The sequence below is a fragment of the Mycobacterium sp. pUA109 genome, assembly GCF_041287095.1.
Classification (GTDB): domain Bacteria; phylum Actinomycetota; class Actinomycetes; order Mycobacteriales; family Mycobacteriaceae; genus Mycobacterium.
Genome location: NZ_JBGGKS010000013.1, coordinates 113,315 through 170,138 on the forward strand (window position 1 = coordinate 113,315; position 56,824 = coordinate 170,138).

Here is a 56,824-nt window from a genome sequence, read left to right on the forward strand (position 1 = left end):
GGCACGCGAACGCGATCCCCGGCTCAACAACAACCCGCTGTACAAAATGACCAGCGCCTACTCGTATCTGACCATGCAACGCCACCCGGTGTGGTCCCGAGTGGAAAACGCCATGCTCAGCCTTTCGCGGCGGATTCCGCAAGAAGAGTGGCCGGCGCCGCCGAGCTGGTCGGCCGAGCTGACCCACCGGGCGGCGGTGTGAGCATCACACACACCAGCCCTACAGACCAAACAGTGACGACCGCAATTATCGGCGCCGGTTTTTCCGGCCTGGGGGCCGCGATCAAGCTCGTCGAGGCCGGCATCGAGGACATCGTGGTGCTCGAGCGTGCCGGTGAGATCGGCGGAACGTGGCGGGACAACACCTACCCGGGCGTGGCCTGCGACGTCCCATCCCTGTTGTACTCCTACTCCTTCGAACAGAATCCGCTGTGGAGCCAGACCTTCGCCAGCGGGGCAGAGATTCAGCAATACCTCATCGACGTCGTCGCCAAGCACGACGTGCGCAAGTACATCAGGTTCAACGAAACCGTCCGCGGGATACGGTGGGAAGGCGATGAGAGCGGATGGATAATCCGGACGGACCACGCCACGTACCGCGCTCGCACGGTGATTGCCTCCTACGGGCCACTGGCGAATGCGTCGCTGCCCCGAATCGAGGGGATCGACACGTTTTCCGGCAAAATCCTGCATACCGCGCGATGGGACCACACCTATGATTTCAAGGGCAAAACGGTCGCTGTCATCGGGACCGGAGCCACGGCGGTACAAGTAATCCCGGAACTGGTTCAGCGAGCGAAACAGGTCCGTGTTTTTCAACGCACCGCCGGCTGGGTGTTCCCACGCGCCAATACCGAAACATCGCAACAGATGCAGTGGATGTTCACCCGCATGCCCGCGGTACAACGACTCCTCCGCTCGGCGATCCTGGGTGCCTCCGACGCTGCGGCCCTGGCGCTGGTCTGGAACACCGTACTCACGTCGCTGATGCAAGTGGCCGCAAAGCGGTATCTGGCCAAGGAAGTCAAAGATCCGTGGTTGCGGCGCCGGCTGACTCCGAACTTCCGGCCGGGCTGTAAACGCATGCTGGTCTCCAGCGACTACTACCCCGCCCTGCAGGCCGACAACTGTGAACTCGTCACCTGGCCCATCGCCCGAATCAACGAAACCGGGGTGATGACCTGCGAGGGTGTCGAACGCACCGCCGACGTTATCGTCTGCGCTACCGGGTATGAGGTCACCAAGGCCGGCCCGCCGATCGAGATTGTCGGTCGCGACGGCAGATCCCTGAACGACGAATGGCGGAAAGGCGCTTTCGCCTATAAGAGCGTCAATGTGGCGGGCTACCCGAATCTGTTCTTCACGTTTGGGCCTAATGCGGGGCCCGGGCACATCTCCGCGCTGGTGTACATGGAGGCCGAAATCGACTATGCCGTCCGGACGATCCAGCTCATGCGAACGCGCCACCTCACCTCGATCGAGGTGCGCGCTGATGCCCAACGCGACTACAACCGGTGGGTCCAACGTCGCCTCGCCAAAACGACGTGGAATTCCGGAGGATGCAGCAGTTGGTACCTGACTGAAGACGGGTTCAACGCGACCATGTTCCCGGGTTTCGCCTCGACCTTCCGCAAGATGCTCAAAGACATTGAGCTGCATGACTACACCGCGACCGGCGATGTGGCCGCGGCGCTGGCGTCGGTGGAACCGTGACGGGTTCCGAACCCGCTCTGGGCGACCATACCGCGGTTCCACCGATCCTCGACGACGGCGCGCTGCCGCCGGCATCGGATGCCGCCCTGCGCGGTCAGGCCATGTCACGCGCGCTGATGCGACCGTTCGTGCGCAGGCTGCGTCTCACGCCCTCCGGGTTGCGGCTGCTTCGGGTGCTGACCGGCGCGCCCAATCGGCTGATCCGGCCGGTTCGTGGCACGACGATAAGGCAGGTGCGAAGTGAGCGGGTGCGCGGCGAATGGGTGACGGCGCCCGGCGTTCATGGCACCGGCCGCGCGCTGCTCTACCTGCACGGGAGCGCATTCACCCTGCTGTCCGCCAGCAGTCATCGCGGGCTGGTATCACGGCTGTCGGATCGAACGGGATTGCCGGCCTTCAGCGTTGACTACCGGCTCGCACCCGAGCATCCCTTTCCCGCCGCCTCCGACGATGTGATGGCCGCGTACCGCTACCTGCTCGACAACGGGATCGATGCCAGCGACGTCGCGGTGGCCGGCGACTCGGCGGGTGCTTTTCTGGCCGTCGACCTGACGTTGCAACTGGCACGCCGGCGGGCGCCGCTGCCGGCGGCCGTGGTGCTGTTTTCTCCGCTGGTCGACCTGACGTTGCAACTGGCCGCCGCCCAAGAACAGCTGTCCCCGGATCCGTTAGTCAGTGCGCGGGACTGCCGGCGGCTGGTCGACCTGTATGTCGGTGGCGCCGACCGGACCGATCCGCGCCTCACGGTGACCTTCGACGGTATCGACCAGTTCCCGCCCACCCTGATCCAGACGGGCGGCCACGAGATGTTGCAGGCCGATGCGCGTCATCTGCACGCGCTCATTCGGGCGTCCGGGAGCCGCAGTTACCTGCAGGTGTGGCCGGGCCAAGGCCATGTGTTCCAGGCCATGACAAGCCTGCCAGAAGCTTCCGCGGCGCTGCGCGAGGCGGCGTTGTTCCTGGCGTGGACACTGCGGCGAACCACCGGCGCGGGGAAAGGACAACTGTGACACCACATCGCGGCACGACACCAATCTCGCGGTCCGCGCGGGCTATCGTCACCGGGGCTGGCAGCGGCATCGGCCGCGCCTTCGCCCTCGAGTTGGCCCGACGCGAGGCCACCGTGGTGTGCTCCGACATCTGCGGTGACCGGGCCGAAGAGACCGCTGCACTGGTCCGCAAGGCTGGGGGTACCGCGCATCCGCAGGCCTGCGACGTCTCCCAGTACGAAGACGTCGAACGGCTCGCCGTGGTCGCCGAACAGTTCTTCGAGGCACCGCCCACCCTCGTGGTCAATAACGCCGGTGTCGGCGCCGGCGGGCATGTCATCGGCGAGATCGGAATCGGCGAATGGTATTGGGTGCTCGGCGTCAACCTGCTCGGGGTCGTGCATGGGTGCGAAGTCTTCGCGCCCATCCTGCGCGGACAGCCACGGGCCGGCATCATCAACGTCGCGTCCGCGGCGGCCTACGCGGCCGCGCCGCTGATGGCGGCGTACAGCGCCAGCAAGGCCGCCGTCTTGTCGGTATCGGAAACGCTCGCCGCCGAAATGGGCGGCACCGGCGTGCACGTCACCGTGGTGTGCCCCACCTTCGTCAAGACCAATGTCGCCCGTGACGGCCGCATTGCCGGGGCGTCCGCGGAGTTTGCCGCCAAGATGATCGAACAACGCGGAACGCCCCCCGACGACATCGCGCGCAAATCACTCGACGCCAACGATAAGGCCCGGTTGTATGTGGTGCCCCAACTCGACGCCAAATTGGCCTGGCAGCTGAAGCGTCTTGCGCCGGGGCTGACCACCCGCGCGATGTCACTGGCTGCGCGCAGAATGGAGCCCGCCGCGACGTAGCCGTGGCGGGGATTGCAGTACAACAGCGTCCAAGTAGGGGGTCGCCACAACACCGCGTGAATCCGTGCAGGACCAGCCGGTATTCTGGAATGCCAGCACGCGGCGCAGGCTTGGCATGCGGGACCGTTCACTAGGGCAGAAAGTGCAGGGGTTGGCTGAATATCGACTCGATGAGTTGGCGCGGCGATCCGGTGTGTCGTCGCGCAATATCCGCGCATACCAGGAGCGCGGGTTATTAGTTCCGCCCAAGCGCGATGGCCGGATCGCAATTTATGACGAGAACCATCTGTGGCAATTACAGATCATTACGCAGTTGCTGCAGAAAGGATACACGGTCGCGCATATCCAGGACTTCTTCAAAGGATTCGCAAAGAACCTGGACCTGGCCGACACATTAGGCGTCCAGGAATTGGCCAAAAAGACCGGAATGCAGCAAGCATTCACGGCGCCCTGGAAGAAGAACACCGAGCCGCGCAAGATGGCGGCACTCGCGCCGGCGCAACCGCTGCCGCTGGACCCCTCCAGCGAACTCGCCCGCAACCTGGTCCGCCACGGGCTTGCCCGCCGCAAAAACAACGACCTGGTCATCGTGGATCCGCACATCAACGCGGTGGTGACCGGCGCCAAAGACCAAACGTTCTACCTGCGGGTGCTGCTCGGGGTGTGCGAAGCCACCACCAGCGCCGTGCAGCAACTCGCCGAGACCACCGTCAACGAGCTGCGCAACAAGCTCGTCGAGCACTATGGCGAGGGCTGGATCCCACCAGCCGAGCAGCAACAAGACCTCGCCGCCGTGATCACCGATGTGCGTGAGCTGGCCAGCCTCCTCGTCAACAACGCATTGAGCGACGCGCTGGAAGACAACGCGGTCCGCGCAGTCCGTGAGTACTTGGAGGGCATGATGCCCCCTCACGACGGCGGCGCCGACTAGCCGTGAAGTCGGCTAGCCCTTAAGGATTTTTCTTCACCCCGTCGGCGAACCAGCGCCAGCCGGGCCGCGCCGTGATGGGCAGCCGGACCCGATAGCCCCGCAGGTGGAACCCGGCAACGCAACCGCCGTCGTCGACCGGAAACCGTACCGTTGTCCACTGGCATATACCCATTGACAACTGGCACTGTGATGAGTGATGATGGCGCGGTCTGGGGCGGTGGGCGACAGGGAGACACATGACCACTCTCGATCTGGCCGACACACTGCAAACGATTACCGACACCACCATCCGGCCGGAAAAGTGGCCGCCACGCCCGACGTGGTCCAACGAATTGACGTACCCCACCGCGGTGTGACGCCGTCCATGCTTGCGAACTGCTCACAGCGCCGCGAGAAGACGCTTGGGCCGCGCAACGACCCCGAGGGCGAATGGACTGGGTGGGATCGGTCTGTGACACCCGATTTCAGCCTGGGGGGAAGGCAGCCATGACATCAGCTCGATCTGCCGCGTCAGTCGACCTGGCGGAGCGCAAAAACGCCGCCGCGGTGGCGGTCGTCCCGCAGCCACCGCCCACCAAACGCTCGGCCCTCGGCGAGATCCGTGATTGGGTTCGCCACTACCTGCTGAACCACCCGTTGATGTCGCTGAGCACCGTTGGCGGGCAAGTGATGCTCGGCCTGCGGGCCGTCCAGTACCTGATCGTCGACCTCCTCACCGGCCGCTTCCTGGTCGGCGAGTTCATCGAACAGGCCGCGTTTATGGCGGGAACGGCGTTCGTCCCGACGGTTTTGGTCACAATTCCGATCGGGGTCACCCTGTCCATCCAATTCAGCTTGCTAGCCGGACAAGTCGGCGCCACCTCGCTGTCCGGCGCGGCGACCGGGATGGTGGTGATCCGCCAGGGGGCTCCGCTCGTGGCGTCGATGTTGCTCGCATTGGCGGTCGGCTCGGCGGTGTGCGCAGACCTGGGTTCACGAACGATGCGAGAAGAAATCCAGGCGATGGAGGTGATGGGGGTGATGCCGGTCCGACGCCTGGTGGTTCCGCGGCTTGCCGCGCTGATCCTCATCGGCGTGTTGCTGACCGGGGTCACCAGCTTCGTCGGATACATCGCGGGCTACCTGTTCAACGTCTACTTTCAGAACGGCACACCCGGCTCGTTCATCGCGACATTCGCCTCCTTTGCCACCGTGGGCGATCTCGCGCTCGCCCTGGTCAAAGCCATCGTGTTCGCGACAATCGTCGCAACCATCAGCTGTCACAAAGGCTTAGACACCCGGGGCGGTCCGGCCGGGGTAGCGAACTCGGTGAATGCGGCGGTCGTCGAGTCCATGCTGCTGCTGATGATCGTCAACGTGGTGATGAGCCAGCTCTACGTCATCATCTTCCCGCGGCAGACCCTGTAAGCCATGGCCGCGCCCACCACATTTCACGTTCCGGGCACCCACTCGGTCATCCAAGCCGCGGGCGCGACCAGCCAGACGGTGGCGAAAGCCGGCCACGTCACACACTTCTTCGGCCGGGTCGTGGTGTCGGTACCCACCATGCTGCGGCACTACCGCCGAGAAATGCTGCGGCTGTTGGCCGACATCTCCTGGGGTAACGGGTCCATCGTGGTCGGCGGCGGCACCGTCAACGTCGCAGTGGTGCTGGGAATCACCGCTGGCGCCTTGGTTGCCGTCGAAGGCTATAGCGCGTTGAAGCTCCTGGGTATGGGCCCGGCAACCGGGCTGATCTCCTCATTCGCCACCACCCGCGAACTCGCACCGATCATGATCGCGATGGCGTTCATCGCGCAGGCGGGATGCCGGTTTACCGCCCAATTGGGCGCCATGCGGATCAACGAGGAAATCGACGCCATGGACGCCTTGGCCATCAACCCCATCCCCTATCTGGTGACCACCCGGGTGATGGCCTCACTGATCGCCGTCATCCCGTTGTTCCTCACCGCCCTGGCAACGTCGTATCTGTCCTGCCAGCTGGTCAGCGTGTTCGCCGGCCAGTCCACCGGGTCATACCTGCACTATTTTTCCTTGTTCATCAACGGCCGAGACGTTGTCTTCGCGACGATCAAGGCCACCGCCTTCGTCTTCATCTCCTCGACGATCCAGTGCTATTACGGTTTCTTCGCCCACGGCGGGCCGGCGGGGGTCGGTGTGGCGGCCGGACGGGCGATGCGGGCCAGCCTGACGGTCGTGATCATCGTGAACATGCTGTTGACCATGGCGCTGTGGGGCGTCGAATCCGGCGCCAGGTTCGGTGGTTAGCCATGCCGAACTCCTTCGACGTCGATCCCCGCGGTCCCTCCCACCGCCTTCTACTCGTCGAGGGTGTGTGCTTCATCGCGATCGCGGCCATCATCGCCGGACTGATGGGCGCCAAATCGAAAGGCGCGCTGGACCAGCTGGTGCGCGTCGATGTCGAGCTGGTCGATATCGGCGATGGGCTGCCGCAGCGCTCGGACGTGAAGTTCCGCGGCGTCCTGGTGGGTGCGGTCTCCGAGATCATCCCCTCCCAGTTCGGCGGCCCCAATCACGTCCACGTCGCCCTCAAACCCGGGTATGCCTCCGGTATCCCCAACACGGTTACCGCACGCGTGGTTCCGTCCAATATCTTCGCGGTGTCGTCGGTGCAGTTCGTCGACAACGGGAAGGGTTCGGGACCACTGCGGTCCGGGTCGGTCGTGCGGGAGGACAAGTCGCTGCCGACCGTGTTATTTCAAAACGTTCTCGCCCGCCTCCGCCAGCTGCTTGCCGCCGTGGCACGCAAACCCGACGAGAACAGCATCGGCCTGATGGCGACCTTGGGCGAGGCGACCCATGGTCGCGGCCAGCAGCTGACCGACACCGGTCATGACCTGAACGATATTCTGACGCAGCTGAATACGGTTGTCGGCGTCGACGACACCGGACCATCCACCCTCTCGGCGCTGACCGCGGCTGCCGACGGACTGCGCAGCGCCTCCCCCGAACTGTTCGACGCGCTCGACAGCTCGATCGCACCCATGCAGACCTTCGCCGAGAAGCGCGTGCAGTTGGACGATTTTCTCTCCGGCGGACTTGGTACGTCCGGCATGCTCGGCGACGCCTTTGACCATCAGACCGACCGGTTGATCACCATCAGCACCGAACTGACACCGGCACTCGGCGTCATCGCCGACCACGCCAATGAGTTCCACGACGTATCGACTCGCCTGCAGCGCCTCGCCGACAAGGCCTACGAGGAGGCCTGGGATCCCGACACCAACCTTCCCCGCGTCAAGGCGGCGGTCGCGTTTACCCCGACGCGCACCTACGTTCGCGCCGACTGCCCGCGCTACGGCGACCTCGCTGGCCCGAGTTGCCTGACGGCGCCGGAAGTTCCGACCGCGCCGGATCTGCTGCCCTCCTTGGGGTCAATGGGGTTTCCCCCCACACCGGGAGTAGCGGAAAACCGCCCCAACGTGACCCCGCCGCGGCACTCGATGCCCGACGATCCGCAGGGCCCGCCGGGGCCGCCACCCGGCGGCCCGCAGCTGCCCGATGAATCCCCGGCCCCGGAGGATCCGGCGCCGGCCGGGATCCAGCCGCAATCCAATATCCGCGGCAACGTAGGGCCGGTCGGCAGTCGCCAGGAAATGGACCAGCTCGGCCGCATCGTGGGCGGGCGGCCCTCGGTTGCCCTGGACTTGCTGTTGGGGCCGCTGTCCCGCGGTACGACCGTGCACATCACACCCGACCCCGGAGGCGACCGGTGAGCAAGTACCGCAAACCGTTGATCGGCCTGGCCATCTTCACCGTCTTTTCGGTGGCCGTGACCGTGATGGTCTTCGCCACCTTGCAGCGCGGAGTCGAGGGGCCGACCAATACCTATTCGGCGATTTTCACCGATGTTTCCGGGCTCACCCCGGGCAATGACGTGCGGGTGGCCGGCGTCCGGGTCGGCCGGGTGGACAAGGTTGAGCTCGCGGGATCGTTGGCGCGGGTTAGTTTCCGGGTGCAACGCGGCCAGGTGCTCTACCGCGACACCCTCGCGTCGGTGACCTACCAGAACGTCATGGGACAGCGATACCTGGGGTTATCGCAAGGGCCGGACGGCGATCACACTCCCTTGACGAATCACGGTCAGATACCCGTGGAGCGCACCAACCCGTCGTTCGACATCTCCTACATGCTCAACGGGTTCGAGCCACTATTTACCCAGCTGGATCCACAGCAGGTCGACAATCTGACCAACGCCCTCATCCTGGCCTTCCAAGGTGATTCCGATTCGATCCTCGCGTTGACCACCCAGGCCTCGGCTTTAACGGAAATGCTGGCCGGACCCGACCAGGTTCTGGGCGACCTCATCGGCAACCTGGACCAGCTGATGGCCAGCCTGGCATCACAAAACAGCAATCTGCAGACGATGATTCGCCAAACCCGCGGCATCATGGCGGAACTGGCCGACCGTCGAGGGGAACTGGTCGCCTCGGTGGGGTCGATCAACTCGACGGTCGGCCGGCTGGCGACGATCGTCGACACCATCACGCCCCAGTTGCAAGAGTTCATCGGCCGGCAACCCGGTTTCCTCGACTACGGCCTGCACGACGGGCGAGCGCGGTTTAGCTATCTGGCCGCCAACCTGCCGTTGCTGGCCAAAGGCGTTGCGCGCATCTCGCAGGAGGGAACCTATGCCAACGCCTACGTCTGTGATCTAGACATCGGACTGTGGCGCGGTCTGTTCCACTGGACCCGAGCCTTCATCATGGCGGCGACCCCGGGCAACGGTCACGAGGTCTGGCACTCACCGATATGCAGGTAGCCGCGGTGTTCGAGCGCCTCAAACGCCCCGTCGAGTCATACAACAAGACATGGCTCGGGTTGATCGCGCTGGTCGTGATCGGCGTCGTGCTGGCCGGCCTGGTGTTGTTCGGCACCCTCAACGCCGGCAAGACCCGCTACCGAGCCGAATTCGCTCAGGCCGCCCAGATCGGTAACGGCAACCAGGTCACGGTCGCGGGCATCGAAGTGGGCACCGTCGACAGCGCGAAACTCGCCGGCGATCACGTCATCGTCACCTTCACGGTCCGCAATGACGTGCACCTGGGCAGCGCCACCCAGGCGGCCATCAAGGTGACCACGATCCTGGGATCCCGCTACCTCGAGTTGTCACCGGCCGGCGCCGGCGATCTCGACCATCACACGATTACGTTGGCCAACACCCAAGTCCCCTACGATCTGCAGAAGACCATCGCGGGTGCGACGAGCACCTTCGAATCGGTCGATGCCGAGCACGTCGTCGACTCGGTGGAAATGCTGAACCAAAACCTGGCCGGTTTGCCCGACGCCCTGCCGCAGGCGCTGGACAACCTGCAATCGCTGGCCACCATCATGTCGGATCGGCGCGGGCAACTCGGCAGCCTGCTGGCCAACGCCGACGCGCTGACCACGATGCTGCGCGACCAGAAGGCCGATCTGGGGTCACTGGTGCTGCAGGGCCGCGACCTGCTGAGCGAGATCGCAACCCGGCGCGCGGCGGTGCAGCACCTCTTCGCCAACGCCGCCACGCTGGTCGACCGCGCCAAGACAATCCTCGGCGACGAGCCGGCGATCGACCAGTTGCTGGCCAACGCTCAAGAATTCACCCAGCTGATGGCCGACCACGACGCGTTGATACGCAACATCTTGCAGACGCTGCCCATCACCGTGCGCAACCTCGCCAACGCCACCGGCAGCGGCAACGCCGTGGACGGCAACCTTCCCGCCGGGGTTTTCATCGACTCGTGGATGTGCGCCCTCAGCGGGCGGGCCAAGCAGTTCAACCTCGTCGAATACTTCAAGGACTGCGAATGAGCCGACAGATCAAGGTGATCGTCATAGCGCTGGCCGCAACCATGGTCCTGCTCGCGGTCGGGGCGGCCGCGGTGATCCCCCGGCTCGCCGGCCGCCAGCTCACGGTAACCGCCGAGTTCGAGGACGCGATCGGGCTGTACGCGGGCAACGCGGTCGCGGTGCTGGGAATACCGGTGGGGACGGTGACCGGCGTCGTTTCCAAGGACAGCTACGTGGCGGTGACCCTCGCCATCGATGAGGGCGTCGACATTCCCGCCGATGTTCAGGCCGTGACGGTCTCGCACTCCATCCTGACCGACCGGGTCGTCGAGCTCACACCCCCCTACCGCGGCGGACCGAAGCTACACAACGGCGACGTACTGGGTTTGGCGCGCACCCGCACACCGGTCGAATTCGACCGCACACTGGCGATGGTCGACAAACTCGGTAAAGCGTTGCACGGCGACGCCAATGGGAACGGACCGCTTGGTGACCTGGTCTCCCTGGGCGCGGAGATCACCTCACAAAACGGGCCCCAGGTCAGGGCGACGCTGGACAAACTGTCCCAGGCGCTGCGGGTAGGCCCCGATAAGGGCGCGCACAGCAAAAAGAACATGCAAGCGATCATCACCAGTGTCGCCGAGTTGAGCCAGTCGGCGGCCGACAACGACGCCGCGATACGCGAATTCGGCTCGAACCTCCGGCAGCTCAGCGACATCCTCGCCGACGAAGACCTGGGTTCGGGCAGCACCGGCGCGAAGGTCAACGAGATCCTTGCCGAAGCCACCCGGTTGCTGGAAGGTAACCGAGCAACGTTGAACGGCACGTTCGCCGGTACCCGCACCATTACGACGTCGCTGGTTGATTACCGCCGGGAGCTGGCGGAGATCCTCGATGTGGGGCCGCTCGCAGCCGACAACCTCTACAACGTGATCGACGAAAATGCCGGCAGCGTTCGCGCCCATCTATTGGTCGACAAGATGCTGCTCAACGGTCAGTTCGCCAAGGAGGTGTGCAATCTGATGGGACTAAAGCAGTTGGGATGCGCCACCGGCACACTGAACGACTACGGACCGGATTTTGGCCTCACCGGGATGCTCAACCTGATGGCCGACGGAATCAGTGGTACGCCATGAGATACCTGTCCGCCGTCCGCCGCGGTTTGCGCTGCACGCTCACCGTCGGCGCGGTCGCGTTGCTGGCCGGCTGCGCCGCCGGCCTGGACAACCTGCCGCTGCCGGCACCGGAGGCCGGCGGCCAAAGTTACACCCTGACAGCGGTCTTCACCAACGCATTGAATCTTCCGGCCAAGGCGAAGGTGAAACTCTACGGCGCCGACATCGGTGAGGTCGATTCGATCTCGGCGCAGAACTTCACCGCCCACGTGAACATGCGGATCAGGGCCGACGTCCCGCTGCGCGCCGGGAGCACCGCCGAACTGCGGTCCCCCACGTTGCTCGGCGATGTGTTCGTCCAGATCAGGTCCGATCCGCACCAGGCCGCGGATGCGGCGCTGCTGCGCGACGGTGACACCATCCCGCTGAAATCCACCGCCGCGGCACCGACCGTGGAAGAACTCCTCAACTCGATGGCGATGCTGGTCAACGGGGGGACGGTGCGCCACCTGGTGTCGTTGCTGAACGGCACCGGCCGGGCGGTCGGAGGACGGGGCGAGAAGCTCGGCTCGATGTTGCACCAGACGACAACCTTGCTGTCCCGGATGACCACGAGGTCCGACCAACTGAACAGCGCGTTGCGGCGCACGTCTGAGCTGGCAGCGGCGATGTCCGCACGACGCGACACCCTCGACGCGTCCTTCACCGCCGCCGCGCCGGCGATCGCGGTGATCGCCGACAACGCCGCCCGATTAGCCGACCTGGCGGATGCGGTCGCGCGCACCACCCGCCAACTGTCCCGGTTTCCCTCTTTTCAAGGCACCGATACCCGCAGCCTGACCGCCGACATCAACGAATTGGCGGCGGTGTTCAACGAAATCTCCCTCGACCCCAACCTGTCGCTGACATCGTTCAACCGGATGATCGGGCTCATCATCAAGATCACCAACGCGACGTCTCTGCATGCCTCGGCGGAGATCTCGAAACTCACGCTGGTGCCCTGGCCGGACAAGAACTATCCCGGCGATCCCGGGTTCCACTGGACGGACGGCACCGACTGGCATCTGATGATCGGCAGCTTGCGATACGAGTGGAACCTGTTGCTGGACAGGATCTACGGGGCCCAACGATGACGCCGCTGCTCCTCCCGCTGGAATGGTCGGCCCGGGTCGTCGTCGACCTGGTTCGGGCGGTGGCCAAACGCCGGATCCTGGCCTCGTGCATCGGGGTGGCCCTCACCCTGGTGACCGCGCTGGCTTACGTGACCGTCGGCGGTTTGGGGGTCAACCCGGCGCACACGACGATCTCGGTGCGGGTGTTACTGCGCGAGTCGGGCGGGCTGTTGGTCAATCAGGATGTCACCGTGCGCGGGATACCGGTTGGTCGTGTCACGGCGATCAACTTCACCGAGCACGGGGTGGAGGCGGTGGCCGCCATCAACGGCGACGCGCGGATCCCGCGGGACAGCCCGGTGCGGGTGTCGGGCTTGTCCGCGGCCGGTGAACAACACCTGGACTTCTCACCGCGGCACAGTGGCGGACCGGTCTTGACCGATGGCACGGTCATCGGCGAACAGCAGTCCAGTGTCCCGGTGTCGCTGGCGCAGATCATCGACGACAGCCACGGCGCCTTGGCTCAACTGGACCCCGACCAACTGACCACCCTCACCAGGGAACTTCGCGTCGGACGCGAGGGGCCAAAGAAGCTGGCCGCCGTGTTCGACGGGGCGATCTTTCTGTCCTCCACGCTCGAGGGGGTACTGCCGCAGACCGTCAGCCTGCTGCGCAACACCCGGACCGTGTTCGCCACACTTGCCGACGTCACCCCGGGCCTGCGCCGAACCACCGTCGACCTGCAAAACGTCTTGTCGGGGGTGAACAGGATGGACAACGGATTCCGAACGCTCATCGACCGGGGCAGTGGCCAGTTGGCCCAGTTCGACGACTTTCTCACCGGCAACCGGGACAACATCGTGCAGCTGCTGGGCAACCTGACGACGGTGTCGCAGCTGCTCTACCTGCGGATACCGGCGCTACAGGACCTGTGGCGACCGGACCACGGACCGCTTATCGACCGGATCTCCAGCATCATTCACGACGGCGCTGTCTGGGGTGTGGGCTCGTTCATGTATCAGACGTACCGCTGCGACTACAACCTCCCGCGACGCCCGCCCTCGCAGCCCGATTTTCCCGAACCCTACCGGTACACCTATTGCAATAATCCCGACCCGGCAGTTTTGGTCCGCGGCGCGCGCAACGCGCCGCGACCACCCGGTGACGACACCGCCGGTCCGCCACCGGGATTCGACCCCACCGCGCAGACCGATCCGGCGCCGGTGTATCCGCCGTACACGCTGCCCACCCCCTACGCCGGACCCGAGTTGCCGGCGTGGATACCGAACTGAAACGACCCGGGAGCCGACACCACGGAGGCCCACCGGCGCGCCCGCGAACGGGGCCTCGGCTAACACCCATGGTCCGAGCCCCGCTGGCTCGCGTCGACCTGCTTTCTGGGACAATCAGCAACCATGACTGCTCCTGGCCAGCCTCCCCGCCGTGAAGCCCCAGACCGCAACCTGGCCATGGAACTGGTACGGGTCACCGAGGCCGGCGCGATGGCCGCGGGCCGCTGGGTGGGCCGCGGCGACAAGGAGGGCGGCGACGGCGCCGCCGTCGACGCGATGCGCGAACTGGTGAACTCGGTGTCGATGCGCGGCGTGGTGGTGATCGGCGAGGGCGAGAAGGACCACGCCCCGATGCTCTACAACGGCGAAGAGGTCGGCAACGGCGACGGCCCGGACTGCGACTTCGCGGTGGATCCCATCGACGGCACCACGCTGATGAGCAAGGGCATGCCCAACGCCATCTCGGTGCTGGCGGTCGCCGAGCGCGGCGCGATGTTCGACCCGTCGGCGGTGTTCTACATGAACAAGATCGCCGTCGGGCCGGAATCCGGCCACGTGCTCGATATCACCGCACCCATCGCCGACAACATCCGCGCGGTCGCCAAGGCCAAGAACCTGTCGGTGCGCGACATCACGGTGTGCATCCTGGACCGCCCCCGGCACGCCCAGCTGATCCACGATGTGCGGGCCACCGGGGCGCGGATTCGGCTGATCACCGACGGTGACGTGGCCGGGGCGATCTCGGCGTGCCGACCCAACTCGGGCACCGACATGCTGGCCGGGATCGGCGGCACCCCGGAGGGCATCATCGCCGCCGCGGCGATCCGATGTATGGGCGGCGAGATCCAGGCCCAGTTGGCCCCCACCGATGACGCCGAGCGACAAAAAGCGATCGACGCCGGCTACGACCTGGACCAGGTGTTGACCACCGCGGACCTGGTGTCCGGGGAGAATGTGTTCTTCTGCGCGACCGGGGTCACCGACGGCGATCTGCTCAAGGGGGTGCGCTACTACCCCGGCGGCTGCACCACGCAGTCGATCGTGATGCGCTCCAAGTCCGGCACCGTCCGCATGATCGAGGCCTACCACCGGCTGTCGAAGCTCAACGAGTACTCGGCCGTCGACTTCACCGGCGACTCCAACGCCGCCTATCCGCTGCCCTGACCCTCGACAACAAGGACATCGCATGGCTGAACCCGAATTCCGCATCGAACACGACACCATGGGCGAAGTCCGGGTGCCGGCGAAAGCGTTGTGGCGCGCCCAAACCCAGCGGGCGGTGGAGAACTTCCCGATCTCGCACCGCGGCCTGGAGCGCACCCAGATCCGGGCGCTGGGCCTGCTCAAGGGCGCCTGCGCGCAGGTGAACAAGGACCTGGGCCTGCTGGCCGCGGAGAAGGCCGACGCGATCATCGCCGCCGCCGGTGAGATCGCCGACGGCCGCCACGATGACCAGTTCCCCATCGACGTGTTCCAGACCGGTTCGGGCACCAGCTCGAATATGAACACCAACGAGGTGATCGCGTCGATCGCGGCCGCCAACGGCGTGACGGTCCATCCCAACGACGACGTCAACATGTCCCAGTCGTCCAATGACACCTTCCCCACCGCCACCCACATCGCAGCGACCGAAGCCGCGGTGCGCCACCTGATTCCGGCGCTGCAGGTGCTGCACGACGCGCTGGCCGGCAAGGCCCGCGAATGGCGCACGGTGGTCAAGTCCGGCCGCACCCACCTGATGGATGCGGTGCCGGTGACCCTGGGCCAGGAGTTCTCCGGCTACGCCCGCCAGATCGAGGCCGGCATCGAACGTGTGCAGGCCACGCTGCCGCGGCTCGGTGAGCTGGCCATCGGCGGCACCGCCGTGGGCACCGGGCTCAATGCGCCCGACGGCTTCGGCGCCAAGGTGGTCGAGGCGCTCGTCGCGCAGACCGGGCTGAGCGAACTGCGCACGGCGGTCAACTCCTTCGAGGCCCAGGCCGCCCGCGACGGGCTGGTCGAGGCCTCCGGTGCGCTGCGCACCATCGCGGTGTCGCTGACCAAGATCGCCAACGACATCCGGTGGATGGGCTCGGGCCCGTTGACCGGGCTGGCCGAGATCGCGCTGCCGGACCTGCAGCCGGGCAGCTCGATCATGCCCGGCAAGGTCAACCCGGTGCTGCCCGAGGCGGTTACCCAGGTGGCGGCCCAGGTGGTCGGCAACGACGCCGCGATCGCCTGGGGTGGCTCGGCCGGGGCCTTCGAGCTCAACGTCTACATCCCGATGATGGCGCGCAACCTGTTGGAGTCGTTCACGTTGCTGGCCAACGTGTCCCGGCTGTTCGCCGACCGCTGTGTGGTGGGGTTGACCGCCCACGTCGAGCACCTGCGCGAGCTGGCCGAGTCCAGCCCGTCGATCGTGACGCCGCTGAACTCCGCGATCGGCTACGAGGAGGCCGCCGCGGTGGCCAAGGAAGCGCTCAAGGAGCGCAAGACCATCCGGCAGACCGTGATCGACCGCGGCCTGATCGGCGACAAGCTCTCCGAAGCCGAACTGGACAAGCGTCTCGACGTGTTGGCGATGGCCAAGGTCAAAGACGAGGGTCGTTAGGCACATGCCACCCCAAGATCCGTCCGGCATGCCTCCTCAGGGGCAGCCTCCGTACTGGGGTGGCCCGCCCCCGCCCGGCCCCTACCCGCACCCGCCACCGGGAACGCCGGTGGGCCCGTCCGCCTACCCGCCGCACGGGTGGCCGACCGGCCCCTACCCGCCGGGACCGCCACCGCGTCAGCCCGGCTCAATGAAGGCGTGGGTGATCGCCACCGTCGTCGCGGTGCTGCTGACCGCGGCGCTGGTGGTCACCCTGGTGTTCGTCGGCGGCAGGGGCCACAAGTCCGCGCAGAGCACCCCGTCCTCGGCGGCGGGACCGTCGACGAGCGCGCCGGACACCTCCGCGCAGACCGCGACCGACTGCACCCCCAACGTGTCGGCCGGGCTGCCGGCCGGCGGAGACAGCGTCAGCGCCGGCGGATTGTCCTTTCCCGCCAGCGCGGCGCCCGGCTGGACCCCGTTCGGTGACGACTCGCTGCCGAATGCGATCGACGCGGTGGGGGTCGCCCAAGCGGTGTTCGGCGCCAGCCACTGGATCATGCAGGCCGAGGTCGCCGAGTCCAACTTCGTGACCAGCATGGACATCCAAAAGCAGGCATCGAAGCTGATGACGTGCGTGGCCAACGGCCCCGGCTACGCCCAGGTGTCGCCCAGTCTGGGACCGATCAAGACGTCGTCGATCAAGGTCGACGGCACCGACGCCGCGCGGGTGGACGCCGACATCACCATCGGCGACGCCTCCCGCAATGTGCCCGGCGACTCGGTCATCGTCATCGCGGTAAAGACCACACCGGTCACCTTCTTCCTGGGCGCGACGCCGATTGGGGACGCCAGCGCCCGCGCCACGGTCGAAGGAGTCATCTCCGCACTGAAAGTGACGAAGTAACCCTTTTCGGCGGCGCCGCGGACCAAAGCCGTTCGTGACTGTGCGGTCTCATACGGTTTGGGCGCTCAAAGCGTATGAGGCCGCACAGTCGGCGCCATCGACCGTGGGGCGAACGCCCCTGCGAGTTACCACACCAGCGGGGCCAGGTGTTTGCGCGCGTAGCTGCGCACCGCCGCGTCATCGCCGACGTCGAGCACCGCGGTCGGCACCTGCGCGATCGAACACGCCACCCGGATGTGCAATTCGGCGACGGCCAGCAGGTCCGCGTCGGGCATGGTGGCCCCGGCGGCGCGCAACGCCTTGGCCATCGCCGTCGACGCGTTGGCCAAAAACTCCCCGGCCTCTTGATACATCCCGGTCAACGACGTCAGATCGGCGTCGAGTTGCAGAAACTTCCGCATCACCGGTTCGGTGGTCAGCAGCCGCAGGCCTTCGCAAAACGCTGCCACTGCAGCATCTTTGGGACCGGATTCGATACCCACCAGGCGCAGTCGGGCCATCGCGAACTCGAACGTGCGACGCCCCAGTTCGGTGAGCAGCGCGTCGCGGCTCGGGAACCGCCGATACAGCGTGCTGCGGCTGACCCCGGCCTGTCGCGCGACGACGTCCAGGCTGGCGCGCCCCACCCCGACGAGCGCCACCTCCTCGGCAGCGGCTTTGAGGATCGCGTCCTCCTGCTCGGTGGGGCTGGCGGTGCTGCGACGACGGGGCATGGCAACCAGTGTGTCAGCCGGCCGGGCAGCCCGGGGGTGCGAAGGAATCCAGCGCCACCGAGCGGTGCAGCCGGACCAGTTTCTCGTATTGCAGACGGTTGTAGGCCAGCGGGACCAGCATCACCCGGTCCGGCAGCACACGCCACGCCAGCTGCAACAGCCGGGAGTAGACGCCGAACTCGACGTCGTGGCGGGGCTGCCAGCGGAAGCCGGTCAGTTCCCGCACCCCGGGGTGCATGATCCCGAACGAGCACACTTTCACCACCCGGCCGGCGACCGGCCGGGCCGCCAGCCACATCGGCGTCATCGCCCGACGCAGCGGCTCCGGCAGCAGCAGCGTCGGCAGCGGCAGGTGGGTCAGCTGGGCCGTCACCCGGTCCAGGAACGGGTTGGCGGCAAGCTCGGTCTCGACCACCCGGTCGTAGTAGCGGGTCGCCTCGGCGTAGCTGGCCGGCAGCTTGGCGCCCTTGCCGGGCAACTCCAGCGCGCGGAACGCGTCCAACAGTTGCCGGTAGGCCGCCTCCCGCTCGGCCGGCGACAACGTGATGCCGGTCGCCGGGGTGAACGAGTGCAAGGTGACGAAGATGCCGCTCACCGCGATCCAGTTCCACAGCTGGGGGCTCAGCGCGCTGTAGCGGATGTCGGCGAACTCGCCGGTGCCGCGGCCCCGCACGTCGCGGTGCAGCAGCTTGAGCCGCTCCCCCTCGGCGGCCCGGTCCTCGGCGTCGCCCCAGATCGCCAGCAGCGCAGAGAATCCGCTGCGGATACCGCGGTCGGCGAAGTTGCGTTCGAAGCGCCCGGTCTTGTCCACCGCGGCGGCGACCGGAACCAGCGCCACCTCGTCGTAGGCGGCGGCCCCGAACGCTCCGGTGAGCACGCTGCCCGAATGTTTGCGGAACTCGGTCATCACCCAGGGCCGCACCCGGCCGCCGGCGTCCGTGTCGACATCGCTCGGATGGTGCTTCGCGACTGCAGTCATGAAACAAAGACTACGTATCTGTGTCAACGTGTCAATAGCGTGCGGCGCGTCGAAAATTGCGCCGACTGTGCGAGCTCATACGCTTTGGGCGCTTAAAGCGTATGAAATCGCACAGTCACGAACGGTCGGGAAGCTACGCGCCGTTATTGGGTCCGCCCGAGTTGGCGCCGGGAATGTCGGTGATTGGGAAGTTGGGCATCGGCGGCGGCGACGGGGTGGCCGGCAGCGACGGGATCTGCGCGGCGGGGATGTCGTGCAGGTCGTTGACCGGTGGGCCGTTTTCCCGGCCGCCGTACACGCTGCCCGGCGCGCGCGGCCCCAGCAGCTGGCTGACCGTCACCAGGTGATAGCCGTTGGCCTTGAGCACCGGGATGAACTGGTACACCAGATCGACGGTGGACGAGTAGGTGTCGTGAAACAGCACCACCGAGCCCGGTTTGATCTGTGCCATCAGCACCGCCCGGGTGGCCGCGGTGTTGGCGTCGTTCATCCAGTCGAACGGGATGACGTCCCACAGGATCGCCGCCAGCCCGACCTTGGCGGCCTGTTGGTTGACGGCGTCGTTGGTCAGCCCGCCGGCGGGCCGCCACAGGCTGGGGGTCTGCCCGGTGGCGGCGACGATGGCGTCTTTGCCCTTGGCTAGCTGGGCGGGGATGTCCTTGGGCGGGATCGCCGTCATATTGGGGTGTTCCCAGGTGTGGGTGCCCAGCTCCATGCCGGCGTCGGCGATCCGCTTGGCGCCGGCCGGGTTCGCCGCCACCTTGTTGCCGATCAGGAAAAACGTGGCCTTCGCGTCGTTGTCGGCGAGAATCTGCAGCAACCGGTCGGTGTAGGGCCCGGGTCCGTCGTCGAAGGTCAGCGCCACGCACTTCACCCGGGCGCAGTCCACCGTGTCGGCGTCGGCGCGTCGCACATGCCCGGTCAGCCCGCCGATCACCAGCACCGCCGCCGCGGCAACGATCCCGGCCACCATGCGCCAGTACCGCCAGGACTGGTTGTCGGGTCGTCGCACCCTGGCAGCCTACCGGGCCGCGGCGCTGCGGCGACGGCGCCAAAGCGCTCGGAGTCAGGGCAGCGTGGCGGGGTTGATCTCCTCCAGCATCTCGGTGACCAGCGCGGCGATCGGCGAACGCTCGCTGCGCAGCAACGTGACGTGGGCGAACAGCGGATGCCCCTTGAGCTTCTCGATGACGGCGGCGACCCCGTCGTGGCGGCCGACCCGCAGGTTGTCGCGTTGCGCGACGTCGTGAGTGAGCACCACCCGCGAGCCGGTGCCCAGCCGGGACAACACGGTCAACAGCACGTTGCGTTCCAGCGACTGCGCCTCGTCGACGATGACGAACGAGTCGTGCAGGGAGCGGCCCCGGATGTGGGTCAGCGGCAGCACCTCGAGCATGCCGCGGGACAGCACTTCCTCGAGCACCGCCGGGCTGGCCAAACCCTCCAGGGTGTCGAACACCGCCTGGGCCCAGGGACCCATCTTGTCGCTCTCGCTGCCCGGCAGGTAGCCCAGATCCTGGCCGCCGACGGCGTACAGCGGGCGGAACACCACCACCTTGCGGTGGGTGCGTCGTTCCAGCACCGCCTCCAACCCGGCGCACAACGCCAGCGCGGATTTGCCGGTACCGGCCTTGCCGCCCAGCGACACGATGCCCACCGATTCGTCGAGCAGCAGATCCAGGGCCACCCGCTGCTCGGCGGAGCGGCCGCGCAGCCCGAAGGCCTCCCGGTCGCCGCGCACCAGCTGCACGCGTTTGGCGGGGTTGACCCGGCCCAGCGCATGCGAGCTGCCGCCGAGTAGCCGGATCCCGGTGTGGCAGGGAAGGTTTCGTGCCGCGGCCAGATCGATCTCGCCTTCGGCGAACAGCGCGTCGATGTCTTCGGCGGCGGTTTCGATCTCATCCATCCCGGTCCACCCGGAGGTGATGACGTCTTGGGCGTGGTATTCGTCGGCGGCCAACCCCACCGCGGCCGCCTTGACCCGCAGCGGAATGTCCTTGCTCACCAAGGTCACCTGCCGGCCCTCGGCGGCGAGGTTGGCCGCGCAGGTCAGGATCCGGGAGTCGTTGCTGTCGGTGCGAAACCCGGCCGGCAACACCGCCGGGTCGCTGTGGTTGAGCTCGACGTGCAACCGACCGCCTTGTGTCCCAACGGGAATGGGTTGGTCCAGCCGGCCGTGTTCGAGCCGAAGGTCGTCGAGTAAGCGCAGCGCCTGACGGGCGAACCAGCCCAGTTCGTGGTGGTGGCGTTTGGCTTCCAGCTCGCTGATCACCACCAGCGGGATGACGACTTCGTGTTCGGCGAACCGCGTGCACGCCCACGGATCGGACAGCAGCACGGAGGTGTCCAACACGTACGTCCGGATATCGGTCACGGAGCGCTCCTCGAGCGAATGGCGCTCGTGCGGCCCCGCACGAGCCGGTCGGCGGGGGCAGCGGCAAAAGGACCGGGGCCGGTCCTGCCGTCGTCGCAACGGGAGGTGCCGCCCGGATAGCAGAGCATGTCGCTAGCCATCGCCTGCGACGCTACTCCGGTCGCGGTGTGCCCGCCGTGCAGGCGCGCCGAGGGTCAGGCGGTGACGAACTGCTGCAGTTCGGGCTGATCGGCCAATCCCCAGGCGGTGATCCGCTCGGCGATGACGCGCCGCAGCTGGTCGGGCCCGAAGATGCCGTTTTCGGCCAGCGACGCGACCTTGTCCTGGTAGGGCGTGATGTCCGCGCCGATGACGTCGAGCTCGGCGGCGCGGGCGGCGATCGCGGCGATGGTCTCGTCGCGGGTGTAGCCCAAGCAGTGGGTGACCAGGTTCGCGAAGAACTCCTCGTGGCGCTCCTCGTCGCCGGCGATCCGGTTCACCAGACCCTTGAGCACCGGCTCGTCGATTCGTTCGGCCAGATTCCGGCAGAACACGGCGTGGGCGCGCTCGAAGAACGCCATGAACACCAGGGTTTCCACCTGGCTGTAGTGGTCGGCGCGATAACCCTTCATCACGTGCTCGACACGGACCTGCTCGTTCGCGGCGGGGTCGATCTCCCGGGTCACCACCAGGTATTCGCGCAGCGCAATGGCGTGCAGGTGCTCTTCGGCGGTCCAGCGGCCCAGCCAGCGGCCCCACTGGTCTTCGAGGATGAAGTGTTCGACGAGCTCGCGGTGGTAGCCGCCCAGGTTGTCTTTGGTGATGAGCAGGATTTCCAGCGCGTCGGTGATCAACCGGGGCAGCTTGGCCTGCGTCGGGTCCCAGTCGCGTCCGCCCAGGAAGGCGAAGTTCTCGCCCTGGTCGAACGGCACGAAGTCATGCGCGAACCAGGGGTCCTGGGAGTCGAGGTGGCGAACCATGTTCGAGGCGACGACCGGTTCGAGTTCGAGAATCAACGCATTAGCGACAGGTTTCTGTGCCATGAGGTAACTGTAACCCGAATTCACACGTGTTCTGAAATTGGATGCGGCCACGACGGACCGTGTCGGAGGATCGAGCCGACGGTCACACCGCCGCGCTCGACGAGTCCGGCTGGGTTACCGGCCGACCAGCGGCCAGTCCTCCAAACCGTCGTACAGCGGGAACTCCTGCGCCAGCCGGGTGACCCGCTGCCGCAGCGCGGCCACGTCGGCCCCGGAGCCCTGTGCCAGCGCGGTGGCGATGATGTCGGCGACCTCGGTGAACTCGGTGTCGCCGAAACCGCGGGTGGCCAGGGCCGGGGTACCCACCCGCAGCCCCGAGGTGACCATCGGCGGACGCGGGTCGTTGGGGACGGCGTTGCGGTTGACCGTGATGCCGACCTCGTGCAGCAGGTCTTCGGCCATCTGCCCGTCCAGCGGGGAGTCCCGCAGGTCCACCAGCACCAGGTGCACGTCGGTGCCGCGGCTGACCACCGAGACGCCGGCCTTGGCCACGTCGGCGGCCAGCAGCCGGTCGGCGATGATCCGGGCGCCCGTCAGGGTGCGCTGCTGGCGCTCGGCGAACTCCGGCGTCCCCGCGATCTTGAGGGCGACGGCCTTGGCGGCGATGACGTGCATCAGCGGCCCGCCCTGTTGGCCGGGGAACACCGCGGAGTTGATCTTCTTGGCGTATTCCTGCTTGCCGAGGATCAGGCCGGACCGCGCCCCGCCCAGCGTCTTGTGCACGGTCGTCGACACCACCTGCGCGTGCGGCACCGGCGAGGGGTGCAGGCCGGCGGCGACCAGGCCGGCGAAGTGGGCCATGTCCACCCACAGCGTCGCGTCGACTTCGTCGGCGATGGAGCGGAACGCCGCGAAGTCGAGGGTCCGCGGGTAGGCCGACCAGCCGGCGATGATCACCTTGGGCCGAAACTCCAGGGCCTGGGCCCGCACCGCGTCCATGTCGATCAGGTGGCTGCTCGGGTCGACCCCGTAGAAGGCGTTTTCGTAGAGCTTGCCGGAGAAGTTCAGCCGCATGCCGTGGGTCAGGTGACCGCCGTTGGCCAAATCCAGGCCCAGCAGCCGCTCCCCCGGCGCCATCAGCGCGGCCAGCACCGCGGCGTTGGCCTGCGCGCCCGAATGCGGCTGGACGTTGGCGAACTCGGCACCAAATAGCGCCTTAGCCCGGTCCCGGGCGATGTTTTCCACCACGTCGACGTGCTCGCAGCCGCCGTAGTAGCGCCGGCCCGGCAGGCCCTCGGCGTACTTGTTGGTCAGCACGCTGCCCTGCGCCTGCAGCACCGACCGCGGCACGAAGTTCTCCGAGGCGATCATCTCCAGGGTGTCGCGCTGGCGGCCGAGCTCCTTGCCCAGCAGGTCGGCGATATCGGGGTCGACCTCGGCCAGCGGGGCAGACATCACTGAGGTGGTGGTATCGGGTGCAGCAGTCACGCCTACCAGTTTGGCACGCGGGTGCGACGACGGGTGGGCCACGTCCTTGGCACGCCTTTGCGCCTCTAACGACACCACTGGCCGGGACCGGCGCCGCGGCGCGGGGCGACCCCACCAGCCCCGCTAACCCCAGATTTTCCGTCTGACCGCCCCCGGCGACCGCCTTAGACTCAGTAACGACTGCTCGGGGGGAAGGGGTTCGGATGAACAGATGGATTGGTCTTGCCGGGGTGGTGGCCGGGTTGAGCGTGGGGGTGGCGGCTCCGGCTTCGGCGGATCCGCCGCCGTACCCGGACATCAGCCGCTACGCCAAGGTCGACTTCGAGGGCTTCAAGATCGCCAACCAGCCCGGGGTGTGGTTCTCGTCCCCGTTCGGGCTGAACTGCGGAATCTGGGACGACAGCAGTTTCGGCTGCACCGGAAACATCCCGGGGTCGCCGGCCGGAACCAACCAGATCGGCTGGTTCTCCGGTGACTCGGCCGCGCATTTCGACAACACCGACCAGCCGCGATTCAGCGCTGGTTCGGCCCAGCGGGTGCTGCCGGCGAACAACTACCTGGAGTACAGCGGGTCCCGGTGTGCAACCACCCCGGACAACGCCGTGTACTGCGTGCGCTACGGCAACGACAAGTTCATGGTCTCCCCGACCCAAAGCTGGCTCGGTTCCTGAGTTCAAAACACCCAGCTGCCGGAGGGCTGCAGCACGAATCCGTGGTCGTGGACGGGGTCGATGCACGCGATCAGGCTGCCGGCCCCCGCCACGCAGGTTGCGCTGCCGGTTGCGATCTTCTGGCCGGGGTCCAGCGCGACGGCATTGAACGGTGGGCACGCCCCCCAATGCCGGTTGAAGGCATATTCGGCGGAAAACGGTGCTGCCTGCCCCACTTGAGCGCAGCCTGGGCCGCCGTCGTCGGGCACCGAATCGGGGATACCGGGTATATCGCCGGAGCAGACGGTCGCGGGGTAGGCGATGGGGTTCTGTATCCCTGGCGGGACATACACCCAGCGGCATAACACACCGTCGGAGGTCGAAAAGTAAACCCTGGTGGTGGAGGCAGCGGCGTCACCGGGCTGACCCGCGTTGTCAATACGCAGGTAGCCCTGCGGATCCACCGGACTGAACGCGTTCAGGTCGGGAAAGCCGGGCGGTTGCGCGGCGGCGACCGGCGGCGCAACCAGTGCACTGAGAGCGGCGGCGGCCGCCACGACGGGCTTGGCTGACATGGCGTTACCCCCTCGACCCCGTCCCAGGCCGGAGTGTATCGGCCGGGTTGGTTGAGCGGGTCGGATTAGCGCAGCGCGGAGGGGATCAGCGGTTCGTCCAGCAACCGGCCGAACCGCTCGGTGAGGCTGACCCCGTCGGGCCGGCCGTCCAGCCAGCCGCGCAGCAGCCGGTATCCCTCGACGTAGGTGCTGGTGTAGGCCCGCCACAGCGGGGAGGACAAAAACCGCAGCATCTGCCGGGCGCGGGTGTCGTCGATTAGCAGCCAGCGCTGCAGGAACGCCGCCACCTCGTCGGGGCCGCGGTGCTCGTCGTGCAGCATCAGCGCCGCGTCCTGGCGCACGTCGGCCAGCGCCGCCGACGCCTCCGCGATCGCCTCGGCGCGGTCACCGTCGAAACGCAAGCCCAAGTCGGCGTAGATCTCGGCCGCCCAGGCACCCCAGCCCGGCCCGATCGCGGCGTAGAGCGCCAGGTCGGCCAGGCCCTCGGCCATCAGACACTGCGGGGTGTTGACCAGGAAGATGGTCTGCTCATCGTGGCCGTGGCGGTGCACCAGCCCGGCCTCCTTGCGGCAGTGCTCGGTGTGATGGCCGGGATAGGACTCGTGGGCCACCAGCCGCGGCAGATTGGACATCAGCTGCTTGAGGTCGGCGTTGACCGCGACCGTGGAGCGGTAGTTGCCCAGGTAGTAGTTGAACCCCGACCAGGGCTTGTCGGTGACCACCTCGTAGCTGATGGTCTCGGTGTCGGGCAGCGGGTAGTCGGCGCGCACCCGGTCCCGTAACGCGGAGGAGAACGCGTGGATGCAGGCCTCCAGCCGCGCCGGCGGGATCTCGTCGCCGCGGCGGTGGGCGGCCATCCGATCGGCCAGCGGTCCGGTGCCGCCCAGTGCCTCATCGAGCCGGGCGTGGGCCTGCCGGTACCGTTCCGGGTCGCCCTTGACGATGTCGACGTCGAAGTAGTCGCGCACCTCCTCGACGAAGCCGATCTGCTGGCCGGCGAATTTGCGTCCGGCGCAGGCCAACGCCCGCAGGTGGGCGCGCAGATAGTCCGCGCGGGCGGCGTCGAGCCCGCCCGGCAGCGCCGCCAGCAGCCGCTCGGCCTGCCGGGCCAGCTCGGCCGGATCCGGAGCGGGTTCGTTGTCCACCGCCTGACGCAGCGCCGGATCCCCGGTGAAGGAGTCGACGTAGCCGGACTCGATCCGGTCGAAGCGCAGGCCGAGCAACAGATACTCACGGATCAGGGCAGTGGGTTCCATATTGGTCCACGCTATCGAGGCCGCCCCCAGCCGCTGCGGGCGCGGGCGCGGCTGCAAGACTGGCAGCCATGCCGCGGCCTAACGAGCCGAGCCCCTATGTGGAGTTCAACCGCAAAGAATGGCGTGCGCTGCGCATGTCGACGCCGCTGCCGCTGACCGAGGAAGAGGTGCTCGCCCTGCGCGGGCTCGGTGAGCAGGTCAACCTTCGCGAAGTCGAAGAGGTGTATCTGCCGCTAGCCCGGTTGCTGCACCTGCAGGTCGCCGCCCGGCAGCGGCTGTTCGCCGCCACCGCGGAGTTCCTCGGCGAGCCGCCAAAGAATCCGGACCGGCCGGTGCCGTTCATCATCGGGGTGGCCGGCAGCGTCGCCGTCGGCAAGTCGACCACGGCGCGTCTGTTGCAGGCGCTGCTGGCCCGCTGGGATCACCACCCGCGGGTGGACCTGGTGACCACCGACGGCTTCCTGTATCCCAACGCCGAGCTGGAACGTCGAAACCTCATGCACCGTAAGGGTTTTCCGGAGAGCTACAACCGTCGGGCGTTGATGCGGTTCGTGACGTCGGTGAAATCGGGATCGGACTACGCCTGCGCCCCGGTGTATTCGCACCTGCACTACGACATCGTCCCGGATGCCAAGCAGGTGGTCCGCCACCCCGACATCCTGATCTTGGAGGGGCTCAACGTCTTGCAGACCGGGCCGACGCTGATGGTGTCGGACCTGTTCGACTTCTCGCTGTATGTGGACGCCCGCATCGAGGACATCGAGCACTGGTATGTGTCACGGTTTTTGACCATGCGCTCCACCGCGTTCGCCGACCCGGCGTCGCACTTCCACCACTACGCGGCGCTGAACGATCAGCAGGCCGTGGTGGCCGCCCGTGATATCTGGCGCTCCATCAACCGCCCCAACCTGGTCGAGAACATCCTGCCCACCCGGCCGCGGGCCACCCTGGTGTTGCGCAAAGACGCCGACCATTCCATCAACCGGCTGCGGCTGCGCAAACTGTAGCGCCGCGTTCCCGCGAGCAGTCGTAAAAGCCCCTAAAAACCGGTGGTTTTGGGGGCTTTTACGTCTGCTCGGCGACTGACGAACGAAGCGATGGCCTCGGCGGTGAACTCCGGCTGGTCTTCGGGCACGAAGGTGTAGGCGTCGGGCACCTCCACCAGGTGCGCGTCGGGCAGCAGATCGACCCAGCGTTGGGCGTGCGCGAAGGGAAAGAACGGCGCCTTGCGCGGCCACAGCAGCAGCACCGGTTTACCGAAGCCGCGCAGCACCTCCGCGGCGGCCAGGGTGTCGTGGTAGTCGATGCCGCGCAGGAACGTGCCGAGATCACGTCGGACACCGCGGTCGGTGATGACCGGCCGCAGCCAGCCCGCCTCAACCTCCCGCGGAATCGGTCGTTTGGCCAGCGTCGCAAAGGAGATCCGTTGCAGCAGGCGAAGCCGCATCAACTGGGCGCTGAGCGTCATCAGGCCCGGCACCCGCGGCACGTATTGCAGGGCCCGCAGGGAACGCGGCAGAAAGTTGTCGAACGAATCGCACGGCGTCAGCACGACGCGTGCGATCCGCGGGGATCCCTGGACCAACATCAGTTGGGTCACCGCGCCGCCGGTGTCGTTGGCGACCACCGTGACCTCGTCGAGGTCGAGTGCGTCGAGGAATTCGGCGATGAGTCGCGCCACCCCGTGCGGGCTCACGTCGGCGCCGGTGCGCATCGGATGCGGGTGGGCGCCCAGCGGCCAATCCGGTGCCAGACACCGGAACCGGCCGTCGAGGGCGGGGATGACCTTGCGCCACAGCGACGCGTTGACCAGCAGACCGTGCACGAACAGGATCGGCGGGCCATCGCCACTGTCGTGGTAGCGGATCGTTCCGGCGGACAGGTCAATCTCGGGCATGGCAGGTTGCTCCAATCGTCGGGCTCGGGATTCGCTGCGGGAAGGCCGGCGCGGGGCCGCGCACCGCAAACCTCTGACGGCGGCGCCCCGCACCGGCGGGACGGGGTCACGCCAGACGGCGCACCCCGAGGTACTGCAGCAGCGCGAAGAACGCCGTGTACACGCCGGTGCCCAGGGTGGCGACGACACCGATGGCGGTGAGCGGCACGGCACCGTCGACGACGACGAGGATCGCCGCGAGCGTGTAGACCAGGTTGGCGATCACCACGCCGACGCCGGCGCGGCGCAGGTTGGGCAGGGCGGCCAGGGTGTACACCGCCAGGCCGTAGAGGACGAAGAACGCGCCCAGGCCGTACTCCTGGGCGGGGGTCAGCCCGGTCAGTGACGACAACGGGTCGGCGGCGGCCGCGGCGAGCAGGCCGAACAACCCGGTCAGGGTGGCGTCGGCCCGCATAGCGAAGCGCAGCAGCGAATCGGTCGAGTCGGCGAGTGGTCGAGTAGCGATGGCGGTCATCGGAATCTCCTCGGTGTTGCGGTAGGTCAACACCTCCGAGACTGCGCACACCACGCTGCCAGATCGACGCCGCGCACTGCCAACAACTGCCAACCGCAGGTCAGGGCGTCAGACCGGCACCCGACCGCGCAGGTCGGTGGCGATCAGCCGGGCCGCGGCGTTCTGCCAGTTGTGCAGCGAGCGCTGCGGCACCTCGGTGACAAACCACTGCCAGGCCTGCCGGGCCGTCGGATCCAGTCCGGCGGCGGTGGCGTTCTGCGCGTAGGCGCGCACCCCGACCACGTACGGGAAGTACAGCGAGTTGTAGTAGCGCCACTGCTCGGTGGTACCGAATTCGCCGCCGTCGCGGGGTTTGAGTCGGGCGATGTGATCGGCCAGCAACGCTTTGAGCTCGTTGGCCCGCTCCAGCGGTTGGTCCGGCGCCCCGCGCGCGGCCAGCCGCTCGTCGATCGCCGGCAGCGCGGTCAGCGGGCTGGCGACCAGTTTGGACAGGTCCCCGTAGTGGCCGAGCGCCCGGCGGGTCAGCCGGGTGAACGTGTCGTCGTCGAGGTCGTCGAGCGGGCCGGCGGCACGCAGCGGCAGCGCCGCCTCGGTGCTGCGCAGCGCGGCCCGGTCGGCGCGCAGCGCCGGGGACTGCCAAAACGCCACCCGGTCCAGCAGCCCGGCCAGCGGGTCGGCGAACACCTGCACCGCGACCGCGGCGGCCAGGCTGGTGAACAGCAGCACCGTCAGCACGGTCTGCGCGGTGGCCACCCCGCGCGTCGCCGTTAACCCGATCAGTGTCTGACCACCGAATAACGTCGCCACCACCGCGGCGCCGGCGAACGCGCGCAGCATGTCGGCGCGCAGCGCCTGCCCCTCGTCGAAGGCGTCCCACAGCGCCACCGCCACCCCGAGCAGCAGCACATCGATGCCGGTCGAGGCCAGCGCCAGCCCGCTGGGCACCAACCCCAGCGGAATGATCAGGATGGCGTTGGCGAGCGCGAAGAACAACGTGGCCACCACCGCCACGCCCACCACCGAGACGGGTTGCGCGGGCCGGATGACCGCGACGAGCATCGCGCCCAGGGTGGCCACCGAGATCACCGTGCACATCACCCAGTGCCCCGCCCGCAGCGGCGGGTCGACGTTGCCGGCCATCGCTGCCCCCAGCAGCGCCGCCGCGGCGACCACGCCGACCAGCAGCAGTTCCCGGGTCCGGGCCCGGGTGCTGTCGCACGGGCGGGACAGTTCGGCGAGCACCGCAAACCAGGCGACGCCGGGGATCACGGCCAGGTAGATCTCCAGGTGGCCGAGCCAGGCGTAATGCGCGAGCACCCGAACCGCGTCGGCGGCCACCACCGCCGCGAATCCGCACAAGCCGACCGCGGCCAACACCAGCACCGGTTTGCGGGGGTCGCGGGCCAACAAATACAGCCCGAGCCACCAGCTCAGCGTGAACGTCAGCGCCGAGAGCGCAACCATGAATTCAGTGTGGCACGGCACTAGCGGCCGTAGCGGCGGTGCCGCAGGCTGTAATCGCGCAGCGCGCGCAGGAAGTCGACCCGGCGAAACGCCGGCCAGTGCGCCTCAGTGAACCACATTTCCGAGTACGCGCTTTGCCACAGCAGAAAGCCCGACAGCCGCTGCTCCCCCGAGGTGCGGATGACCAGGTCGGGGTCCGGCTGACCCGAGGTGTACAGGTTCTCCGAAATGGCGTCCACGGTGACCGCGTCGACGAGTTCCTCAGCGGTGGCACCGTTGGCCAGCTCCTTGTTCAGCAGAGCCCGCACCGCGTCGGTGATCTCCTGCCGACCGCCGTAGCCGACCGCGACGTTGACATGGAAGCCGCCGTTCTTCCCCCGCGTGGAGGCGACGGCGTCGCGGAGCCGGCGCGCGGGCTCTTCCCCGATGAGCTCCAGGTCCCCCACCGTGCGCACACTCCAGCGGTTGACCGGGGCGCAGATCTCCTCGACGACGTCGGTGATGATCTCGATGAGCGCGGCAAGTTCGGTGCGGTCGCGCTGCAGGTTTTCGGTGGACAGCAAATAGACGGTGGCCATCTCGATGCCGGCCTCTTGGCACCAACGCAGCATCTCGGCGATCTTGGCCGCACCCATCCGATAGCCGTAGCTGACGTCGTCGTATCCGGCGTCGCGGGCCCAACGCCGGTTGCCGTCACACAGCACGGCGATGTGGCGGGGCAGCACCGACTTCGACGCCGCCAGATCCTGCCGCAGCCGCAGCTCATAGAGCCGGTACAGCGGCTCCTTGAGGCGCGCCGGGATGATCTCCACGACAATCCACACTACTGTGATGGGCAAGATTTACCGGCGATCCCGGTGCGAGTCAGGAGGGATATGAGCGCCCACACCGGCACCCTCGAAACGCCGGGGCCCGAAGCAGCGCCCCCCGATGTCACCGTGCCGCACCTCAAGCCGCGGGCCCGCGGGTGGATTCACCTGGTCTCGGCGGTGGTGGCACTGGCCGCTGGCGCCACGCTGATCTCGGTGTCGTGGCCGCTGGCCGGGCTGGCGGCGGGGTTATCGACCTTCGTCTACACCCTTTCGGTGGTGGGGATGTTCACGGTGAGCGCCACCTACCACCGCATCACCTGGAAATCGGTGGCCGCCCGGATCCGGATGAAGCGACTCGATCACGCGATGATCTTCGTGTTCATCGCCGGCACCTACACCCCGTTCGCGGTGTTGGCGATGCCGCGCAGCACCGGGCTGCTGGTGCTGACCATTGTGTGGGGCGGTGCGCTCGCCGGGGTGTTGCTGAAGTTGTGTTGGCCGACCGCGCCGAAATGGGTGGGCGTGCCGCTGTACCTGATGCTCGGCTGGGTCTCGGCGTTTTTCATCGCGGTCATCCTGCACAACGCGGGGGTGGCGGCGATGGTGCTGCTCACCGTCGGCGGCGCGCTGTACAGCATCGGCGCCATCATGTACGCACTGCGGTGGCCCGACCCGTGGCCCCGAACGTTCGGCTATCACGAGTTCTTTCACGCCTGCACGGCGGTGGCGGCGATCTGCCAGTACATCGCGATCTGGTTCGCCGCCCTTTACTGAGGCGCGAGCAGACGCAAAAGCCCCCATTTCGGGCCAAAATTAGGGGCTTTTGCGTCTGCTCGGCGGGCCGGGCCGGGCCGGCGGCTAGAGCTGGGTGACGTTGTCGGCGGACCAGTAGGCCTTCATCGCGGCGACCTTGCCGTCGTCGCCGAAGACCATCACGTCGATCGGCTCGATGAGCATCCGGTGTTCGCCGGCGGTCACGGTCAGCCGAAACTGGAACGCCGCCTCGTTGCCGGCCACCCGCAGCGTCACCAACTCGCAGTCCCGCTCGGCGCCTTCCACCGCGGCGTAGAAGCCGCGGATCGCTTGCCGGCCGATGTGGACCTCGCCGCCCACCGGGTCCTCCACGGTGGCGTCGTCGGCGTACAAAGCGGCGATATCTTCGGCGCTGCCCTTGGCGACCAGTGAGATGTAGCGGTTGACGGTCTCGGTGATGTGTTCGGCACTCGGCATGGGACGCAACGCTACTACTGCGGCACGCCCAGGGCGCTAGCCAGTTCCGGTGCGGTGCTGACCGGCAAGTCGCACACCCGCCCGCGGCAGACGTAGGCCGCGTCGGCGCCGGCCACCCGGTCCCGGCCCGCCAGCAACTCCGACGAGTCCACCGGGCCGCCGACGACGATCGCCCCGCCCGGCGCCAGCCGGCGCGCGTCGGCCAGCAGCGCCGACTGCGGGGGGTCGCAGGCCACCGCGATCTGCAGCGGGCCCCGCACGGCGGCTTCGGCCACCGCCAGCCAGTGCCCGGCCGACCGCGGCGCGCGGTCCAGCAGCGGCGAATGCGCCTGCAGCGCCTCGGTGGCCGCCTGCCGGTACCGGTCGGCGCCGTCGCCCCCGGTGAGGTGGGCAGCGATCTGCAGTGCCTCGGTGATCAGCGCGGCCCCCGACGGGGTCGCGCCGTCCAGCGGGTCGCCGGGCCGCAGCATCAATTGCTCGGCGTCGTCGGCGGTGTCGAACCAGCGCCCGGGGCGATCCGGGTCGGCGAAGTGGGCCAGCGCGGTGTCCAACAGGCCGGTGGCCGCAGTCAGCCACTTTGCGTCGGCGGTCACCTGATACAAGGTCAGCAGCCCGGTGGCCAGCGCGCCGTGGTCTTCCAGGATCGCCGCGCTGTCGCCGACCTGCCCGCCCAGGCTGGCCCGGCGCAGCCGGCCGTCCACCAGGTGGGTGCCGAGCAATGCGGTCGCGCACCGCTGCGCGGCCGCGATCAGCGCGGGCGCCGCCAACGCCACGCCAGCTTCGACCAGCGCGGTGATCGCCAGCCCGTTCCAGGCGGTGACCACCTTGTCGTCGCGGCCCGGCTGGGTGCGGGTCATTCGCGCCGCCAGCAGCGCGGTGCTCACCCGCTCGAAGCGGGCGTCGTCGTCGGGGTCGCCCGGCAGCTGCAGCACCGACGCGCCGTGCTCGAATGTCCCCTCCCGGGTGACGCCGAAAACCTCCGCCGCCCAACGCCCGTCGGCGTCACCGAGCACCTCGGCCAGCTGAGCCGGCGTCCAGACGTAGGTGGAGCCCTCCTTACCGGCGGCGTCGGCGTCCAGCGAGGAGGTGAACATGTCGGCGTCGGCCAGCTCGACCAGCAGAAACCGGGCGGTCTGCTCGGCCACCCGGTGCGCCAGCGGTTCCCCGGTGCGCCGAGCCCAGTGCGCGTACACCCGCAGCAGCAGCGCGTTGTCGTACAGCATCTTCTCGAAATGCGGTACTACCCAGGCGTTGTCGACGCTGTAGCGGGCGAATCCGCCGGCCAGCTGATCGTAGATTCCGCCGCGGGCCATGGCGGTGCCGGTGCGGGCGACGGCCTGCAGCGCGGCGGCCGACCCGGTGCGTTCATGGTTGCGCAACAACGCTTCCAGCAGCGCCGACGGCGGGAACTTCGGCGCGTTACCGAATCCGCCGCGCACGGTGTCCTCGTCGCGCAGCACGGTCGCGGTGGCGTCGTCGCACAACTCCGGCTCGATCGCCGGCCCGCCGCCGGGCAGCCCGGACGCCATCGACCGCAGCTCGGTGGCGATGTGGTCGGAGGCCTGCTCGACCTCGCCGCGGCGGGTGCGCCAGGTGTTGGTGACCGCCGAGAGCAGCTCCAGGAAAGCCGGTTTCGGGTAGTAGGTGCCGCAGAAGAACGGCCGGCCGTCGGGGGTCAGGAAGCAGGTCATCGGCCACCCGCCGTGCCCGGTGAGCGCCACGGTGGCGTTCATGTAGACCGCGTCGAGGTCGGGCCGCTCTTCACGGTCGACCTTGATGCAGACGAAGCCGTCGTTCATCGCCGCGGCAACCTCGCCGTCCTCGAACGACTCATGCGCCATCACATGGCACCAGTGGCAGGCGGCGTAGCCGACCGACAGCAGGATCGGCACGTCGCGGTCGACCGCCTCGGCCAACGCGTGCGGCGTCCACTCCTGCCAGTGCACCGGGTTGTCGGCGTGCTGACGCAGGTAGGGGCTGGTGGAGTTGTCCAGACGATTGGCCACCCCACCACGTTAATCGTGTTCGGCGGCGAGGTCAGCCAGACCGGCTCCCCGGCGAGCGTTTCCCCGACCTGCGGGGCGCGGCGCACGGCGGCAATATGGCCCCACCTGTCCGGACCGTAACCAGATCGGAAACTGTGGCTGAAATCTTGCGTTCGGGCCAGGCACACCCGCGTTTGCTGACCGACGACCTTGTTAGCGTGGACGACGGTATTTTAGCGCGCGGGCACCGACGGCACCGCGTCTCCGGTACGATCCAAAGGAATCTGATTGCGAATCAATCGATTTGGTATCGCGCTGGGCATCCTGACCGCCGGCGCCACGCTGCTGTCCGGGTGCGGCGGTGACCGTGGCGCTGCCAGCGACGGCGCCTCCTCGGTGGCGTGCGGCGGCAAGACGATCCTGAAGGCCAGCGGTTCGACCGCCCAAGAACACGCTATGACCCGTTTTGTGAAAGCTTTCCAACACGCCTGCCCGGGCCAGTCGCTGAATTACGTTGCCAATGGCTCCGGCGCCGGAATTGGCGAATTCGTGCGCAAGAAAACCGATTTCGGCGGCTCCGACTCGCCGCTGAGCAAAGCCGAGTACGCCCAAGCACAACAGCGGTGCGGCTCGTCGGCGTGGAATCTGCCGATCGTGTTCGGACCCATCGCCATCGCCTACCACGTCAGCGGGCTGAGGGCGTTGAACCTCGACGGTGCGGTGGCGGCGAGGATCTTCAACGGGGACATTACGAGCTGGAACGATCCGGCGATCCAGGTGTTGAACCCCGGTGCCACCTTGCCCGCCGAGCCCATTCGGGTGGTGTTCCGCGGCGACGAGTCGGGCACCACCGACAACTTCCAGCGATATCTCGACACCGCGGCGGGCGGCGCATGGGGCAAAGGGGCCGGAAAGACGTTCAACGGCGGTGTCGGGCAGGGCGTCGCGGGCAGTGACGGCGCCGCCGCGGCCGTCAAGCGCACCGAGGGATCGATCAGCTACCTCGAATGGTCGTTCGCGCAGCGGCAGCACCTGAACATGGCCAACATCATCACCTCGGCCGGTCCCGACCCGGTCGCGATCAGCAGCGACTCGGTGGGCAAGACGATCTCTGCGGCCTGGTTCCTCGGTGAGGGCAACGACCTGGCCCTCGACACGATCTCGTTTTACCGGCCCAACCAGCCCGGTGCCTACCCGATCGTGTTGGCGACCTATGAGATTGTGTGCTCGAAGTATCCCGATGCGCGCGCCGGTGCGGCCGTCAAGGCGTTTCTGCAGAGCACGATCGACGCCGGCCAGCTTGGCCTGGCCGAGCACGGCTATGTCCCGGTTCCCGCCGAGTTCAAGTCGCGCTTGTCGACCGCGGTGAACGCCATCGCGTTCTGAAGGCCGGCCGCACGCGGCGTCGATCCCCAATGTTCCTCGGGTTTTTTCACCGCCGTCAACCCAATGTTCCGCAGGTTTTCCGGCGGTGATCGACGTTTGGCGTCATGGAGTTCATGGCGCTGCCGCCGGAGGTCAGCTCGGCGCTGATTCACTCGGGACCCGGCGCGGGATCGCTGATGGAGGCGTCCGCGGCGTGGCAGCGACTGGGCACCAATCTGGAGGAGGCCGCCGCCGATTGTGGCGCGACGTTGTCGTCGCTGACGAGCAGCTGGCATGGCCCGTCGTCGACGGCGATGGTCCGCGCCGTCGAGCCCTACCTGACCTGGCTGCGCAGCACCGCGCAGCACTGCCAGCAGGTCGGTTCCGCCGCGCAGGCCGCCGCGGCGGCATTCAACACCTTTCGGGCGGCGGTGGTGCCCGCCGCGCAGGTTACGGCGAACCGGACCCGACGGGCGCAGCTGTTGGCCAGCAACCGGTTCGGCAGCAACGTTGCGGCGATCGCGGAAACCGAAGACCAATACCAGCGCATGTGGACGCACAACTCGGCGGCGATGAGCCGCTACCAGGCCGCCTCGACGCAAGCGGCCACGCTGCCGCAGCTCGCCTCCCCGGTGTCGATCACCAATCCGGCCGGGCTCACCGCGCAAGCCGCGGCGGCGCCGGCGGCGGCCTCCACCTCGTCGGCGGCGTCGGCGTTGGCGTCGGCGACCAGTTTCGACCCCAACAGCGGCTGGTTCGGACTGGCGAACACCTACGCCAACCAGTTCGTCTCGTCCGGATTCCCGATCAACCTACTCAGCTATCTGGCGCAGAACACGTCGGCTCAAGCCCTGCAAAGCGTGGACAGCTCGATCGGTGAGGGGCTGTTGGAGGGTGAGACGGCCCTGGCGCCGGAAGCCTTGGGCGCGTTGGGCGCCGCCGGGCTTTCCGCAGAGCCGGCAGCGGCGATGGGTGTCGGCGTGTCGGTGGGCAAGCTGACCGCGCCGCCGGCCGTGGTGGGGCTGTTGCCCGCATCGCAAACGCCGGTGCAACTCGCCTCGGCGGCATCGCCGCTGCCGGCCGGGCAATCCGGCTGGCCCGCACTGCCGCCGCTGATGCCGCCGCCGCTGTCGGCGGGCAGCGGCTGGCGCAAACGCAAGCAGCAGAAGTACGACGATCTTGAGTACGGCTTGGAACTCAGGGGGCCGGTGATGCCGCGGCCGCCATCGGCGGGCTGAGCGGTCTGGCGCGATCTACCCGGAATGCCGCGGGCAGAACGCGCTGATGCTGACGCCGACGAAGAACCCGGCGTGGTAGCCGTCCAGCCTGCTGTTGTTCATGACGTCGGAGACCACGTCGCTTTTCTGCCGGCCGAGATCAAGTTCATCGCAGACCTCGTGGCCGGCAATGATCGCGGATTGCCCAGACGCGAAGTCGATGCCGCGGGTCTTCAGCGCCGTCAGGAAGTTGTTGTCGACGGCGTCGGCGTGCGCGGCCGGTGCCACCGCGGCGACCAGCGCGAGCACCAGGACGGGCGCGGCCCGGCACGCCCGCACCCGGAGAGTCGTCATCGGTGAACCTCTCTTGCTCAGCAGAAGCGCAAGCGCGAGCCACGGACACGGCGATCATCGCATGTCCCAACGGAACTGGCAGCGCGGCCGACGCGCCCGAAGGGGCGCGACGGCGATTGTTCATGTCGTGGACACGCGCCGGGCGGTCCGCGTCGACACGCCGGTCACCGGCGCGGGCGTGGGCCGCGCCTAGCCGGCCGGCTCCGGCGGGGATTCCTCCGGCTCGTCGCCGTCACCGTCGGTGGGACCGGCCGTGCCCTCGTCGGCGGCTTGGTCCGGTGCCGGGTTTTCCGGGTCGAAGGACTCCGGGACCTTCTTGAGCTGCCGGTTCATCGACCACACCAACAGGAATGTGCCGATGAGCAGCAACACGATGACCAGCAGGCCGAACGGGCTGGCTTTGCCGAAGTCCGGCCCGGTATTGCGCGGTGCGTCGTCGGCGAGCACACCGAGCGCCGTGATGAGGGCGTGGTTCACAGGTCGGCCTCGATTCCAGCGAACAGGTCGGTCTCGGGCAGGTGTGCGGGCACCCGCGAGCGGGCCAGCTCGAATTCCTCGGTCGGCCACAGCCGCTGCTGCCAGGCGATCGGTGCGGCGAAGAAGTCGCCCTTGGGGTCGATCTGGGTGGCGTGGGCGCGCAGCGCGTCGTCGCGTCGGTCGAAGTAGTCCGCGCACTCCACCCGGGTGGTCACCCGGTCGGCGAACATGTCGTGTTTGGGATCCCAGTGCGCCAGCCACTTCTCGAACGGACCCTGTTGACCGTGCTTGGCGAACTCGTCTTGCAGCAGCTGCATCCGCTGCCGCAAAAAGCCGTGGTTGTAGTACAGCTTGGACACCGTCCACACCGGCCCGGCGTCCGGGAAGCGCCGGTAGTCGCCGGCCGCCTCATACGCGGCGACCGACACCTGGTGGCAGCGGATGTGGTCGGGGTGCGGGTAGCCGCCGTTCTCGTCGTAGGTGGTCATCACATGCGGCCGGAACTCCCGCACCACCCGCACCAGCGCCTCGGTGGCGACCTCCAGCGGGACCAGCGCGAAACAGTCGTCGGGCAGCGGGGGCGGCGGCTCGCCGTGGGGTAAACCGGAGTCAACGAAACCCAGCCAGGTGTGCTCGACGCCGAGGATCTCGGCGGCCTTGGCCATCTCGTCGCGGCGGATCTCGGCGATCCGGCCATGCACGTCGGGCAGGTCCATGGCCGGGTTGAGGATGTCGCCGCGTTCCCCGCCGGTCAACGTCACCACCAGCACCCGATGCCCCGCGTCGACGTACCGGGCAAGGGTGGCCGCGCCCTTGCTGGACTCGTCGTCCGGGTGGGCGTGTACTGCCATCAACCGCAGTTCGCTCACGTGCGTTGTACCTGTTCCGTCTGCCATTTGCTGGGCGTGTGGCCTTATAGTTCCAGAAAGTTCTGGTCCCCATAGTTTCACCCTGTTGACCACGCCCGGAAATCCAACCTATGACCACGCAGAGCGGCGACGGCCCCGCCCCCCGCCCGGACAACCGCTACGGGCGTCCTCGGCTGTCCCGGAGTACCCGGCGCCGGGTGATCATCGCGTTGGCGGTGTTGACGGTGGCGGCCGCCACCGTCGTGGCCGTGATCGGCTACCAGCGGCTGGGCACCGGCGACGTCAAGGGCACGCTGGCCGGCTATCGGCTGATCGACGACGAAACCGTGTCGGTGACGATCAGCGTGACCCGGTCGGACCCGTCCCGGCCGGTGGACTGCATCGTGCGGGCCCGCGCCAAGGACGGCAGCGAAACGGGCCGGCGGGAAGTGCTGGTCGGACCGTCGGAGCAGGAAACCGTCCAGGTCACCACCACGGTGAAATCCAGCAAACCGCCGGTGATGGGCGACGTCTACGGCTGCGGCACCGACGTCCCCGACTATCTACGGGCCCCCTGAGCGCGCATTCACCATCGTCGGGCCGCCGCGGTGGTACCCTAAGCGGATACACGGTTCCATGCTGGGGCCGTGTATTGCTGCATTAGTGCGCCCTATCCGGGGTACTCGGCACTGATTCGGCAATACACGCGGCCGCCACCGCAGTGCCCCCGGCAGCTGGACCCAAGCCCGCCCACCGAATATCGCGGGACCGACGACACAAGGAGCGCGACGAGATGACGGACACACAAGTGACCTGGCTGACGCAGGAGTCACATGACCGGCTCAAGGCCGAGCTCGACCAGCTGATCGCGAATCGTCCCGTGATCGCCGCGGAGATCAATGACCGCCGCGAGGAGGGTGACCTGCGGGAAAACGGCGGCTATCACGCCGCCCGCGAGGAGCAGGGCCAGCAGGAAGCCCGGATCCGTCAGCTGCAGGAGCTGCTCAACAACGCCAAGGTCGGCGAGGCCCCCACCCAGTCGGGGGTGGCGCTGCCCGGTTCGGTGGTGAAGGTCTACTACAACGGCGACGAGTCCGACACCGAAACGTTCCTGATCGCCACTCGGCAAGAGGGCGTCAACGACGGCAAGCTTGAGGTGTATTCGCCCAACTCCCCGCTCGGTGCCGCGCTGATCGACGCTAAGGTCGGCGAGACCCGCAGCTACACGGTGCCCAACGGCAACACCATCAAGGTGACCTTGGTTAGCGCCGAGCCGTACCACGAATAGTCCTCGCGGAGCACGAAGGTTAGGCCAGTTACATTCCGCTGATGGCGCGGATTGCCGAGGAACTCCTCCTGCTGTTGCTGGACAATGCGTCCGCGCAGCCCGTGCTAGATCGGGTTCGCCGCGACCGGGTCCTGACCGCCGCGGTGTTGCTGGACTTGGCCCACGCCTGCCAGATCCGGCCCGCGGTGGACGGGGAGCCGGCGCAGGCCGGTCGACTGGTGGTGTTGGCCGGGTCCGCCCCGGTCGACCCGGTGGGGGTGCCCGCCCTGCAGCTGCTGCTGCGTCGGCCGCTGCGGCCCGCCGACGCGATCGCCAAACTCCGGCATTCCCTCCCGGACCTGCTGATGGTGCACCTGGAGCGCACCGGCCAGGTGCAGCAGGTTCGGCTGAACGGCACGCGGTTGCGGCGATCGTACTCGTGGCCGCTGACCGACCGGGCCCGGGCGGGCTCGGCGCGCGCGGCGATGCTGGCGGCGCTGTTCGATCACGAGTGCCCGGATCCCGCGACGGCCGCCATCATCTCGCTGCTGCACACCGTCGACGGGTTGGGCGCGTTGCTGAGCCTCAACGACCGCGGCTGGACGTGGGTGCAGGACCGGGCCGGGGAAATCGCTAGCGGCGGTTGGGTGAACGGGTCCGAGCCCGACCTGCCGGAGTTCAATCTGGCGGTGACGATGGCCGCCGTCCGCCAAGCCCTGGCGTGACGGCCTCGCCCGGCCTCGCCGCCCTCGCCGCGCCCGTCGTCCGCCCTTGCCGCGCCGAGTGGCACTTTCCCGACGCGTCGCCGGCGTGTCCCGTCGGGAAAGTGCCACTCGGCGAGCAACGCGCGAGCCGAGCAACGCCCGAGCAACGGTCAGCCGAGGGCCTGCTCCAGGTCGGCCAGCAGGTCGGTGACGTCCTCGATGCCCACCGACAGCCGCACCAAATCGTCGGGGACCTCCAGCTGCGAACCGGCCGTCGACGCGTGGGTCATCGCGCCGGGATGCTCGATCAGCGACTCCACCCCGCCGAGGGATTCGGCCAGGATGAACACCTCGGTGTCCGCGCACAGTTTTTCGGCGGCGGGCCGCCCGCCGCGCATCCGCACCGACACCATGCCACCGAAGCCGCGCATCTGGCGGGCGGCGACGTCGTGGCCGGGATGGTCGGGCAGGCCTGGGTACAGCACCGTGCTCACCGCGGGATGCGCGGCGAGGAACTCCGCCACCGCGGCGGCGTTCTCGCTGTGCCGTTGCATGCGCAGCACCAGCGTCTTCAGGCCGCGTAGCGTCAGGTAGGCGTCGAACGGGCCCGGCACCGCACCGGCCCCGTTCTGCAGGAAGCCGAACGCGGCGTCCAACTCTTCGTCGTTGGTGACCAGCGCACCGCCCACCACGTCGGAGTGGCCGCCGATGTATTTGGTGGTGGAGTGCAGCACGATGTCGGCGCCGAGGGTCAGTGGCTGCTGCAACGCCGGGGAGGCGAAGGTGTTGTCCACCAACACCTTCGCTCCGGTGTGTCGGCCCAGCTCGGCGAGGGCGGCGATATCGGCGATCGACAGCAGCGGGTTGGTGGGCGTCTCCACCCAGATCAGCCGGGTGGCCGGGGTGACCGCCGCGCGCACCGCGTCGAGGTCGGACAGCGCGACCGGGGTGTAGGCCACCCCCCATTCGGTGAACACCTTGTCGATCAGCCGGAAGGTGCCGCCGTAGGCGTCGTCGGGGATGACCAGGTGGTCGCCCGGGCGCAGCACCGCGCGCAGCGCGCAGTCGCTGGCGGCCATCCCGGAACCGAAGGCGCGGCCGAACCGGCCCTCCTCGACGGCGGCCAGCGCGGTCTCCAGCGCCGCCCGGGTCGGGTTGCCGGTGCGGGCGTACTCGTAGCCGCCGCGCAACCCGCCGACGCCGTCCTGGGCGAACGTGCTGCTGGCGTAGATCGGCGGATTGACCGCGCCGGTAGCGGGGTCTGGGCGATAGCCGGCGTGGATGGCTTTGGTGGACAGGCCCCGAGGCGTGCGGTGTTCAGTCATCGCGGATCAGCCTAGTGGCACGCCCCGATGACGGCCGCCCGCCGCTACTGCGCGGGCAGCACCACCGTCGAAATCATCTTGTCGGCCAAGGTCTGCCGCTTGGCATCCCACAGCGGGAACAGAAACCCGATGTAGCAGATGATCTGATCGACGATGTGCGCGATATCGCGCACGAACGCCATCCCGAACCCGATCGGCTGACCGGTCGTCTCGGACACCAGCTTGATCTTCATCACCGTCTTGCCAAGGCTTTGACCGGTGCTGCCCTGGCGATACCCCCGGTTCCACAGGTGGTAGGCGAAGGAGGCTAAATACGCGACCCCGATCGCGAGTGTGCCCAGCGTCGAGAATGACGACACACAGCTGCCGCCGTACCCGTATTCGGAGCCAACACACACGTTCTCGCCGGTACCGAAGGCGATTCCGTAGGCGATTGCGATCAGCACGAAGATCGGCAGCCCGTCGATGATGAACGCCACGACACGGGTGAACCACGGCGTGTAGGCCTCCTTCGGCAGGTTGCCCAGCGCGCCCGGCGTCGGCGCATAGCCGGGGGGCGGGAAACCGCCGCCGCCAGGAGGCGGTGGTGGCGGGTAGTTCCCCGGGGGTGGTGGCGGGTAGTTGCCAGGCGGGGGCGGAGGTGGCGGGTTACCAGGCGGCGGTGGAGGCGGCTGGTTGGTCACGTGAACACCCCTTTGCAGCTCGGAACGAGATCCCGATGGATCGGGCGGTCCCAGACACTACCCGACGGTGTCGCCCGCAGGGACGGTTTGCCGCCGAAGCCGTGCGGCGCGTCGCTCAGCGCTCCCCCGCTACCGCCGCCGAGCTCCTTCGGACAAGAACCCGAGCAGATCGTGGCGGGTGATCACCCCGACGGGTTTGCCCTCCTCGACCACCATCACCGCGTCCTGTTCCCGCAGCGCCTTGGCGGCCGCGCTGACCAATTCACCGGCCCCGATCAGCGGCAGCGGCGGGCTCATGTGTTGGGCCACCGCGTCGGCCAGGCTGGCGCGACCCTCGAACACCGCCGACAATAGTTCCCGCTCGGAGACGCTGCCGGCGACCTCACCGGCCATCACCGGCGGTTCGGCCCCGACCACCGGCATCTGCGAGACCCCGTACTCGCGCAGGATGCTGATCGCGTCGCGCACCGTCTCCGACGGGTGGGTGTGCACCAGGTCGGGCAGCGCACCGGATTTTCCGCGCAGCACATCGCCGACGGTGGGTTGTGCGGTCGAGCCGTCCAGTCGGGTGCGCAAGAAGCCGTACGACGACATCCAGGCGTCGTTGAAAATCTTCGACATGTAGCCGCGGCCGCCGTCGGGCAGCAACACCACCACCAGCGCGTCGGGCCCGGCGCGTTCGGCGACCCGCAGCGCGGCCACCACCGCCATCCCGCAGGAGCCGCCGACCAGCAGCGCCTCCTCGCGGGCCAGCCGCCGGGTCATGTCGAACGAGTCGGCGTCGGACACCCCGATGATCTCGTCGGGCACCGCCGGGTCGTAGGCCGCCGGCCAGAAGTCCTCGCCCACCCCCTCGACCAGGTAGGGCCGACCGGTGCCGCCGGAATACACCGAACCCTCCGGGTCGGCGCCGACGATGCGCACCGCCCCGCCCGACACCTCCTTGAGGTAGCGGCCGGTGCCTGTGATGGTGCCGCCGGTGCCGATGCCGGCGACGAAATGGGTGACCTTGCCGTCGGTGTCGGCCCAGATCTCCGGACCGGTGGTCTCATAGTGGCTGTCCGGGCCCGCCGGGTTGGAGTACTGGTCGGGTTTCCAGGCGCCGTCGATCTCGGTGACCAGCCGGTTGGACACGCTGTAGTAGCTGTCCGGGTGATCCGGCGGCACCGCGGTCGGGCACACCACCACCTCGGCGCCGTAGGCGCGCAACACATTCTGCTTGTCTTCGCTGACCTTGTCCGGGCAGACGAACACGCACTTGTAGCCGCGGTGCTGGGCCACCAGCGCCAAGCCGACCCCGGTATTGCCGGAGGTGGGTTCGACGATGGTGCCGCCGGGTTTGAGCTGCCCGCTGGCCTCGGCGGCGTCGATCATTTTGATCGCGATGCGGTCCTTGGAGCTCGCGCCGGGGTTGAGGTATTCGACCTTGGCCACCACCCGACCGGACCCGGGCGGCACCACCGAGTTCAGCTGGACCAGCGGGGTGTTGCCGATGAGTGCACTGATGTGGCCTGCGATCCGCATGCCTTCATCGTCTCAGGTGGGCTTAGCCGGTGGCTTCCCGGATGTATTCGCCGATCTGCCGCAGCGAGCGGGTCGCCTCCGGGACCAGCGGCGCGGCGAGCTGGAACACGTGCATCTGGCCGGGCCACACCCGCAGCTCCACCGGCACCCCGGCCGCGGCCAGGGTGCGCGCGGCCAGCCGGGCGTCGTGCAGCAACACCTCGGACCCGGACACGTGGATCAGCGTGCGGGGCAAGCCCGGTTCGACGTGGTCGAGCGGTTCAAGGATCTGTTCGGGCCGCCCGTCGACGACGTGCCCGCGCGCCGCTTTGGCGATCAGGTCGACGAACGCGTCGAACGCCTTGGCCGGGAACATCGCGTCGCTGCGGATGTTGGGATGCGCCTGCTTGGGCGCCTTGTCGATCTGCATCAGCGGCGACATGCAGGCGATCGCCGCCGGCTCCTCCCCCTCGTCGAAGAGCCGTTCGGCCAGCGCCAGCGCCAGGTAGCCGCCGGCGGAGTCGCCGGCCAGCACGATCTGGTCGGCCGGGTAGCCCTGCTCACGCAGCCACTGATAGGCGTCGTAGCAGTCGTCGATGGCCTGGCCGATCGAATGCTTGGGCAGCATCCGGTAGTTCACCACCAGCACCGGGCTGTCCGCGTACTGCGACAACTTGGTGACCAGCCGACCGTGGGTGTGGGCGCCGCAGGTGATGAAGGCGCCGCCGTGCAGGTACAGCACCACGCGCCGGGTGCCGTCGGCCGGCAGCACCCCGGGGGCGCGGACCAGCTGGGCGGTGCACTGCGGCAACCCGATGGTGGCGCGGATGGTGCCGGCCGGGGGCAGCACCGCGCGGGCCGCGATATCGAGGACGCCCCACGGCCACGGCGCGTGCGGCAGGTAGCTACCGATGGCCAAGGTGGGTCGAATGGTGAGTCGGGCGGCAAGCCAGGCGAGTCGACCGGCGATCCCGGCCCGATCCTCGACGACCTCGACGGGGGCTCCGTCGCTGACTGGATACCGACGGGTTCTGAGCGTCCCGCCTGGGCTGGGACAAGCACGGGGCCGGTCGGATACCTCGATGACTGCGGTCATGGCCAACTCCCTACGCCGTTGTAGTGGTGCAAACCCCCGAGGCCGACTTGGCCAACCCCGGTAACTTAGCGTGACATCTTTAAGAATTTCAACAATCAAAGAGTCTGTTTCGATACCAGTTTTGTTCCACTCCGTAATCCCGCTGTTCCGTTGCGGTTCAGACTCGCCGGCGAGGCGCTACCTAAACTGGATGACGTGCAGATTCGGGCTCCGCGACGATCCACGATCGCACTAGCCGCAGCCGGTGCGCTGGCCTCGACGGGCACGGCGTACCTGGGTGCGCGCAATCTGCTGGCCGGCCAGGCGATCCAGGCCCGGCAGGTGATTCCTAAGGCCTGGGACATCCCGCCGCGGGCCGACGGCGTGTATTCGCCCGATGGCGGGCCAGTGCAGCGCTGGCAGCGCGAGATGCCCGTCGACCTGCACTTGATGATCTTCGGTGACTCGACGGCCACCGGGTATGGCTGCCGCAGCGCCGAGGAAGTCCCGGGGGTGTTGATCGCCCGTGCGCTCGCCGCGCACACCGGCAAACGGATCCGGTTGAGCACCAAGGCAATCGTCGGCGCCACCTCCAAGGGGCTGTCCGGCCAGGTCGACGCGATGTTTGTGGCCGGGCCGCCACCGGACGCCGCGGTGATCATGATCGGCGCCAACGATGTCACCGCGCTCAACGGGGTGTCGCGCTCCGCGCATCGACTGGGCGCCGCGGTGCGCCGGCTGTGCGCCAGCGGCGCGGTGGTGGTGGTCGGCACCTGCCCGGATTTCGGGGTGATCACCGCCATCCCGCAGCCGCTGCGGTCGGTGGCGCGCACCCTTGGGCTGCGGCTGGCCCGCGCCCAGGCCGCCGCCGTCCGCGCGGCCGGCGGGGTGGCGGTGCCGTTCGCCGACCTGCTGGCGCCGGAGTTCCTGCACGATCCGGAGCTGCTGTTCTCCGAGGACCAGTACCACCCGTCGGCGGCCGGTTACGCGTTGGCGGCCAACCAGCTGTTCCCGGCGCTTTGCGAAGGGTTGGGCGAACGCGCCGCCGGTGAACTGCCCGAGTTGCCCTGGGCGCCCACCGATGCGCACTCGGTGCCGCGCCGCACCCGGCTGTTGGCGATGTCGCGGCTGCGGCGTCGGCCCACGACCGGGGTGCCCGCGCCCGTCGTCCCCGCCGACCGGTAACGGTCGCCTCCGGGAGCCCCCTGGTTCGGCCCGCATCGTCGCCGACCGGACCGGATTGTCCGCCTCCTTTTCGGGCCGCTGCACGGCCCGCATCGTCGCCGGACTAGATTCGGGCCAGCGGTTCTACCTGAACCCACACCGCGAAAAGGAGCCGTCGTGCCGGAAGCCGTCATCGTCTCAACTGCTCGTTCGCCGATCGGCCGGGCCGGCAAGGGCTCGCTGGTCAGCATTCGGCCCGATGACCTGGCCGCTCAGATGGTGCGCGCCGCGCTGGACAAGGTGCCCGCGCTAGACCCGCGCCAGATCGACGACTTGATGATGGGCTGCGGCCAACCCGGCGGTGCGTCCGGCTACAACATCGGGCGCGTCACCGCCGTGCTGCTCGGCTACGACTTCCTGCCGGGCACCACCGTGAACCGGTACTGCTCGTCGTCGCTGCAGACCACCCGGATGGCGTTCCACGCGATCAAGGCCGGCGAGGGCGACGCATTCATCTCCGCCGGCGTGGAGACCGTCTCGCAGTTCGGTATCGGTGCCGCCGACGGCGCCCCGAACAGCAAGAACCCGCTGTTCGATGACGCCGTGGCCCGCTCCGAGGCCGCCGCGTCCGGTGCCACCGAATGGCACGACCCGCGCGCCGACGGGTCGCTCCCCGACGTCTACATCGCGATGGGCCAGACCGCCGAGAACGTCGTGCTGCACACCGGGATCAGCCGCGAAGACCAGGACCGCTGGGGCGTGCGCAGTCAGAACCGGGCCGAGGAGGCCATCAAGAGCGGCTTCTTCGCCCGTGAGATCTCCCCGGTCACGCTGCCGGACGGCACCGTGGTGGACACCGACGACGGTCCCCGCCCCGGCACCACCTACGAGAAGATCAGCCAGCTGCAGCCGGTGTTCCGGCCCAACGGCACGGTGACCGCCGGCAACGCCTGCCCGCTGAACGACGGTGCGGCCGCGGTGATCATCACCAGCGACACCAAAGCCAAGGAGCTGGGCCTCAAGCCGTTGGCCCGCATCGTGGCCACCGGGGTGTCCGGGCTGTCGCCGGAGATCATGGGCTTGGGCCCGATCGAGGCCACCAAGAAGGCGCTGGCCAACGCCGGTATGTCGGTGTCCGATATCGACCTGTTCGAGATCAACGAGGCGTTCGCGGTGCAGGTGCTGGGCTCGGCTCGCGAGCTGGGCATCGACGAGGACAAGCTGAACGTGTCCGGCGGGGCGATCGCGTTGGGTCACCCGTTCGGGATGACCGGGGCCCGCATCACCGCCACCCTGCTGAACAACCTGCAGACCCACGACAAGACGTTCGGTGTGGAGACCATGTGCGTCGGCGGCGGCCAGGGTATGGCGATGGTCATCGAGCGGCTGTCCTGATTTTTTCCCAATGACTCTGCGCCTACCAGGCGAAAGTGCGAGTAGGTTGCCTGGTCAGCGCAGAGTCAATCCGTCCCAGGCGCGCTGGACTCGGCGAATGACGTCGGGGCCGCGGTGCTCGGAGATCACTCGGATGTGGGTCCACCCGAGTCCCAGGATGTACTCCAACCGCTCGATGTCCCAGGCATACTGCGGCCGGCTGGTGCGGTGTTGATCACCGTCGTATTCGACCGCCAGCATGATGTCCCGCCAGCCCATATCCAGGAAGTACTTCGGATAGCCATCAGGTCCTAAGACCGGGATCTGGGTCTGCGGTCTCGGGAAGCCGGCATGGATGAGCAGCAACCGCAACCAGGTCTCCTTCGGCGACTGGGCGCCGGAGTCGACCAGGTCCAATGCTTTCTCTAGTTGGCGCAGGCCACGAGTATGACGGTGTCGTTTGGCCAGCTCCGCGACGTCGTCGACCTTGAAGTCGGTGGCGCCAGCGAGCGCGTCGAGCCTGGCAACCGCCTGCCCCAGCCGTCCACCCCGGGCGAGGTCAAAGGCCGTGCGCTCGGGTGTCGTCACGCACAGGCCGTTGAGCCGCTGGGTTTCGCCGTCCAGCAGCAGGGCATCGCGGGTCTTGACGCCGCGCGGCGCCCGGGCGTTGCGCCAGATCAGTTCGACCAGGGCGTCGTCGTCGACCCATTTCGCGCCGTGCAGCGCCGAGGCGGCCAGACCGGCAATTACGGCCTCGCGATGTGACCAGAGCCAGGCCGCGGCGATACGGTGTCGCAGCGACGGCCGGAGTCGCTGGTCCAGGTAAACGTTGGGCATGATCGGTTGGTAGTACTTGCCCAGCTCATGCCAGCTCACCAGCCCTGCGGTTAGTGCCTCGGAGCCGATAAACGGCTGCCTCCCCAAGTCCCCCATGCAGGCATGCTGCCAAGGCCCACCGACAGCCCATTGACTCTGCGTCTACCAGGCAAAAGTGCGAGTAGGGTGCCTGGTCAGCGCAGACTCAACGCATACGAAAAGCCCGGCACCTGGGGTGCCGGGCTTTCGCGTCAAGGGCCTAGTCGCTTTGGAAGTAGCTGAGCAGACGCAGGATCTCCAAGTAGAGCCAGACCAGCGTCACGGTCAGGCCCAGCGCGATCCCCCAGGCGGCCTTCTCGGGCGCACCGGCGCGGATCATCTGGTCGGCGGCGTCAAAGTCGATCAGGAAGCTGAACGCCGCGATCCCGATGCACACCAGCGAGAAGATGATGGCCAGCGGCCCACCGTCACGCAGGTGCATGCCCGCGCCGCCGCCGACGCCGAACATGCCCAGCACCAGGTTGCCGAGCATCAGCACCAACACACCGAACATGCTGGCGACGACCATCCGGGTGAACTTGGGGGTGACGCGGATCGCCCCGGTCTTGTAGACGACCAGCATGCCGAAGAACACCCCGAGCGTGCCCAGCACCGCCTGACCGATCAGGGCCCCGGCGTTGGTGCTCGACACCGCGAAGTTGGCGAGCAGGAACGAGATGGCGCCTAAGAACATGCCCTCCAGGCCGGCGTAGCTCAGCACAATCGCCGGGCTGTCCTGCTTGCGCCCGAAGGTAGCGACCAGCACCAGGCCCAGGCCGCCGAACGCACCGATAAAGGTGAGCGGACCGGCCAGCGCCTGGTTCATCGCCACCAGGAAGTAGGAGACGATGGCGACGACGGTCAGCACGCCCAGCGTGATGCCGGTCTTGGTGACGACGTCATCGATCGTCAGCGGGCGCGCAACACGCCCCTGCTGCGCGACGTAAGGGTCGGTCTGATAGCCCTGATGCATCTGCTGGGCCGCGGCACCGGCAGCGCCGGTCCCGAACTGCGCGTATCCGCCCTGCTGCTTCGGCAGGGAACGAAATACCGGGTTGCTGGTCTCCCGCACCGTCGGATCCTCTCTCGTTCCATCACTTGAGGTGTGCGAACACACGATCAACGATCAGCGGCCCGGGCAAGTTCCCTGGCCATTCACAGATAAACCTTACCCGCGGGCGGGCGCACACGGGTAGGGATCTAGATTGCGAAGGCGTGGCTGCCGAATCCGACGAGGTCCTGACCCGCATCGATGATGGTGTGGGGTTTTTGACGCTGAACCGACCGAAGGCGATCAACTCGCTGACCCAGACCATGGTGGACGCGATGCGCGCGGTGCTCACCGACTGGGAGCACGACGACGCGGTGCGTGCGGTGGTGCTCTGCGGCGCCGGGGAACGCGGGCTCTGCGCGGGCGGCGACGTGGTGGCGATCTACCACAGCGCCAAAGCCGACGGGTCTGCAGCGCGGCGGTTCTGGTACGACGAGTATCTGCTGAACGCCGCGATTGGCCGGTTCGCCAAACCGTACGTATCGCTGATGGACGGCATCGTGATGGGCGGCGGTGTGGGCGTGGGGGCGCACGCCAACACCCGGGTGGTCACCGACACCTCGAAGGTGGCGATGCCCGAGGTCGGCATCGGGTTCATTCCCGACGTCGGCGGCACCTATCTGCTGTCGAGGGCGCCGGGATCGCTGGGGCTGCACGCGGGGTTGACCGGTGCCCCGTTCTCCGGCGCCGACGCCATCGCGCTGGGATTCGCCGACCACTACGTGCCGCATGCGGCGCTGGGTGAGTTCACCGCGGCGATCGTCGCCGACGGGGTGGACGCCGCGCTGGCCGCCCACGCGGTCGAGCCGCCGCCGAGTGCCCTTGCCGCGCAGCAGGACTGGATCAACGAGTGCTACGCACACGACACCGTCGCGCAGATCGTCGCCGCGCTCGGCGACCACGGCGGCGAAGACGCCGCAGCCGCCGCGAAGCTGATCGCCACCCGCTCGCCGGTCGCGCTTGCGGTGACACTGGAGTCGGTGCGCCGGGCGGCCACCCTCGACACCCTGGAAGCTGTTTTGGCCCAGGAGTATCGGGTGTCGTGCGCCTCGCTGCGCTCGCATGACCTGGTGGAGGGCATCCGCGCCCAGTTGGTCGATAAGGACCGCAACCCGACCTGGTCGCCGGCGACGCTGGCCGAGGTCAGCAGCGCCGACATCGAGGCCTATTTCGTGCCCGCAGAACCCGATCTGACTTTTTAAGGAGCGGCAATGACATACGAAACCATCCTGACCGACCGTGACGGCCGGGTCGGCACCATCACGTTGAACCGGCCGCAGGCGCTCAACGCGCTCAACAGCCAGGTGATGGCCGAGGTCACCAGCGCTGCAGCCGAATTCGACGACGACCCGGGTATCGGCGCCATCATCATCACCGGCAGCGCGAAGGCGTTCGCCGCGGGTGCGGACATCAAGGAGATGTCGGAGCTGTCCTTCGCCGATGTGTTCGCCGCCGACTTCTTCGCCGCCTGGGGCAAGTTGGCGGCGGTGCGCACCCCGACGATCGCCGCGGTGGCCGGCCACGCACTCGGCGGGGGCTGCGAGCTGGCGATGATGTGCGATCTGCTGATCGCCGCGGACACCGCGAAGTTCGGCCAGCCCGAGATCAAACTCGGGGTGCTGCCCGGCATGGGCGGCTCGCAGCGGCTGACCCGGGCGATCGGCAAAGCCAAGGCGATGGACCTGATTTTGACCGGGCGCACCATCGACGCTGCCGAGGCCGAACGGTCCGGGTTGGTGTCGCGCGTGGTGCCCGCCGACGATCTGCTGGCCGAGGCCAACAAGGTGGCGGCCACCATCGCCGGGATGTCGTTGTCGGCGGCCCGGATGGCCAAAGAAGCCGTCAACCGCGCCTTCGAATCCACCCTGGCCGAGGGGCTGCTCTACGAGCGCCGGCTGTTCCATTCGGCGTTCGCCACCGACGACCAAACCGAGGGGATGGCCGCGTTCGTCGAAAAGCGACCACCGAACTTCACCCACCGGTAGCGGGCCGTTTTGGGCGAATCAGCAACGGTCACCGCCGAACCGGAAACTCCGGCCCCGCCCCGCAAAGCCTGGTGGATTCGGCACTACACCTTCACCGGCACCGCGGTCGGCTTGGTGTTTCTGTGGTTGTCGATGTCGCCGTCGCTGCTGCCCCGTGGGCCGCTGTTTCAAGGACTGGTCAGCGGCGGGTCCGGTGCAGCGGGCTACGGCCTGGGAGTCTTAGCCGTCTGGCTGGTCCGCTATATGCGGTCCAAGGACTCCAGCCCGCCCGCACCACGCTGGGCGTGGTGGGTGCTGATCGGCGTCGGCGCCGTCGGCCAGCTGGCCACGGCCATCTGGTTCCACATCTGGCAAGACCATGTCCGGGACCTGATGGGGGTGCCGCGGCTGACCCGGCTCGACTACCCGCTCGCCGGGATCTTGTCGGTGGTGGTGTTGTTTGTGCTGGTCGAGATCGGCCAGCTGGCCCGCAGGCTGATTCGCTTCCTGGCGCGACAGCTCAATCGGGTTGCGCCGCCGCGGGTCTCGGCCGTGGTGGCGGTCGCGCTGCTGGTGGCGCTGAGCATCGCGGTACTCAACGGCGTGGTGATCCGCGGCGCGATGCGGGCGATGAACAACACCTTCGCCTCGGTCAACAACGAGATGAGCCCGGACACCCCGCGGCCCTCGACGCCGCTGCGCTCGGGTGGGCCGGGGTCGCTGGTGTCGTGGGAATCGCTGGGCCACCAGGGCCGGATCTTTGTGGCCGCCGGTCCCACCGTCGCGCAGCTCAGTGACTTCAACCGGGCGCCGGCGACGCAGCCGATCCGGGCCTATGCCGGGCTGCACTCCGCCCCCGGAATCAAGGAGACCGCCGCATTGGCGGCGCGCGAGCTGCAGCGCACCGGCGGGCTGAACCGCGCCGTGGTCGCCGTCGCCACCACCACCGGGACCGGCTGGATTAACGAAGCCGAAGCCTCGGCCTTGGAGTACATGTACAACGGCGACACCGCGATCGTGAGCATGCAGTACTCGTTTTTGCCGAGCTGGTTGTCCTTCCTGGTGGACAAGGAAAACGCCCGCCACGCCGGGCAGGCGCTGTTCGAGGCGGTCGACGCGCTGGTGCGGCACATGCCGGAATCCCAGCGGCCCAAGCTGGTGGTGTTCGGCGAGAGCCTGGGCTCGTTCGGTGGCGAAGCGCCGTTCATGAACCTCAACAATGTGCTGGCCCGCACCGACGGCGCGCTGTTCTCCGGGCCGACGTTCCAAAACACCATCTGGACCGACCTCACCGAGAACCGCGATCCCGGTTCCCCGCAGTGGCTGCCCATCTACGACGACGGGCGCAACGTGCGGTTCGCGGCCCGGCCGTCCGACCTCGACCGCCCGGCCGGACCCTGGAGTACGCCGCGGGTGGTCTACCTGCAGCACGCTTCCGACCCGATCGCGTGGTGGAGCCCCGACCTGCTGTTCAGCAAACCGGACTGGCTGCGGGAAAAGCGCGGCTACGACGTGCTGCCGGAGGTGCACTGGATTCCGGTGGTGACGTTCCTGCAGGTGTCGGCGGATATGGCGGTCGCGGTCGATGTCCCCGACGGTCACGGGCATCGCTACGTCGCCGCCGTCGCCGACGGCTGGGCGGCGGTGCTGCAGCCACCGGGCTGGACACCGGAGAAGACGGCACGGCTGCGGCCGTTGCTGCAAGCACCCGAGTAGGGGTGGTGTAACACCCCACGGGCCGACCTCGATGAGGTAAACGTCAACCGTCTTTTAGGTGAACGGCCGGTAACCGCGGGAGGAGCGATCGATGCGCTGCGCGATGTCATCAGCTAGTGGGAGCCGGATCGGGAAAGCAGCGGCGGTGGCGGCGCTGATCGCCATACCGGCGCTTGGCCTGCCGGGCCTGGCGCATGCGTCACCAGCTGCAGCCGACGATCCCAATTGCGTGGCGGACCCTGCGCATCCGGGCTGTTGTGTGACCGACCCCGCCCATCCGTTCTGCCCATCCAACGACTCCAGGATTCCCACCAGCCCTAACGATCCGCTGTGTGCGCAGATGCCGTGGTCGGCCGCCTGCGTGGGCGGGCCGTGGGGCAACGATGACCCCATCGGGCCGGGCGATCCGGATTGCATTGGCAACATCGATCCCATCTGCGGTCCCCCAGCTCCCCCACCGGCGGATCCACCAACCGTTCCACCGCCGGCGGGTCCACCGACCGTTTCACCACCGGCGACTCCACCGACCGACGGGGCACCGCCGCCGGGAGCTCCCCCGACGGGCGCGCCGCACCCTCCCGGGACGCCGCCGACCGACGGGGCACCCCCACCGGGGGCTCCGCCCGTTGGTAACCCACCACCTAACTCACCGCCACCGCCCGGCGGCACCGCCCCCGGCGGTCCGGGCGGCGGTGACACGCCTAGCGGGCCCGGTGGCGCCGCGCCCGGCGGCGGGGACATCGGCGCTCCCAGCGGCGGTGCCGGTGGCGGCAGCATCGGCGGCGGAGCCGGCGGCGGCAGCATCGGCGGCGGCAGCATCGGGGGCGGAGCCGGCGGCGGCAGCAGCATCGGTGGCGGCAGCGCCGGTGGCGGTGCCAGCGCCGGAGCGGGTGCCGGCCACTGAGCCGCGCAATAATGTTTCGCTACCACGGGCGCCGATTAAGACGGCCCGGCGATGCCCGCGCCGGCACCGATGCCGTCGGGGTCTTGAGCCTGGCATCAGCCGGCCCGGCACCTAGTGCGCGACGCCTGCCAACCCGGCCAGCACCCCAGCGTCCGCCAGCGCGTGATACCCGCCGATGACATCGGTGGAGCGGCGTAACCCGAGGTCGACCAGCGATGCCGCGGCCAGGCTGGAGGTGTAGCCCTCCGAGCACAGGATCACCCATTCGACGTCGTCGTCGACGGCTTGCGGCAGCCGCGCGTCGCTGGTCGGATCGCAACGCCACTCCAGCACATTGCGCTCGATCACCAGCGCCGCCGGTACCTCGCCTTCGCGCTGCCGTTGGGCCTGCGGGCGGATATCGACGAGCACCGCGCCGCGCCGCAGCGCGTCGGGCACCTCATCGGCGGGTAGCCGGCGCAGCCGATCCCGTGCCGCCGCCAGCACCCGGTCGATCCGGCTCGTCACGCTTGTCCCTCGGGCTCGTCGGTCAGCACGGTGCGCTGGCGGCGCAATGTCTTGCGTCCGGTGACCTCGTAGTAGGACATCGCGGTCAACGGCGGCGAGTAGGCGTGCACGCTCAGCGTGGGCTCCACCGGCTCCACCGGCGCCGCGGATACCGTCGACGACGTCGGCGCCCACACCACGTCGTGCACCCAGCCCAGCGGGAACGCGGCCTGATCACCGGCTTCGAGTCGATTTCTGCGCAGTTCGCCGGCGTCCCAGCGGTATTCGTCGAGCGAACCCGACAGCACCGTCAACGCGCCGAGCGACCCGCCGTGGTCGTGCAGCTCGGTGGCGTGGCCGGGCACCCAGCTGATCAGCCAGATGTCGACCTCCTCATCACCGTGGATGCGGGTGAACCAGCGGTCGTCGGTGGGCAGGCCGCCCACCGGCAGCAGGACGTCATAGCGTCCGCTGAGCACGTCGTCGGCGGCGCGGTCGGTGGCGTGTAACAGGTCGGGCAGCCGCAGCCGGGTGGGGCCGGACACCGAGGGGACCGGCGACGGGCGCAGCGCAACAGGATTGGCGAGAACCATGAAAGCAACTCCAGAACGGATGGGCGGATCGGAAATCGACGGCAGCGAGCAGCTACGGGCGACAACAGCTCCGAAATCCGGCGTCCTCCATCACGTCAGCCATGCTAGCGGCCATGGCCGGATACGCGGCGGCCCCTGATGCGCCGCGGTGCCGGTGACAGCCGGTTTGCGCTGCTGGCGCGGGACAAATCCGCCGCGGGCAGCAATTCGAATCACGGCGAAGGAAAAGACCTCGGCGCCGCCTGCGCTCCGCCGGCTCCCGACAAATCGCCCTCCAGGTAGCGCTGCAAGTTCGGCGCGATCGCCGCCACCACGTCGTCCTCGGTCATCGACGCCAGCGGCTCGATCTTCCAGACGTAGCGCATCAGCGCGAACCCGATCATCTGCGAGGACACCAACCCACTGCGCAGCAACCGGTCGCAGTCGTCGACGCCGAGCCGGGCCACGTCCATCAGGCTGCCTTCGATGATCATCCGCAGCTTGTCCCGGGTGGCCGGCTCGTGCGCGGCGATCTGCAGGATGGCGCGCAGTGTGGGCGCGACGTCGTCGTCGGCCCAGCTGGTCAGCAGCAGCCGCAGCATCGCGGCACCCATCTCCGCGATCGGCCTCTGCTGGGCGGCCGCGACGCCATCGAGCCACTTCTGCGGCGGGGTGGTGGCCGCGTCGAGCAGGCCTTCCTTGGACCCGAAGTAGTGGTAGACCAGCGCGGGGTCCACATCGGCGGCCCGTGCCACCGCCCGGATCGTGGTACCGGCCCAGCCATGTTCGGCAAACGCCTCACGGGCAGCGCCCAGGATGCGGGCCGCGAGCACGCCCCGCTCATCGCGCGGGCCGGGCGTCACCGGTTTCTTCACCACGGTTTCACCATACCGTGAAATTCCCCTTGCGTTGAGACTAGTTTCATCGTAGCGTGAGACTAGTTTCAACAAGCCGTGAAAAGAGTCGTTATGAACACCGCGAACCCCGATGCTCCCGCGCTCGACCGCCCCTGGCGGCGCCCCGGCGCGCTGCGTTACGCGCTGACCCGGCTGGCGGGGTTGCTGCGCTGCCCCGTCGACGTGTATCCGCCGCCCCCGGGCGCGGTGCTGCTTGAGCGCGACGTCGCGGTCACCGCCCGCGACGGCACCGTGCTGCGGGTCAACGTCCATCTGCCCAGCGGCGCTGGGCCGTTCCCGGTGCTGCTGTCCGCGCACCCGTACGACAAGGACACCGTTCCGGCCAAAAGGCGCTGGGGCCCGGGCTATTCGGTGCCGTTTCAATACCGCATTCTGCGGCAGCCGTCGCGGATTCGGTTCTCCAGCCTGACCGGTTGGGAGGCACCCGATCCGGCATGGTGGACCGCGCAGGGCTTCGCGGTGGTCAACTGCGACCTGCGCGGCGCCGGGCATTCCGACGGGGTGAGTGCGCTGCTGTCCGACCAGGAGGGCGAGGACGTCTACGACCTCGTCGAGTGGGCCGGCGCGCAGCCGTGGAGCAGCGGGGCGGTCGGCATGATCGGGGTGTCCTACCTGGCGATTTCGCAGTGGAAGGCCGCGGCGCTGCGGCCGCCGCACCTGAAGGCGATCGTGCCATGGGAGGGCTTCACCGACCCCTACCGCGATCTGCTGCGCCCCGGCGGCATCCAAGAGGTCGGGTTCGTCCGGGTATGGAGCCGCGGCCTACGCAAGGTGCGGTTGAAATACCAACTCGGGGAGGAGAATACCAAGCGGCCGGTGATCG

The 56,824-nt window shown here is 68.1% G+C and carries 57 protein-coding genes (2 of these 57 cut by a window edge); 30 read left to right on the forward strand and 27 right to left on the reverse strand.

Features of this window, described 5'->3' with window-relative positions; translation table 11 throughout:
• The 16 genes from ACAG26_RS16325 to ACAG26_RS16400 form a co-directional block, all read left to right on the forward strand.
• On the forward strand, positions 1-202 hold the final stretch of the coding sequence (locus ACAG26_RS16325; RefSeq protein ID WP_370484101.1) for a ferritin-like domain-containing protein. 674 nt of this gene lie to the left of the window's left edge; only the last 202 of its 876 coding nucleotides appear in the window; its start codon lies beyond the left edge, outside the window; the stop codon is at positions 200-202.
• Between the two features lie 32 nt (positions 203-234).
• Positions 235-1,713, forward strand: coding sequence for a flavin-containing monooxygenase (locus tag ACAG26_RS16330; RefSeq protein WP_370483984.1), 1,479 nt, complete (start codon positions 235-237; stop codon positions 1,711-1,713).
• The gene (locus tag ACAG26_RS16335) at positions 1,710-2,723 is read left to right on the forward strand and encodes an alpha/beta hydrolase (protein ID WP_370483986.1); all 1,014 of its coding nucleotides are present in this window, start codon (positions 1,710-1,712) and stop codon (positions 2,721-2,723) included. The genes ACAG26_RS16330 and ACAG26_RS16335 overlap by 4 nt, the downstream gene beginning before the upstream one ends.
• Complete coding sequence (locus ACAG26_RS16340) at positions 2,720-3,562, forward strand: SDR family NAD(P)-dependent oxidoreductase (RefSeq protein WP_370483988.1); 843 nt, start codon at positions 2,720-2,722, stop codon at positions 3,560-3,562. The genes ACAG26_RS16335 and ACAG26_RS16340 overlap by 4 nt, the downstream gene beginning before the upstream one ends.
• A 64-nt stretch (positions 3,563-3,626) precedes the next feature.
• Positions 3,627-4,493: a MerR family transcriptional regulator gene (locus ACAG26_RS16345; RefSeq protein ID WP_370483990.1), complete on the forward strand. Its 867-nt coding sequence runs from the start codon at positions 3,627-3,629 to the stop codon at positions 4,491-4,493.
• 486 nt (positions 4,494-4,979) lie between these two features.
• Positions 4,980-5,900: an MlaE family ABC transporter permease gene (locus ACAG26_RS16350; RefSeq protein ID WP_370483992.1), complete on the forward strand. Its 921-nt coding sequence runs from the start codon at positions 4,980-4,982 to the stop codon at positions 5,898-5,900.
• A 3-nt stretch (positions 5,901-5,903) separates the two neighbouring features.
• A complete protein-coding gene (locus tag ACAG26_RS16355; RefSeq protein WP_370483994.1) occupies positions 5,904-6,761 on the forward strand; it encodes an ABC transporter permease in 858 nt (285 codons plus the stop codon).
• A gap of 2 nt (positions 6,762-6,763) precedes the next feature.
• A complete protein-coding gene (locus tag ACAG26_RS16360; RefSeq protein WP_370483996.1) occupies positions 6,764-8,230 on the forward strand; it encodes an MlaD family protein in 1,467 nt (488 codons plus the stop codon).
• Positions 8,227-9,276, forward strand: a complete 1,050-nt coding sequence (locus ACAG26_RS16365; RefSeq protein ID WP_370483998.1) for an MlaD family protein — start codon at positions 8,227-8,229, stop codon at positions 9,274-9,276. Before ACAG26_RS16360 ends, ACAG26_RS16365 begins: the two co-directional genes overlap by 4 nt.
• Positions 9,267-10,307, forward strand: coding sequence for an MCE family protein (locus tag ACAG26_RS16370; protein WP_370483999.1), 1,041 nt, complete (start codon positions 9,267-9,269; stop codon positions 10,305-10,307). Before ACAG26_RS16365 ends, ACAG26_RS16370 begins: the two co-directional genes overlap by 10 nt.
• The gene (locus ACAG26_RS16375) at positions 10,304-11,422 is read left to right on the forward strand and encodes an MCE family protein (protein ID WP_370484001.1); all 1,119 of its coding nucleotides are present in this window, start codon (positions 10,304-10,306) and stop codon (positions 11,420-11,422) included. Before ACAG26_RS16370 ends, ACAG26_RS16375 begins: the two co-directional genes overlap by 4 nt.
• On the forward strand, positions 11,419-12,534 hold the full coding sequence (locus ACAG26_RS16380) for an MlaD family protein (protein ID WP_370484003.1): 1,116 nt from the start codon (positions 11,419-11,421) through the stop codon (positions 12,532-12,534). Before ACAG26_RS16375 ends, ACAG26_RS16380 begins: the two co-directional genes overlap by 4 nt.
• Positions 12,531-13,805, forward strand: coding sequence for an MlaD family protein (locus ACAG26_RS16385; protein ID WP_370484005.1), 1,275 nt, complete (start codon positions 12,531-12,533; stop codon positions 13,803-13,805). Before ACAG26_RS16380 ends, ACAG26_RS16385 begins: the two co-directional genes overlap by 4 nt.
• 123 nt (positions 13,806-13,928) lie before the next feature.
• Positions 13,929-14,969 carry a class II fructose-bisphosphatase gene (glpX, locus tag ACAG26_RS16390; RefSeq protein ID WP_370484007.1) on the forward strand — a complete coding sequence of 347 codons (1,041 nt, stop codon included), beginning with the start codon at positions 13,929-13,931 and terminating at the stop codon, positions 14,967-14,969.
• 22 nt (positions 14,970-14,991) lie between these two features.
• The gene (locus ACAG26_RS16395; RefSeq protein ID WP_370484009.1) at positions 14,992-16,395 is read left to right on the forward strand and encodes a class II fumarate hydratase; all 1,404 of its coding nucleotides are present in this window, start codon (positions 14,992-14,994) and stop codon (positions 16,393-16,395) included.
• A gap of 4 nt (positions 16,396-16,399) precedes the next feature.
• Positions 16,400-17,281 (forward strand): hypothetical protein, encoded by an 882-nt coding sequence (locus tag ACAG26_RS16400; protein ID WP_370484011.1) that lies wholly within the window; start codon positions 16,400-16,402, stop codon positions 17,279-17,281.
• Positions 17,282-17,406: 125 nt separating this feature from the next.
• Here the strand turns inward: ACAG26_RS16400 and ACAG26_RS16405 are convergent, their stop codons facing one another.
• The 6 genes from ACAG26_RS16405 to glyA all read right to left on the reverse strand — a co-directional run bounded on the left by ACAG26_RS16405 (position 17,407) and on the right by glyA (position 23,764).
• Positions 17,407-17,994, reverse strand: a complete 588-nt coding sequence (locus ACAG26_RS16405) for a TetR/AcrR family transcriptional regulator (RefSeq protein WP_370484013.1) — start codon at positions 17,992-17,994, stop codon at positions 17,407-17,409.
• 13 nt (positions 17,995-18,007) lie between these two features.
• Positions 18,008-18,973, reverse strand: a complete 966-nt coding sequence (locus ACAG26_RS16410) for an oxygenase MpaB family protein (protein ID WP_370484014.1) — start codon at positions 18,971-18,973, stop codon at positions 18,008-18,010.
• A 133-nt stretch (positions 18,974-19,106) separates the two neighbouring features.
• Entirely contained in the window at positions 19,107-19,946 is an 840-nt protein-coding gene (locus ACAG26_RS16415) for a polysaccharide deacetylase family protein (RefSeq protein ID WP_370484103.1), read from the reverse strand.
• A gap of 93 nt (positions 19,947-20,039) precedes the next feature.
• Positions 20,040-21,347 (reverse strand): PhoH family protein, encoded by a 1,308-nt coding sequence (locus tag ACAG26_RS16420; protein ID WP_370484015.1) that lies wholly within the window; start codon positions 21,345-21,347, stop codon positions 20,040-20,042.
• A gap of 194 nt (positions 21,348-21,541) precedes the next feature.
• A complete protein-coding gene (locus tag ACAG26_RS16425; protein WP_370484017.1) occupies positions 21,542-22,369 on the reverse strand; it encodes an acyl-ACP desaturase in 828 nt (275 codons plus the stop codon).
• Between the two features lie 114 nt (positions 22,370-22,483).
• Positions 22,484-23,764, reverse strand: coding sequence for a serine hydroxymethyltransferase (glyA, locus tag ACAG26_RS16430; RefSeq protein WP_370484105.1), 1,281 nt, complete (start codon positions 23,762-23,764; stop codon positions 22,484-22,486).
• 236 nt (positions 23,765-24,000) lie between these two features.
• Between glyA and ACAG26_RS16435 the strand changes: the two genes are divergently transcribed.
• Positions 24,001-24,468, forward strand: coding sequence for a hypothetical protein (locus ACAG26_RS16435; RefSeq protein ID WP_370484018.1), 468 nt, complete (start codon positions 24,001-24,003; stop codon positions 24,466-24,468).
• Between the two features lie 2 nt (positions 24,469-24,470).
• On the opposite strand, the gene ACAG26_RS16440 is transcribed toward ACAG26_RS16435, so the two are convergent.
• Both ACAG26_RS16440 and ACAG26_RS16445 read right to left on the reverse strand, forming a co-directional pair.
• Complete coding sequence (locus tag ACAG26_RS16440; RefSeq protein ID WP_370484021.1) at positions 24,471-25,022, reverse strand: hypothetical protein; 552 nt, start codon at positions 25,020-25,022, stop codon at positions 24,471-24,473.
• A 65-nt stretch (positions 25,023-25,087) separates the two neighbouring features.
• Complete coding sequence (locus ACAG26_RS16445; RefSeq protein WP_370484023.1) at positions 25,088-26,278, reverse strand: DUF885 domain-containing protein; 1,191 nt, start codon at positions 26,276-26,278, stop codon at positions 25,088-25,090.
• A 68-nt stretch (positions 26,279-26,346) separates the two neighbouring features.
• On the opposite strand from ACAG26_RS16445, the gene coaA reads away from it, so the two are divergent.
• On the forward strand, positions 26,347-27,285 hold the full coding sequence (gene coaA / locus ACAG26_RS16450) for a type I pantothenate kinase (RefSeq protein ID WP_370484024.1): 939 nt from the start codon (positions 26,347-26,349) through the stop codon (positions 27,283-27,285).
• A gap of 32 nt (positions 27,286-27,317) precedes the next feature.
• Here the strand turns inward: coaA and ACAG26_RS16455 are convergent, their stop codons facing one another.
• The 4 genes from ACAG26_RS16455 to ACAG26_RS16470 form a co-directional block, all read right to left on the reverse strand.
• On the reverse strand, positions 27,318-28,175 hold the full coding sequence (locus ACAG26_RS16455; RefSeq protein ID WP_370484026.1) for an alpha/beta fold hydrolase: 858 nt from the start codon (positions 28,173-28,175) through the stop codon (positions 27,318-27,320).
• A 106-nt stretch (positions 28,176-28,281) separates the two neighbouring features.
• Positions 28,282-28,689, reverse strand: coding sequence for a hypothetical protein (locus tag ACAG26_RS16460; protein WP_370484106.1), 408 nt, complete (start codon positions 28,687-28,689; stop codon positions 28,282-28,284).
• Between the two features lie 108 nt (positions 28,690-28,797).
• On the reverse strand, positions 28,798-30,153 hold the full coding sequence (locus tag ACAG26_RS16465) for a hypothetical protein (RefSeq protein ID WP_370484027.1): 1,356 nt from the start codon (positions 30,151-30,153) through the stop codon (positions 28,798-28,800).
• 20 nt (positions 30,154-30,173) lie between these two features.
• A complete protein-coding gene (locus ACAG26_RS16470) occupies positions 30,174-30,965 on the reverse strand; it encodes a (2Z,6E)-farnesyl diphosphate synthase (protein ID WP_370484028.1) in 792 nt (263 codons plus the stop codon).
• A gap of 63 nt (positions 30,966-31,028) precedes the next feature.
• On the opposite strand from ACAG26_RS16470, the gene ACAG26_RS16475 reads away from it, so the two are divergent.
• Positions 31,029-31,739, forward strand: coding sequence for a hemolysin III family protein (locus tag ACAG26_RS16475; RefSeq protein ID WP_370484030.1), 711 nt, complete (start codon positions 31,029-31,031; stop codon positions 31,737-31,739).
• 84 nt (positions 31,740-31,823) lie between these two features.
• Here the strand turns inward: ACAG26_RS16475 and ACAG26_RS16480 are convergent, their stop codons facing one another.
• A complete protein-coding gene (locus ACAG26_RS16480) occupies positions 31,824-32,195 on the reverse strand; it encodes a nuclear transport factor 2 family protein (protein WP_370484032.1) in 372 nt (123 codons plus the stop codon).
• Positions 32,196-32,209: 14 nt separating this feature from the next.
• A complete protein-coding gene (locus ACAG26_RS16485) occupies positions 32,210-34,201 on the reverse strand; it encodes a thioredoxin domain-containing protein (RefSeq protein ID WP_370484034.1) in 1,992 nt (663 codons plus the stop codon).
• A 267-nt stretch (positions 34,202-34,468) separates the two neighbouring features.
• Here ACAG26_RS16485 and pstS point away from each other — a divergent pair, with 267 nt between their 5' ends.
• A complete protein-coding gene (gene pstS / locus ACAG26_RS16490; protein ID WP_370484035.1) occupies positions 34,469-35,566 on the forward strand; it encodes a phosphate ABC transporter substrate-binding protein PstS in 1,098 nt (365 codons plus the stop codon).
• A 104-nt stretch (positions 35,567-35,670) separates the two neighbouring features.
• On the forward strand, positions 35,671-36,783 hold the full coding sequence (locus tag ACAG26_RS16495; RefSeq protein ID WP_370484036.1) for a PPE family protein: 1,113 nt from the start codon (positions 35,671-35,673) through the stop codon (positions 36,781-36,783).
• A gap of 15 nt (positions 36,784-36,798) precedes the next feature.
• Here the strand turns inward: ACAG26_RS16495 and ACAG26_RS16500 are convergent, their stop codons facing one another.
• The 3 genes from ACAG26_RS16500 to mca all read right to left on the reverse strand — a co-directional run bounded on the left by ACAG26_RS16500 (position 36,799) and on the right by mca (position 38,462).
• The gene (locus ACAG26_RS16500) at positions 36,799-37,116 is read right to left on the reverse strand and encodes a DUF732 domain-containing protein (protein ID WP_370484038.1); all 318 of its coding nucleotides are present in this window, start codon (positions 37,114-37,116) and stop codon (positions 36,799-36,801) included.
• 189 nt (positions 37,117-37,305) lie between these two features.
• Complete coding sequence (locus tag ACAG26_RS16505; RefSeq protein ID WP_370484039.1) at positions 37,306-37,593, reverse strand: hypothetical protein; 288 nt, start codon at positions 37,591-37,593, stop codon at positions 37,306-37,308.
• Positions 37,590-38,462, reverse strand: a complete 873-nt coding sequence (gene mca, locus ACAG26_RS16510; RefSeq protein WP_370484040.1) for a mycothiol conjugate amidase Mca — start codon at positions 38,460-38,462, stop codon at positions 37,590-37,592. Before mca ends, ACAG26_RS16505 begins: the two co-directional genes overlap by 4 nt.
• Before the next feature lie 110 nt (positions 38,463-38,572).
• Here mca and ACAG26_RS16515 point away from each other — a divergent pair, with 110 nt between their 5' ends.
• The 3 genes from ACAG26_RS16515 to ACAG26_RS16525 all read left to right on the forward strand — a co-directional run bounded on the left by ACAG26_RS16515 (position 38,573) and on the right by ACAG26_RS16525 (position 40,433).
• The gene (locus ACAG26_RS16515) at positions 38,573-39,019 is read left to right on the forward strand and encodes a DUF4307 domain-containing protein (RefSeq protein WP_370484042.1); all 447 of its coding nucleotides are present in this window, start codon (positions 38,573-38,575) and stop codon (positions 39,017-39,019) included.
• Between the two features lie 215 nt (positions 39,020-39,234).
• Positions 39,235-39,729, forward strand: a complete 495-nt coding sequence (gene greA, locus ACAG26_RS16520) for a transcription elongation factor GreA (RefSeq protein ID WP_071025960.1) — start codon at positions 39,235-39,237, stop codon at positions 39,727-39,729.
• Between the two features lie 41 nt (positions 39,730-39,770).
• Positions 39,771-40,433, forward strand: a complete 663-nt coding sequence (locus ACAG26_RS16525; protein WP_370484045.1) for a GPP34 family phosphoprotein — start codon at positions 39,771-39,773, stop codon at positions 40,431-40,433.
• 149 nt (positions 40,434-40,582) lie between these two features.
• On the opposite strand, the gene ACAG26_RS16530 is transcribed toward ACAG26_RS16525, so the two are convergent.
• The 4 genes from ACAG26_RS16530 to ACAG26_RS16545 all read right to left on the reverse strand — a co-directional run bounded on the left by ACAG26_RS16530 (position 40,583) and on the right by ACAG26_RS16545 (position 45,019).
• A complete protein-coding gene (locus ACAG26_RS16530; RefSeq protein ID WP_370484047.1) occupies positions 40,583-41,737 on the reverse strand; it encodes a cystathionine gamma-synthase in 1,155 nt (384 codons plus the stop codon).
• Positions 41,738-41,781: 44 nt separating this feature from the next.
• Entirely contained in the window at positions 41,782-42,420 is a 639-nt protein-coding gene (locus ACAG26_RS16535) for an RDD family protein (protein WP_370484049.1), read from the reverse strand.
• A gap of 129 nt (positions 42,421-42,549) precedes the next feature.
• Positions 42,550-43,944: a cystathionine beta-synthase gene (locus ACAG26_RS16540; protein ID WP_370484050.1), complete on the reverse strand. Its 1,395-nt coding sequence runs from the start codon at positions 43,942-43,944 to the stop codon at positions 42,550-42,552.
• A gap of 22 nt (positions 43,945-43,966) precedes the next feature.
• On the reverse strand, positions 43,967-45,019 hold the full coding sequence (locus ACAG26_RS16545) for an alpha/beta hydrolase fold domain-containing protein (RefSeq protein ID WP_370484052.1): 1,053 nt from the start codon (positions 45,017-45,019) through the stop codon (positions 43,967-43,969).
• Positions 45,020-45,214: 195 nt separating this feature from the next.
• Between ACAG26_RS16545 and ACAG26_RS16550 the strand changes: the two genes are divergently transcribed.
• Positions 45,215-46,183 (forward strand): SGNH/GDSL hydrolase family protein, encoded by a 969-nt coding sequence (locus ACAG26_RS16550; protein WP_370484053.1) that lies wholly within the window; start codon positions 45,215-45,217, stop codon positions 46,181-46,183.
• A gap of 156 nt (positions 46,184-46,339) precedes the next feature.
• Positions 46,340-47,557, forward strand: a complete 1,218-nt coding sequence (locus tag ACAG26_RS16555) for an acetyl-CoA C-acetyltransferase (RefSeq protein ID WP_370484055.1) — start codon at positions 46,340-46,342, stop codon at positions 47,555-47,557.
• A gap of 54 nt (positions 47,558-47,611) precedes the next feature.
• On the opposite strand, the gene ACAG26_RS16560 is transcribed toward ACAG26_RS16555, so the two are convergent.
• Positions 47,612-48,460, reverse strand: coding sequence for a hypothetical protein (locus tag ACAG26_RS16560; RefSeq protein WP_370484108.1), 849 nt, complete (start codon positions 48,458-48,460; stop codon positions 47,612-47,614).
• A gap of 151 nt (positions 48,461-48,611) precedes the next feature.
• Positions 48,612-49,463, reverse strand: a complete 852-nt coding sequence (locus tag ACAG26_RS16565; RefSeq protein WP_370484056.1) for a Bax inhibitor-1/YccA family protein — start codon at positions 49,461-49,463, stop codon at positions 48,612-48,614.
• A 143-nt stretch (positions 49,464-49,606) separates the two neighbouring features.
• On the opposite strand from ACAG26_RS16565, the gene ACAG26_RS16570 reads away from it, so the two are divergent.
• The 3 genes from ACAG26_RS16570 to ACAG26_RS16580 are packed head-to-tail and all read left to right on the forward strand — an operon-like array spanning position 49,607 to position 53,122.
• Positions 49,607-50,644, forward strand: a complete 1,038-nt coding sequence (locus ACAG26_RS16570; RefSeq protein ID WP_370484058.1) for an enoyl-CoA hydratase/isomerase family protein — start codon at positions 49,607-49,609, stop codon at positions 50,642-50,644.
• Between the two features lie 9 nt (positions 50,645-50,653).
• On the forward strand, positions 50,654-51,427 hold the full coding sequence (locus tag ACAG26_RS16575; protein ID WP_370484059.1) for an enoyl-CoA hydratase: 774 nt from the start codon (positions 50,654-50,656) through the stop codon (positions 51,425-51,427).
• Between the two features lie 9 nt (positions 51,428-51,436).
• Entirely contained in the window at positions 51,437-53,122 is a 1,686-nt protein-coding gene (locus tag ACAG26_RS16580; RefSeq protein ID WP_370484060.1) for an alpha/beta hydrolase, read from the forward strand.
• 646 nt (positions 53,123-53,768) lie between these two features.
• Here ACAG26_RS16580 and ACAG26_RS16585 read toward each other — a convergent pair.
• The 4 genes from ACAG26_RS16585 to ACAG26_RS16600 all read right to left on the reverse strand — a co-directional run bounded on the left by ACAG26_RS16585 (position 53,769) and on the right by ACAG26_RS16600 (position 55,917).
• Positions 53,769-54,035, reverse strand: coding sequence for a hypothetical protein (locus ACAG26_RS16585; RefSeq protein ID WP_370484061.1), 267 nt, complete (start codon positions 54,033-54,035; stop codon positions 53,769-53,771).
• Between the two features lie 102 nt (positions 54,036-54,137).
• Complete coding sequence (locus tag ACAG26_RS16590; RefSeq protein WP_370484063.1) at positions 54,138-54,533, reverse strand: rhodanese-like domain-containing protein; 396 nt, start codon at positions 54,531-54,533, stop codon at positions 54,138-54,140.
• Positions 54,530-55,105 carry a cysteine dioxygenase family protein gene (locus tag ACAG26_RS16595; protein ID WP_370484065.1) on the reverse strand — a complete coding sequence of 192 codons (576 nt, stop codon included), beginning with the start codon at positions 55,103-55,105 and terminating at the stop codon, positions 54,530-54,532. The genes ACAG26_RS16590 and ACAG26_RS16595 overlap by 4 nt, the downstream gene beginning before the upstream one ends.
• Positions 55,106-55,317: 212 nt before the next feature.
• Positions 55,318-55,917, reverse strand: a complete 600-nt coding sequence (locus tag ACAG26_RS16600) for a TetR family transcriptional regulator (RefSeq protein ID WP_370484110.1) — start codon at positions 55,915-55,917, stop codon at positions 55,318-55,320.
• A gap of 135 nt (positions 55,918-56,052) precedes the next feature.
• Between ACAG26_RS16600 and ACAG26_RS16605 the strand changes: the two genes are divergently transcribed.
• Positions 56,053-56,824, forward strand: partial view of a CocE/NonD family hydrolase gene (locus ACAG26_RS16605; protein WP_370484066.1) — the 5' end (the start) only. It continues 926 nt past the right edge of the window; the window shows 772 of its 1,698 coding nt (coding positions 1-772); its start codon is at positions 56,053-56,055; the stop codon falls past the right edge of the window.

Excerpts from the sequence above, each read along its gene's own strand:
- ACAG26_RS16350 (WP_370483992.1), top strand. The coding sequence starts at position 4,980 with ATGACATCAGCTCGATCTGCCGCGTCAGTCGACCTGGCGGAGCGCAAA.
- ACAG26_RS16355 (WP_370483994.1), top strand. The coding sequence starts at position 5,904 with ATGGCCGCGCCCACCACATTTCACGTTCCGGGCACCCACTCGGTCATC.
- ACAG26_RS16360 (WP_370483996.1), top strand. The coding sequence starts at position 6,764 with ATGCCGAACTCCTTCGACGTCGATCCCCGCGGTCCCTCCCACCGCCTT.
- ACAG26_RS16370 (WP_370483999.1), top strand. The coding sequence starts at position 9,267 with ATGCAGGTAGCCGCGGTGTTCGAGCGCCTCAAACGCCCCGTCGAGTCA.
- ACAG26_RS16375 (WP_370484001.1), top strand. The coding sequence starts at position 10,304 with ATGAGCCGACAGATCAAGGTGATCGTCATAGCGCTGGCCGCAACCATG.
- ACAG26_RS16380 (WP_370484003.1), top strand. The coding sequence starts at position 11,419 with ATGAGATACCTGTCCGCCGTCCGCCGCGGTTTGCGCTGCACGCTCACC.
- ACAG26_RS16385 (WP_370484005.1), top strand. The coding sequence starts at position 12,531 with ATGACGCCGCTGCTCCTCCCGCTGGAATGGTCGGCCCGGGTCGTCGTC.
- glpX (WP_370484007.1), top strand. The coding sequence starts at position 13,929 with ATGACTGCTCCTGGCCAGCCTCCCCGCCGTGAAGCCCCAGACCGCAAC.
- ACAG26_RS16395 (WP_370484009.1), top strand. The coding sequence starts at position 14,992 with ATGGCTGAACCCGAATTCCGCATCGAACACGACACCATGGGCGAAGTC.
- ACAG26_RS16400 (WP_370484011.1), top strand. The coding sequence starts at position 16,400 with ATGCCACCCCAAGATCCGTCCGGCATGCCTCCTCAGGGGCAGCCTCCG.
- ACAG26_RS16405 (WP_370484013.1), bottom strand. The coding sequence starts at position 17,994 with ATGCCCCGTCGTCGCAGCACCGCCAGCCCCACCGAGCAGGAGGACGCG.
- ACAG26_RS16410 (WP_370484014.1), bottom strand. The coding sequence starts at position 18,973 with ATGACTGCAGTCGCGAAGCACCATCCGAGCGATGTCGACACGGACGCC.
- ACAG26_RS16415 (WP_370484103.1), bottom strand. The coding sequence starts at position 19,946 with ATGGTGGCCGGGATCGTTGCCGCGGCGGCGGTGCTGGTGATCGGCGGG.
- ACAG26_RS16425 (WP_370484017.1), bottom strand. The coding sequence starts at position 22,369 with ATGGCACAGAAACCTGTCGCTAATGCGTTGATTCTCGAACTCGAACCG.
- glyA (WP_370484105.1), bottom strand. The coding sequence starts at position 23,764 with ATGTCTGCCCCGCTGGCCGAGGTCGACCCCGATATCGCCGACCTGCTG.
- ACAG26_RS16435 (WP_370484018.1), top strand. The coding sequence starts at position 24,001 with ATGAACAGATGGATTGGTCTTGCCGGGGTGGTGGCCGGGTTGAGCGTG.
- ACAG26_RS16440 (WP_370484021.1), bottom strand. The coding sequence starts at position 25,022 with ATGTCAGCCAAGCCCGTCGTGGCGGCCGCCGCCGCTCTCAGTGCACTG.
- ACAG26_RS16445 (WP_370484023.1), bottom strand. The coding sequence starts at position 26,278 with ATGGAACCCACTGCCCTGATCCGTGAGTATCTGTTGCTCGGCCTGCGC.
- coaA (WP_370484024.1), top strand. The coding sequence starts at position 26,347 with ATGCCGCGGCCTAACGAGCCGAGCCCCTATGTGGAGTTCAACCGCAAA.
- ACAG26_RS16455 (WP_370484026.1), bottom strand. The coding sequence starts at position 28,175 with ATGCCCGAGATTGACCTGTCCGCCGGAACGATCCGCTACCACGACAGT.
- ACAG26_RS16460 (WP_370484106.1), bottom strand. The coding sequence starts at position 28,689 with ATGACCGCCATCGCTACTCGACCACTCGCCGACTCGACCGATTCGCTG.
- ACAG26_RS16465 (WP_370484027.1), bottom strand. The coding sequence starts at position 30,153 with ATGGTTGCGCTCTCGGCGCTGACGTTCACGCTGAGCTGGTGGCTCGGG.
- ACAG26_RS16475 (WP_370484030.1), top strand. The coding sequence starts at position 31,029 with ATGAGCGCCCACACCGGCACCCTCGAAACGCCGGGGCCCGAAGCAGCG.
- ACAG26_RS16480 (WP_370484032.1), bottom strand. The coding sequence starts at position 32,195 with ATGCCGAGTGCCGAACACATCACCGAGACCGTCAACCGCTACATCTCA.
- ACAG26_RS16495 (WP_370484036.1), top strand. The coding sequence starts at position 35,671 with ATGGAGTTCATGGCGCTGCCGCCGGAGGTCAGCTCGGCGCTGATTCAC.
- ACAG26_RS16500 (WP_370484038.1), bottom strand. The coding sequence starts at position 37,116 with ATGACGACTCTCCGGGTGCGGGCGTGCCGGGCCGCGCCCGTCCTGGTG.
- ACAG26_RS16515 (WP_370484042.1), top strand. The coding sequence starts at position 38,573 with ATGACCACGCAGAGCGGCGACGGCCCCGCCCCCCGCCCGGACAACCGC.
- greA (WP_071025960.1), top strand. The coding sequence starts at position 39,235 with ATGACGGACACACAAGTGACCTGGCTGACGCAGGAGTCACATGACCGG.
- ACAG26_RS16525 (WP_370484045.1), top strand. The coding sequence starts at position 39,771 with ATGGCGCGGATTGCCGAGGAACTCCTCCTGCTGTTGCTGGACAATGCG.
- ACAG26_RS16530 (WP_370484047.1), bottom strand. The coding sequence starts at position 41,737 with ATGACTGAACACCGCACGCCTCGGGGCCTGTCCACCAAAGCCATCCAC.
- ACAG26_RS16540 (WP_370484050.1), bottom strand. The coding sequence starts at position 43,944 with ATGCGGATCGCAGGCCACATCAGTGCACTCATCGGCAACACCCCGCTG.
- ACAG26_RS16545 (WP_370484052.1), bottom strand. The coding sequence starts at position 45,019 with ATGACCGCAGTCATCGAGGTATCCGACCGGCCCCGTGCTTGTCCCAGC.
- ACAG26_RS16575 (WP_370484059.1), top strand. The coding sequence starts at position 50,654 with ATGACATACGAAACCATCCTGACCGACCGTGACGGCCGGGTCGGCACC.
- ACAG26_RS16595 (WP_370484065.1), bottom strand. The coding sequence starts at position 55,105 with ATGGTTCTCGCCAATCCTGTTGCGCTGCGCCCGTCGCCGGTCCCCTCG.